The sequence below is a fragment of the Dorea sp. AM10-31 genome (genome assembly GCF_003435815.1).
GTDB lineage: Bacteria > Bacillota > Clostridia > Lachnospirales > Lachnospiraceae > Dorea_D > Dorea_D hominis.
The window spans coordinates 117,843-175,513 of record NZ_QTUV01000005.1 but is presented as its reverse complement, the minus strand read 5'-3'; the positions used below and the strand labels follow the sequence as shown (position 1 = coordinate 175,513).

At 40.7% G+C, this 57,671-nt stretch carries 46 protein-coding genes, 1 tRNA gene and 1 pseudogene (1 of these 48 only partly in view); 41 read left to right on the top strand and 7 right to left on the bottom strand.

Going from position 1 to position 57,671, the window contains the following annotated elements:
- The 13 genes from DW125_RS09510 to DW125_RS09455 all read left to right on the top strand — a co-directional run.
- On the top strand, positions 1-351 hold the end of the coding sequence (locus DW125_RS09510) for a DNA alkylation repair protein (protein WP_117537975.1). It extends 351 nt beyond the left edge of the window; the window shows 351 of its 702 coding nt (coding positions 352-702); its start codon lies off the left edge, out of view; its stop codon occupies positions 349-351.
- A gap of 144 nt (positions 352-495) precedes the next feature.
- Positions 496-1,854 carry a peptide MFS transporter gene (locus DW125_RS09505; RefSeq protein WP_021859633.1) on the top strand — a complete coding sequence of 453 codons (1,359 nt, stop codon included), beginning with the start codon at positions 496-498 and terminating at the stop codon, positions 1,852-1,854.
- 76 nt (positions 1,855-1,930) lie between these two features.
- On the top strand, positions 1,931-3,718 hold the full coding sequence (locus DW125_RS09500) for an aminopeptidase P family N-terminal domain-containing protein (RefSeq protein WP_117537974.1): 1,788 nt from the start codon (positions 1,931-1,933) through the stop codon (positions 3,716-3,718).
- A gap of 281 nt (positions 3,719-3,999) precedes the next feature.
- The gene (locus tag DW125_RS09495) at positions 4,000-5,808 is read left to right on the top strand and encodes a GGDEF domain-containing protein (RefSeq protein ID WP_117537973.1); all 1,809 of its coding nucleotides are present in this window, start codon (positions 4,000-4,002) and stop codon (positions 5,806-5,808) included.
- Positions 5,809-5,855: 47 nt separating this feature from the next.
- Positions 5,856-6,848, top strand: coding sequence for a helix-turn-helix transcriptional regulator (locus tag DW125_RS09490; protein WP_117537972.1), 993 nt, complete (start codon positions 5,856-5,858; stop codon positions 6,846-6,848).
- A complete protein-coding gene (locus DW125_RS09485; protein ID WP_117537971.1) occupies positions 6,838-7,470 on the top strand; it encodes an SGNH/GDSL hydrolase family protein in 633 nt (210 codons plus the stop codon). The genes DW125_RS09490 and DW125_RS09485 overlap by 11 nt, the downstream gene beginning before the upstream one ends.
- Positions 7,471-7,569: 99 nt before the next feature.
- Positions 7,570-10,035, top strand: coding sequence for a leucine-rich repeat protein (locus DW125_RS09480; protein WP_117537970.1), 2,466 nt, complete (start codon positions 7,570-7,572; stop codon positions 10,033-10,035).
- A 204-nt stretch (positions 10,036-10,239) separates the two neighbouring features.
- A complete protein-coding gene (locus tag DW125_RS14025; RefSeq protein ID WP_021859627.1) occupies positions 10,240-10,395 on the top strand; it encodes a hypothetical protein in 156 nt (51 codons plus the stop codon).
- Positions 10,396-10,689: 294 nt separating this feature from the next.
- Entirely contained in the window at positions 10,690-14,589 is a 3,900-nt protein-coding gene (locus tag DW125_RS09475) for an InlB B-repeat-containing protein (protein WP_117537969.1), read from the top strand.
- A gap of 111 nt (positions 14,590-14,700) precedes the next feature.
- Positions 14,701-20,595, top strand: coding sequence for an MBG domain-containing protein (locus DW125_RS09470; RefSeq protein WP_117537968.1), 5,895 nt, complete (start codon positions 14,701-14,703; stop codon positions 20,593-20,595).
- A 30-nt stretch (positions 20,596-20,625) separates the two neighbouring features.
- Entirely contained in the window at positions 20,626-20,886 is a 261-nt protein-coding gene (locus DW125_RS09465) for a hypothetical protein (protein ID WP_021860260.1), read from the top strand.
- A gap of 15 nt (positions 20,887-20,901) precedes the next feature.
- Positions 20,902-21,123 carry a hypothetical protein gene (locus DW125_RS09460; RefSeq protein ID WP_117537967.1) on the top strand — a complete coding sequence of 74 codons (222 nt, stop codon included), beginning with the start codon at positions 20,902-20,904 and terminating at the stop codon, positions 21,121-21,123.
- 525 nt (positions 21,124-21,648) lie between these two features.
- A complete protein-coding gene (locus tag DW125_RS09455) occupies positions 21,649-22,833 on the top strand; it encodes an iron-containing alcohol dehydrogenase (RefSeq protein WP_117537966.1) in 1,185 nt (394 codons plus the stop codon).
- Positions 22,834-22,978: 145 nt separating this feature from the next.
- Here the strand turns inward: DW125_RS09455 and DW125_RS09450 are convergent, their stop codons facing one another.
- Positions 22,979-24,145, bottom strand: a complete 1,167-nt coding sequence (locus DW125_RS09450) for an iron-containing alcohol dehydrogenase (protein ID WP_021860536.1) — start codon at positions 24,143-24,145, stop codon at positions 22,979-22,981.
- 41 nt (positions 24,146-24,186) lie between these two features.
- A complete protein-coding gene (locus tag DW125_RS09445) occupies positions 24,187-24,957 on the bottom strand; it encodes a DeoR/GlpR family DNA-binding transcription regulator (protein WP_117537965.1) in 771 nt (256 codons plus the stop codon).
- 490 nt (positions 24,958-25,447) lie between these two features.
- Here DW125_RS09445 and DW125_RS09440 point away from each other — a divergent pair, with 490 nt between their 5' ends.
- From DW125_RS09440 to DW125_RS09390, 11 genes are all read left to right on the top strand, one after another.
- A complete protein-coding gene (locus DW125_RS09440; RefSeq protein ID WP_242992947.1) occupies positions 25,448-26,737 on the top strand; it encodes a Na+/H+ antiporter NhaC family protein in 1,290 nt (429 codons plus the stop codon).
- A 50-nt stretch (positions 26,738-26,787) separates the two neighbouring features.
- The gene (gene mtnK / locus DW125_RS09435) at positions 26,788-27,993 is read left to right on the top strand and encodes an S-methyl-5-thioribose kinase (protein WP_117537963.1); all 1,206 of its coding nucleotides are present in this window, start codon (positions 26,788-26,790) and stop codon (positions 27,991-27,993) included.
- A gap of 65 nt (positions 27,994-28,058) precedes the next feature.
- Positions 28,059-29,114 carry an S-methyl-5-thioribose-1-phosphate isomerase gene (locus DW125_RS09430; RefSeq protein ID WP_117537962.1) on the top strand — a complete coding sequence of 352 codons (1,056 nt, stop codon included), beginning with the start codon at positions 28,059-28,061 and terminating at the stop codon, positions 29,112-29,114.
- A 62-nt stretch (positions 29,115-29,176) separates the two neighbouring features.
- Complete coding sequence (locus DW125_RS09425; protein WP_021860541.1) at positions 29,177-29,560, top strand: OsmC family protein; 384 nt, start codon at positions 29,177-29,179, stop codon at positions 29,558-29,560.
- A 117-nt stretch (positions 29,561-29,677) separates the two neighbouring features.
- Entirely contained in the window at positions 29,678-30,334 is a 657-nt protein-coding gene (locus DW125_RS09420) for an L-fuculose-phosphate aldolase (protein WP_117537961.1), read from the top strand.
- A gap of 352 nt (positions 30,335-30,686) precedes the next feature.
- Complete coding sequence (locus tag DW125_RS09415; RefSeq protein ID WP_117537960.1) at positions 30,687-32,210, top strand: D-alanyl-D-alanine carboxypeptidase family protein; 1,524 nt, start codon at positions 30,687-30,689, stop codon at positions 32,208-32,210.
- Between the two features lie 378 nt (positions 32,211-32,588).
- Positions 32,589-34,079 carry a sodium-dependent transporter gene (locus tag DW125_RS09410; protein WP_117537959.1) on the top strand — a complete coding sequence of 497 codons (1,491 nt, stop codon included), beginning with the start codon at positions 32,589-32,591 and terminating at the stop codon, positions 34,077-34,079.
- Between the two features lie 19 nt (positions 34,080-34,098).
- Positions 34,099-34,221 carry a MetS family NSS transporter small subunit gene (locus tag DW125_RS09405; RefSeq protein WP_021860547.1) on the top strand — a complete coding sequence of 41 codons (123 nt, stop codon included), beginning with the start codon at positions 34,099-34,101 and terminating at the stop codon, positions 34,219-34,221.
- 376 nt (positions 34,222-34,597) lie between these two features.
- Entirely contained in the window at positions 34,598-35,530 is a 933-nt protein-coding gene (gene cysK / locus DW125_RS09400; protein ID WP_117537958.1) for a cysteine synthase A, read from the top strand.
- A 178-nt stretch (positions 35,531-35,708) separates the two neighbouring features.
- Positions 35,709-36,140 (top strand): RrF2 family transcriptional regulator, encoded by a 432-nt coding sequence (locus DW125_RS09395; RefSeq protein WP_117537957.1) that lies wholly within the window; start codon positions 35,709-35,711, stop codon positions 36,138-36,140.
- A gap of 563 nt (positions 36,141-36,703) precedes the next feature.
- Positions 36,704-37,624, top strand: a complete 921-nt coding sequence (locus tag DW125_RS09390) for a LysR family transcriptional regulator (RefSeq protein WP_117537956.1) — start codon at positions 36,704-36,706, stop codon at positions 37,622-37,624.
- Here the strand turns inward: DW125_RS09390 and DW125_RS09385 are convergent.
- Positions 37,599-39,668, bottom strand: a complete 2,070-nt coding sequence (locus DW125_RS09385) for a sigma-54 interaction domain-containing protein (RefSeq protein WP_242992945.1) — start codon at positions 39,666-39,668, stop codon at positions 37,599-37,601. The genes DW125_RS09390 and DW125_RS09385 overlap by 26 nt on opposite strands.
- Before the next feature lie 175 nt (positions 39,669-39,843).
- Between DW125_RS09385 and DW125_RS09380 the strand changes: the two genes are divergently transcribed.
- From DW125_RS09380 to rpoN, 8 genes are all read left to right on the top strand, one after another.
- Positions 39,844-40,530 (top strand): nucleoside recognition domain-containing protein, encoded by a 687-nt coding sequence (locus tag DW125_RS09380; protein ID WP_021860552.1) that lies wholly within the window; start codon positions 39,844-39,846, stop codon positions 40,528-40,530.
- Positions 40,531-40,534: 4 nt separating this feature from the next.
- The gene (locus DW125_RS09375; RefSeq protein WP_021860553.1) at positions 40,535-41,005 is read left to right on the top strand and encodes a YjiG family protein; all 471 of its coding nucleotides are present in this window, start codon (positions 40,535-40,537) and stop codon (positions 41,003-41,005) included.
- Between the two features lie 28 nt (positions 41,006-41,033).
- Positions 41,034-42,164 (top strand): M20 peptidase aminoacylase family protein, encoded by a 1,131-nt coding sequence (locus tag DW125_RS09370; protein ID WP_021860554.1) that lies wholly within the window; start codon positions 41,034-41,036, stop codon positions 42,162-42,164.
- A gap of 243 nt (positions 42,165-42,407) precedes the next feature.
- Positions 42,408-43,712, top strand: a complete 1,305-nt coding sequence (locus DW125_RS09365) for an O-acetylhomoserine aminocarboxypropyltransferase/cysteine synthase family protein (protein WP_021860555.1) — start codon at positions 42,408-42,410, stop codon at positions 43,710-43,712.
- A 261-nt stretch (positions 43,713-43,973) separates the two neighbouring features.
- A complete protein-coding gene (locus DW125_RS09360) occupies positions 43,974-45,128 on the top strand; it encodes a PucR family transcriptional regulator (protein ID WP_021860556.1) in 1,155 nt (384 codons plus the stop codon).
- Positions 45,129-45,240: 112 nt separating this feature from the next.
- Entirely contained in the window at positions 45,241-45,879 is a 639-nt protein-coding gene (locus DW125_RS09355) for a lactate utilization protein (protein WP_117537955.1), read from the top strand.
- A gap of 87 nt (positions 45,880-45,966) precedes the next feature.
- Positions 45,967-46,037 (top strand) — tRNA-Cys (locus DW125_RS09350).
- 84 nt (positions 46,038-46,121) lie between these two features.
- Positions 46,122-47,498, top strand: coding sequence for an RNA polymerase factor sigma-54 (gene rpoN / locus DW125_RS09345; protein ID WP_117537954.1), 1,377 nt, complete (start codon positions 46,122-46,124; stop codon positions 47,496-47,498).
- A 3-nt stretch (positions 47,499-47,501) separates the two neighbouring features.
- Here the strand turns inward: rpoN and DW125_RS09340 are convergent, their stop codons facing one another.
- Positions 47,502-47,906: a hypothetical protein gene (locus tag DW125_RS09340; protein WP_021860559.1), complete on the bottom strand. Its 405-nt coding sequence runs from the start codon at positions 47,904-47,906 to the stop codon at positions 47,502-47,504.
- Positions 47,907-48,545: 639 nt separating this feature from the next.
- Between DW125_RS09340 and srtB the strand changes: the two genes are divergently transcribed.
- From srtB to DW125_RS09310, 6 genes and pseudogenes are all read left to right on the top strand, one after another.
- The gene (srtB, locus tag DW125_RS09335; protein ID WP_117537953.1) at positions 48,546-49,334 is read left to right on the top strand and encodes a class B sortase; all 789 of its coding nucleotides are present in this window, start codon (positions 48,546-48,548) and stop codon (positions 49,332-49,334) included.
- A gap of 12 nt (positions 49,335-49,346) precedes the next feature.
- Positions 49,347-49,535 (top strand): DUF951 domain-containing protein, encoded by a 189-nt coding sequence (locus DW125_RS09330; RefSeq protein ID WP_021860561.1) that lies wholly within the window; start codon positions 49,347-49,349, stop codon positions 49,533-49,535.
- A gap of 130 nt (positions 49,536-49,665) precedes the next feature.
- A complete protein-coding gene (gene rpsF / locus DW125_RS09325; RefSeq protein WP_021860562.1) occupies positions 49,666-49,953 on the top strand; it encodes a 30S ribosomal protein S6 in 288 nt (95 codons plus the stop codon).
- 20 nt (positions 49,954-49,973) lie between these two features.
- On the top strand, positions 49,974-50,429 hold the full coding sequence (locus DW125_RS09320) for a single-stranded DNA-binding protein (protein WP_021860563.1): 456 nt from the start codon (positions 49,974-49,976) through the stop codon (positions 50,427-50,429).
- Positions 50,430-50,450: 21 nt separating this feature from the next.
- Positions 50,451-50,717 carry a 30S ribosomal protein S18 gene (rpsR, locus tag DW125_RS09315; protein WP_004607925.1) on the top strand — a complete coding sequence of 89 codons (267 nt, stop codon included), beginning with the start codon at positions 50,451-50,453 and terminating at the stop codon, positions 50,715-50,717.
- Positions 50,718-51,022: 305 nt separating this feature from the next.
- Positions 51,023-51,520, top strand: a pseudogene (locus tag DW125_RS09310) (transposase-like zinc-binding domain-containing protein); the annotation flags it as partial.
- A gap of 417 nt (positions 51,521-51,937) precedes the next feature.
- Here DW125_RS09310 and DW125_RS09305 read toward each other — a convergent pair.
- Both DW125_RS09305 and DW125_RS09300 read right to left on the bottom strand, forming a co-directional pair.
- Positions 51,938-53,071, bottom strand: coding sequence for a HAMP domain-containing sensor histidine kinase (locus DW125_RS09305; RefSeq protein WP_117537952.1), 1,134 nt, complete (start codon positions 53,069-53,071; stop codon positions 51,938-51,940).
- Positions 53,068-53,742, bottom strand: coding sequence for a response regulator transcription factor (locus tag DW125_RS09300; RefSeq protein WP_117537951.1), 675 nt, complete (start codon positions 53,740-53,742; stop codon positions 53,068-53,070). The genes DW125_RS09305 and DW125_RS09300 overlap by 4 nt, the downstream gene beginning before the upstream one ends.
- On the opposite strand from DW125_RS09300, the gene DW125_RS14590 reads away from it, so the two are divergent.
- Genes DW125_RS14590 through DW125_RS09285 form a run of 3 tightly spaced genes read left to right on the top strand, consistent with a single transcriptional unit; the run spans position 53,670 to position 55,892 of the window.
- Positions 53,670-54,011 (top strand): CD1871A family CXXC motif-containing protein, encoded by a 342-nt coding sequence (locus DW125_RS14590; RefSeq protein ID WP_330411866.1) that lies wholly within the window; start codon positions 53,670-53,672, stop codon positions 54,009-54,011. The genes DW125_RS09300 and DW125_RS14590 overlap by 73 nt on opposite strands.
- Positions 54,004-54,897, top strand: coding sequence for a 4Fe-4S binding protein (locus DW125_RS09290; RefSeq protein ID WP_330411865.1), 894 nt, complete (start codon positions 54,004-54,006; stop codon positions 54,895-54,897). The genes DW125_RS14590 and DW125_RS09290 overlap by 8 nt, the downstream gene beginning before the upstream one ends.
- A 2-nt stretch (positions 54,898-54,899) precedes the next feature.
- Positions 54,900-55,892, top strand: a complete 993-nt coding sequence (locus DW125_RS09285) for a TlpA family protein disulfide reductase (protein ID WP_021860569.1) — start codon at positions 54,900-54,902, stop codon at positions 55,890-55,892.
- A gap of 187 nt (positions 55,893-56,079) precedes the next feature.
- Here the strand turns inward: DW125_RS09285 and DW125_RS09280 are convergent, their stop codons facing one another.
- Positions 56,080-57,066 carry a cation diffusion facilitator family transporter gene (locus DW125_RS09280; protein WP_117537949.1) on the bottom strand — a complete coding sequence of 329 codons (987 nt, stop codon included), beginning with the start codon at positions 57,064-57,066 and terminating at the stop codon, positions 56,080-56,082.
- Positions 57,067-57,671: the final 605 nt, after the last annotated feature.

Sequence of the window (57,671 nt, the reverse complement as noted above, 5' to 3'; positions counted from 1 at the left end):
CATCTGGATCTATTCATTAAAGAGGTTTACCGTTGGATGGAATCGGAGCATACTTATACGATCCGTTTTGGGATAAATATGCTGATGCGCTATTATCTGGAAGATGAATTTAAGCTGGAATATCCGGAAAAAGTTGCAGCTATCCGGTCGGAAGAATACTATGTCAACATGATGCGTGCCTGGTATTTTGCAACTGCGCTGGCGAAGCAGTATGAAGCAATTATTCCTTATCTGGAAGAGAAGCGGATGGATACGTGGACGCACAATAAGACAATCCAGAAAGCGATCGAGAGCTACCGGATAACGCCAGAACAGAAGGTGTATCTGCGGACGTTGCGTGTGAAAAAGTAAATATTTTAACCTATAAGTTTTTCTTCTTTTGGTATATGTTTTCAATGTTGGAAATTATCGGATTAAAGCGATAAAATCAATTATATCAGCTGCCGGGGAGGGGAATACCGGCGCGTAACAAGAGAAAAGAGAGGTTAAAAAGAAATGGAGACAAAGAAAAAGGGATTTCCTACGGCATTCTGGACATGTGCCGCAACCGAGATCTTTGAGCGTCTGTCTTACTATCTGGGACGTTCACTGATCCTGATTTTCGCAACAGCAACCGTAGCAACAGGAGGACTTGGACTGTCCGACACTGTTGCAGCAAATATGCAGTCGAACTTGACCGCATTTTCTTATCTGCTTCCGTTATTCGGAGGAATCGTAGTTGACCGTTATATCGGTGCAAAATATACGACACCGGTCGGTATGATGATTGCCGGAGTCGGATATTACATGGGTTCTGTGGCAACAACAGCAACTGGTGTTTACGCCATGATCTTCCTTGTAAGTTTAGGTCTTGCGTTATTTAAAAACGGACCGATCATCGGACGAGTTATCACTGAAAAAGAGCAGATGGACCCGGCGTTCGCTATGCGTTACACACTTGTAAATGTCGGTGCATTCATAGGTACTTTCCTTGTAGGTATTCTTTACAAAGATGTATTTGCAAAAGACGGAGTATTAGGATTTGCTCCTTGCTTTAAAATTGCAGCACTGATCATGTTCCTTGGAGCATGCTGGTATTTCTTCGTATGCTGGCGTTTCCTCGGAGATGTTGGAAAACGTCCGTTCAAGAAGACAAAGACACAGGAAGAGCTTGCAATTGATGCAGAAAAAACAGTAGAAGAGAAAAAAGAGACGAAAAAAGAGCCACTTACTACGATTGAGAAAAAACGTATCGGTGCGATCCTTATTGCATCTCTGTTCTCCATTATTTTCTGGATCTTCTGGTATCTTGGATACCTTCCGGTATATTATTACTGGGCAGATAACATGAACTGGGTAGTTGCAGGCTATGAAGTTCCATCTACATGGTTTGATGCAGCAAACTCAATGTTCTGTGTAATCTTAGGACCTGTGACAGCAGCACTCTGGAGAAAGCTGGCTGCAAGACCGCAGGGAGACATGAGTCTGTTCAGAAAGACAGGACTTGGAATTGCAATCATCGGACTTGGATACATCTTCTATGCAGTAATTGATATTGCAAGAGGCGGACACAAAGCAAGCGTATTATGGCTGATCGTATTCGCATTCCTTCTGACACTTGGAGAGATGTTCTTCTCACCACTGGGACATTCATTCATCAGTAAATATTCCCCAAGCCGTTACCTGGCGCTGATGATGTCTATGTGGGGATTTGCAACATTTATCGCAGCTAAGAGCTACGGTCCGGTATACGGAATCTTATTTGGTGGAAATATTCCATTCAAGACAGCATGTATCGGAATTGCCGTTGTATCTTTTGTGGCAGCAGCAATTATGATCGCGTTAGACAAACGATTATCCGCGTTAGTAGATTAATAATGAATTTTATGAGCTATATATTTCGTGCAGAATTATATAGCTCATGTAATATAACAGAAAAGAGGTATGTTTCATGGGAGTAAAAGAAAGACTTAGTTGTCTCAGAAAATTAATGGAAGAAAAAGGAATTGACTTTTATGTAATTCCAACTGCAGATTTTCATCAGAGTGAGTATGTAGGAGAATATTTCAAGGCACGTAAATATATGACTGGATTTTCCGGATCTGCAGGAACAGCTGTAATCTCAAAAGACTGGGCAGGAATGTGGACAGACGGAAGATATTTTATCCAGGCGGCAAAACAGATGGAGGGTACAACCGTAGAGCTTATGAAAATGCGTGAGCCGGGAGTTCCGACTATCGAAGAATATTTAGAAGAACACCTGCCGGAAAATGGTGTGATCGGATTTGATGGACGTGTTGTATCTATGGGAGAAGGTCTTGGATATGAGACAATTGCTCGAAAGAAAAACGGAGGAATTGTTTACGAATATGATCTGGTAGATCAGTTCTGGGAGGATCGCCCGAAACTTTCTGAAGAGCCTGCATTTATTCTTGAGGAGAAATATGCAGGAGAATCCGTAGCTGATAAATTAAAGAGAATCCGTGAAGTAATGAAAGAAGAAGGAGCAGATATACATATTCTTACAACACTGGACGATATCTGCTGGACTCTGAACATGCGTGGAAATGATATTGATTTCTTCCCAATGGTATTGTCTTATGCAGTCATTACAATGGATGAAATGTTATTATATATTGATGAGAGAAAATTATCTGATGAAATGAAAGCTATTTATGCAAAAGATGGTGTTACAATTCATCCGTATAATGCAATATATGAAGATATGAAACATCTTTCTATAGAAAATACAGCACTTCTGGATGCGTCAAAGACTAATTATGCAATTTATAAGAACATTCCGGAAGAAATGAAAAAAGTAGACACACGCAATCCGGAGATTCTTTTTAAAGCAATTAAGAATCCGGTAGAGATTGAAAATATCCGTAAAGCACAGATCAAAGACAGCATTGCACATGTTCGTTTTATGAAATGGTTAAAAGAAAATGTAGGTAAGATGAAGATTACAGAGATGAGCGCATCTGACAAGCTGGATGAATTGCGTATAGAGCAGGGAAATTTCATCCGTCCAAGTTTTGAACCAATCAGTGCATATGGAGAACATGCAGCACTTTGCCATTACACATCATCAAAAGAGACAGACGTAGAGCTGAAAGAAGGAAATGTATTCTTAACAGATACAGGAGCTGGATTCTACGAAGGATCTACAGATATTACAAGAACCTATGTATTAGGTGAGATCCCGAATATTATGAAAGAGCACTTTACACTGGTAGCAATCAGTAATCTCCAGCTTGCAAGCGCAAAAATGTTAAAAGGCTGCAATGGAATGAATCTGGATATTCTGGCAAGAAAGCCGTTCTGGGATAGAGCATTGAACTTTAATCATGGAACCGGACATGGTATGGGTTACCTGCTAAATATCCATGAAGGACCGACAAATTTCCGCTGGGCATATCGCAAAAATGATACTCACCAGTTTGAACCGGGAATTGTTATTACAGATGAGCCGGGAATTTATATTGAAGGTTCCCACGGAGTCCGTCTGGAAAATGAACTTCTTGTAAAAGAATGGAAGAAGAATGAATATGGAGAATTCCTCTGCTTTGAGACAATCACATACGTACCAATGGATCTTGACGGAATCAAAGCGGACATGATGTCTGAAGAAGAGAAACGTCTTCTGAATGATTATCATGCACTGGTATATGAAAAAATTGCGCCACATCTTAACGAAGAGGAAAGAGAATGGCTGAAGAAATATACAAGAGCGATTTAAGAAAGTTTTTCATATTACAATTAGAATAAATCATTATACATCTTTCAACAAAGCGGGGTTCTTTACGTAAAGTAAAGGACCTCGTTTCTATATATTAGCAAGATATTCAAGAAATTATCTGCCATCTTTGTTATGACCATAACAATAATTATGCTATAATAAAAGTGACTTAGTTTGTGAAGATTAATTACTTTTTGCTATGACAATGGAGAATGTAAGAACCTGTGATTGTAAAATGTACAAAAGACCGATAATAAAGATAACGGATGGAAAGTTAGAGTATGAGATTTGGAAAAAAGCAAGTGAAAAAAAGAAAATGGATGAAAGTGGTCTGTCTGATTATTTTTATTCTTATATCGGCGTTATTTCTGGAAGACCGGCTTCTTGATTATGTAAATAACCGGAACATAAGGAATACGTCAGAAGTTCTGCTGGATCAGGTGGCAGGGATCATTGAGAGAAATACAGATGACGAAAAAGAGATGATCCAGTCGTTGAAGGAAGATTATATGGTGCGGGCAAAGGCGGTAGCATATATTCTGGATGCAAATGAGAAGACAGAGCATGATGTGCCGGAACTACAGAAGATCGCGAAGCTGATGTCTGTCGATGAAGTGCATCTGTTTGATAAGAGCGGTAAGGTTTACAGCGGAACGGTGCCGAAATACTACGGATATAATTTCAGCTCCGGCAAGCAGATCGCATATTTTAAACCAATGTTGAAAAATAAAAAGCTTACGATGTGTCAGGATGTGACACCGAATACATCAGAAGGAAAGAAGATGATGTATGCGATCACATGGAATGATGCAGGAACCCGTATGATCCAGGTAGGTGTAGAGCCGGTGCGTCTTCTGGAAAAACTGAAACGAAATGAAATAAAATCCGTTGTCAGCAATATGCCGGTGTATGAAGGAATCGACATCTATGTAGCAGACACAAAAAGCGGAAAGATCTATGGTGCAACGGATTCCAGAAAGATTGGCAATAAACTGAAACAGTTAAAAATCAGCAAGAGCAGAAGTGTTTCACGGAATATCGACGGCTATACAGTCGGAGTGGTATACGATATGACACATCTTAACGGAAGTAATGCAGTGGCAATGCTGAGTGTGATGTTGTATCTGCTTATTGCAACGATTATACTTCTGATTATGATCGCAAGAGTATTGAGAATAAACAGGGAAAAGGAAGAGCAGTATGCAGTGCTGGCAACGATGGCAGGACTCAACCACAGTATGTATGTGATCAAACTTAGGGAAAATAAGATCATGCGTTATGGCGGAGCTGAAATCGGTGAAGAAAATATAGAAGGAAGTTATTATGAAGATGCAGATGTGCGTATGCGTGCGCTTCTGGAAAATAGAACCGCAGAAGAGTACCGGGAGGCAGCAGGAGAATTTGTAGATCTGCATACACTTCCTGAACGAATGGAAGGAGAGAAATATATATCCGGAGATTTTATAGGAACAACGCTTGGCTGGTTCCAAGCGTCGTTTATTGCGATTCAGCAGGATGAAGAACAACGTCCGGTGAGTGTAATATTTGCGGTGCGAAGTATTGAATATGAAAAACGGAAAGAAGAGCAGCTGCTCCGGTCATCCACTACAGACGAGCTGACAAGATGCTATAACCGGCGTGCCTATGAGCAGGATATAAAGGAACTGACAGCAGATAAGAAGTTCCTTTATCTGACTGCGGATGTAAATGGTCTGAAAGCGGTCAATGACCGGCTGGGACATGCCGCCGGAGATGAGTTGCTCTGCGGTGTTGCAGGCTGCATGAAACAGAGCTTTGATGATTATGGAAAAGTCTACCGTGTCGGCGGCGATGAATTTGTCACAATCCTGTTTACAGATGAGGAACAGTTTGGGATTATTAAGCAGAATTTTGATTTGCTTGTGGATAACTGGTCCGGTGACACAGTGCCACATATGAGTGTCTCCTGCGGAGCAGTCTGGAGTGATGAACGGCAGTGGGAGTCTGTCCGTGAAATTGCGAAGCTCGCAGACCAGCGGATGTATGAGAAGAAAGCGGAGCATTATGCGAGACGGAAGAGCGATTTCCAGAACTGGATGTATAAGAGATAGGGCAGTAGAAAAAGTGGGAAACGTGTAGAAGCAAGGGAGAGAACGCAATGCCAAAAGGAACGAATCAGAAATTCAAACTCTATCGTCTGGCGCAGATCATGCTGGAGCGGACAGACGAAGAGCATTATATTACAATGCCGGAGATTATGGAGGCACTGAAAGAATACGATATCACTGCGGAGCGTAAGAGTATTTACACGGATCTCAGGGATCTGGAGACATTTGGGATCGATGTGGAGGGAGAACAGGTCGGAAACCGTTATCACTATCATGTGGTGAACCGCCCATTTGAGATGCCGGAGCTGAAGCTTCTGGTGGATGCAATCCAGTCTTCCAAGTTTATTACCGCAAGAAAGACGAATGATCTGATTCGCAAACTGGAGACGTTTGTCAGCAGATACGATGCCATGAAATTGCAGAGGCAGGTATATGTCTCGGGACGGATCAAGACGATGAATGAGAGTATCTATTATACTGTAGACGAGATCCATAATGCGATTTCCGAAAATAAAAAGATCTGTTTTCAATATTTCCAGTGGAATGTGAAGAAGGAAATGGAACTGCGCCATGGTGGAGCATATTATCGTATCAGTCCGTGGGGTCTGTCCTGGGATGATGAGAACTATTATCTGGTTGGTTATGATTCAGATGCGCAGATGATCAAGCATTACCGGGTGGATAAGATGCTGAATCTTCGGATGATAGATGAGCGTCGGGAGGGCAGAGATCACTTTAAGAAGCTGGACATGGCAGATTATGCGAAGAAGAGCTTCGGGATGTACGGTGGAAAAGAGCAGGATGTGAAAATGCTGGTGGAAAATCATCTGGCGGGCGTTATGATTGACCGTTTTGGCAAGGATATTATGATGGTGCCGGTGGATAAGGAGCATTTCTCTGTGAAAGTACAGGTGCATGTCAGCAGGCAGTTCCTTGGCTGGGTAATCTCGCTTGGCGAGGGTATTAAGATCATCGGACCGGATGAAGTGGCAGGACAGATGAAGCAGGAGATTAAGAGGCTTGTGGAGCAGTATGGAGAATAAGATGGCAGGAACGATCATTTGTTACGGAGATTCGAATACGTTCGGGTATGATTCCCGCATGGGTACAGAAGGAAGATTTCCGAAAGAGATAAGATGGACGGGAATCCTGGATGGCAGAACAGAATACAAAGTGAAAAATCATGGGATCTGCGGAAGATGTATTCCGGAGATGACAGGACAGATGGATTTTATTTGCAAACAGATCAAATCCTGGGCGAAAAAAGCTGCACCGATATGGTTGTTTCTTATGCTTGGGACGAATGATATCCTGAATGCGGCAGAACCATCGGCAGAAAAGACCGCAGAGAAAATGAAGCATTTTCTGGAAAGATTACAGGAAACGCCGGAAGTAAGTGAGGGAAAGATAGAATTATGTCTGCTTGTCCCGCCGATGATGAAGCGTGGCTCGTGGGTTTCGGATGACCGGATTGTGACAGAATCACGGAAGATTGGCGAATTGTACGGGGCATTAGCAGAGCAGCTTGGCATCAGGTGCATAGATTGTGGCAAATGGGAGCTGCCGCTTCTATATGACGGTGTGCATTTGTCTGAGGAAGGACATGCGGAATTCGCGGAGTATCTGATAGCAGAGCTTGGGATGTTTGAGTCCGGGATTGTATAATAGATGTATGCAGTAAAGAAAATAATGAAATTAATAGAAGGGACAGTTCATAATAAAAGGTTATCTATAAATACACTGCAGTAGGATGGAGGAGAGCAAATGAAAAAGAAACGATTAGAAGGTGTACTCCTGGCGTTTGCGGTGGCGGTGTCCACGGTATTTGCGCCGGTGAATGTGGCAGCTGCTGACAGCGCGGAGAGTAAGAGTGTGACGTTGCAGGATTCTGCAAAGGATCAGAACGGAAAACAGACAGAAAAACCGGGAAAATATGTGTTGAAGGATAAGAAAAACAAGGCTGCCGGTGTTCGTGCGCGGGTAGCAAGTGTAGATTCCATGACATATGACTGGGATGACACCACGCAGACGCTGACAGTCAGCGGAACAGGAAAAGTTGTCGGGAATTATGACACCAGTTATCCGCTGAGCGCTTATAAAAATAAGGCTCGTAAAATTATTTTACAGGATGGAATTACAGAGATTGGTACACAGGCGTTTGCTAATTTCTCAAATTTGACAGAAGTTGATTTTCCGTCAACATTGAAGAAAATCGGGGAAGCGGCATTTTACAGATGTAGCGAACTGACAAGTGCAGAATTACCGGGGGCATTGACGACACTGTCGAGAGCAGCATTTGCCGATTGCAGTGCATTTGCTGATTTAGTACTTCCTAAAAAGCTGCAACAGATCGGAGATTATGCATTCCAGAATTGTGCATTGACGCAGATGACATTTCCGGCATCTGTAAACTATATATCATCACTTGCATTTTATGGATGTAGTGGATTACAGGGATTTCAGGTAGCAGCCGGAAATGCGAAATACAGTGCTTCAGAAGGTGTATTATTTGAGGCGAAGAAGACAACGTTAGTTCTATATCCGATGGGAAGACAGGCTGAATCCTATCAAATCCCGGGTTCCGTAAAAACGATCGGAGAAAATGCATTTAACAATGCGAATGTCTCCGAAATTCTAATTCCAAAGACGGTCAGTGCGATTAATGAAGGTGCTTTTGCCGGAGCAAAAATAAAAACGTTGAATTTGCCTGGTTCCATAACAAGTCTTGGATTATATCTGTGTGAAGACTGCACGGAACTTCAGTCGGTGACGATTGGAAAAGGAATTAAGAGCCTTTCCTATAGAATGTTTTATAAATGCAGTTCTTTAACAGAAGTATCGCTTGGCAGTACATTAAACACACTGGATAGTCTGGCATTTGCATATTGTACATCTTTACAGCAGATTACAATTCCGGACAATGTGACTCAGATTTTAAATGGATGTTTCGGAGAATGTTCTGCATTGGAAAAAATAATATTTCCAAAGAAATTAAAAGAGATCGCATTTCAGGCATTTTTAAATTGTGGAAAACTGACATCAGTGACATTCCCATCAGCGCTGGAAAAGATTAACCGGGTAGCATTTTACGGAACCGGAATTAAAAAGGTAAAGATTCCGTCCTCTGTCACTTATATCGGACCGGAAGCATTTCCGGCAGGCACAGTGATGACCGGAATAAGTGGCCTGGCAAAGATGGATGATGGCTCTTATATGAAGATGGAAAAACTGCCGGTCAAGGTGAAATATGATTACAGTGCAGCATTTGATGTTGTAAAAAGAGTAAACAGTGAGAGAAGCAAGAGAGGACTTAAGACGCTTACGATGGATAAGCGGATGATTAAGGGCTCTATGCTTCGTGCAGCGGAACTTGCGATTGCATTTTCCCATACACGTCCGTCAGGAAGAGATTTCAATACGGTTTGTTATGACAGCAAACAGGGTTATATTATGCTGGGCGAGAATATTGCTGCCGGACAGACAAGCAGCAAGAGCGCCATGACTTCATGGATGAATTCGCAGGGACATAAGAAAAATATTCTTACGTCTGCTTATACGGGAATCGGCGTGGGTGCAGTTGTCGTAAACGGCGTGCATTACTGGGTACAGAATTTTTCAACGACCACAGTGCAGAAAGCATCGGCTTCTTCTTATAAGAATAAGAGTGCAAATGTAAACGTAGAGGTAACGAAAGAGCAGGACGGAAATCTGTTTTATATCAATCCGCTATATTCTTTCAGCATGAAGAAAGGAACGTCCAGAAGCATTTCTTACAGTATATTTAACAGCTTTGTAAATGTGCCGCTTGTTGCAGGCGGAATGAAATATACGGTATATACACCGTCCGTATGTAAAGTGTCAGCGTCCGGAAAAGTAACCGGATTGAAAGCAGGTAAGACAAAGATTAAAGTAGCGCCGCAAGCCGCGCCGTCTCTTGCAAAGACATTTACAGTAACGGTCAAAGGATCTTCTCTTGCAAAAGTAAGCTGGGGAAAATGCAGACGTTCTTCCAAAACAGTTCTGCTGCAGTGGAAGAAAGTGAAAGGCGCAACTGCTTATGAAATTTATCATTACAAGAATAAAAAATGGGTGAAAGTAACAACGACAGGTAAGACATCTTACAAGTATAAAAATGCGCCGAAGAATGGTTCTTACAAAGTGCGTGCATTAAAGAAATCAGGAAATAAGAAAATATACGGTTCGTTTTCAGCAGTGAAAAAGATCAGATAAGAAGCAGATAAGAGAGACAAAAAAATAAAAGCGAGGTATAAAGTCTAAGCTATTCAAATAGATTTTATACCCCGCTTTTTCTATGTTCAGCTAAAAGTATCATTCAGAGGATAAAAAAACACATTTGGGAGACATTATAAATTAGAAAAACGATTGAAAACGAGCATATTTTACCAAAATAAGGAACAAAGGAGAGAATGAAAAATGGTGGATGTAACAAATTTTGCACAGATGTTATTACCTTTTGTATTATTGGGGCAGGGAATATGGTTTCTGATAAACGGAATAGCGGAAGAGAAAAAGTGTACCAAGAATAAAGAAAAGGAAGTGGAAAAGAAGAAAGAAAAAGTTAGCGTATAATAAAAGTGTTTCCGCGAGAATAAAGAGTCCCGGATTTAATTCTGGGCTCTTTAATATTAGGTGATAAAAATGCAATAAGGCAGAAAATGTCAATTTTTAGTGAAAGAAAGTGAAAGGAATAGAACAGAAAAGTCTTTTAATTAGTAATAATGCTTTCTGAGCTATTAATCATCATATGAAAAAAATGAAAAAAATAATAAAAAAATGACCCTTTTTGACGGGAACCAATGTCTTAATAAGTATACAGAGACATTTTATGTAGACTTATAGATAAAGAAGTAAGGAGGAACATGTATGAAGAAGACAAGACGCTGGTTGGCGATGCTTCTCGCTGTAGTTTTAGTCAGTTCGAATGTAATCTATCAGCTTGGCACCAATATGAGTGCAAGTGAATCGGACAGTACAACGGAAGCACAGCAACAGGACGATTCTGCTGAGGAGAAAGCACAGCAGGAGGCGGCTTCGAATGCACACAAAAAAGACTCAGGAGAAGCCAAAGTTCAGGAGGTGAATACGGAGGAAGATAAGAATGCTTCGGACACTTCCAAGAAGACTCAGGTTACAGAAAAAACTGAGAAAAAGCAGGAGCAGACAGCAAAGAAAGCTGACACTGCAAAGAAAGCTAACGCTGCAAAGAAAGCAGATGCAAGCTCCGGCGATACAAAGAAAGATTCCGAGGAGAAAGCCTATAAAGCTACAATCCAGAAATCAAAACTGGATGGCGGTGATATTAAAGCATGGGGCTCTGACGGAAAGAAAGAGACTGTTGCTTACGCAGACAGCAAATATATGAAAGAAGTAAAAGAAGGCGACTCTTTTAATTTTGAGATCACTGTAAAGAATTCTTTCAAGCTGGACAAAGTAACAGACCAGAATAATAATACGATCCAGCCGAAGAAGGTGGATGGAAATGTTTATACATACAAAATTGCTGATGTAAAATCAGATAAGACATTTCATGTATTATATAAGGAAGAAACTAATTCAGACAAATCCAAAACAGATGTGAACAAGTCTGGTGACAACAAGAAGGATGATGCTGATGCATCTGACGATGGGGAGTCAGACTCGAAGGCGAACGAGGATAAGAACGTATCTGCAGCATCTGAAAAAGGTAAGATCGCGACAGTAGCGGATACAGATACTACTCAAACAATCCGAGTTGGGCAGACAGTGACATTGGATTCAAGCGATCAGGACAGGTATAATTTTTATACTCATAACTGGACTGTTGCAGATAAAAATAAAGTTAGATTAGAAGCGAATAGTGGCGTAAGTATTGAAGTGACAGGATTGCAGGAAGGGACAACAACTGTTACAGATACATATTCATGGGGGAATAGGCAACAATACACAAAAAAATATACGATCACTGTTCGTTCAGCCGTATTACCAACAGCAATCGCAATAACCGGAGCAGATAAAGTTACACAGTTCAAGACGATCAATCTTGGTTATACACTGACACCTTCCAATGCATCAGGCAAGGTTCAGTGGAGTTCATCCAACGAACAGATTCTGACAGTTGACTCCAACGGAACAGTCAGTGGTTTACGTCAGGGAACGGCTAATGTTACAGCAAGTGTTCAGGGCAGCAACGATACTGCAATCACTGCAACAAAGACGATCAAGGTTGTAGCAAACACACAATCAACAGATAGCGCAATCGTTTACTATCTGTTAGATCCTACAAAAGATGCAAACTCCAATGATTCAGGTAACTGGGGACCTGCATATGGAACCGCTACAGTGAATGTAACGAATGCTACATGGACAAATGACAAAAACTGTTTTGATAACGTCGATCAGCGTGTTGTATCATGGCCGAACGGAACAAATGTAGTTACGAGAGGTTCAGATGCATGGACTCAGATATTTAACAATTATAAATCTTCTATTCAGAATCAGCTTGGTGTAACTATCACCGAAGATGATGTAGAAGAGATCACATTGGTTCCGGCAAAGATTTCAAGAAATAATGGAACAAACCCGGACAAACATCTGGACTGTAATGTAAATATCAGATGTAAGAATGTTGCGACAGTAAAATATTATCTGTATGATGCCGGCGGTACAAACTTTAATATGTTAGGTTCCAAGAACTATGTGATTAACGGAACATCCACAACAAAACCGGGTGATGTTACTTCACAGCGGTTTCCGACAACAAAGACAGTTAATGGTGTAACATATACATTCTCCGGATGGTATACCAATCGGGAACTTACAGAGGCAGCACCTGCTTTCCCGGCAAAGGTTACAACATCAATTACTTACTATGCAAAATATGTTGCCGGATATCAGGTTATGTACGATCTGGCAGGTGGAAGTTTTTCTGACGGCTCAACAAGTGCAACAGAAAAACACGATGAAGGTACAAACGTAGTTGTAAGAACAGAACCTAAACGTAAAGGTTATACATTTACAGGCTGGACAGTTGAAGGACTGGATGTGTCTACTATTAATAGTGGAGATAATTTCAAGATGCCGGGCAACACTGTAAAACTTACGGCAAACTGGAAAGCTAAAAATATTGAAGATTACGTTTCCTTAACAACGAAAGATGTAACAGAAAAATATAACGGACAGCCACATCAGGCAGGACAAGCTACTGCGGTAGCAAAAGCAGGAAAAGATAATAAGGATATTGGAAATCTTAAGATTGAATATCAGATTCCTGGCACAGACACATGGACAACAGATCTCAGCAAGATTACAGCAACAAATGTATCTGACAGTACTACCGTGAAGGTCCGCGTGACAAGCGATGATCTGCTCGGTGAATTAACCGGTACAGAGGAACTGACGATCACAAAGAGAGATGTAACACTGACATCTGCAAGTGATGAGAAAGTTTACGACGGACAGCCGCTTACAAACCATGACGTAGCAGTAAGCGGAAAAGACGGATTTGTTAAGGGCGAAGGTGCGACATATAAAGTAACCGGAACCATTACAAATGTTGGTGAAAAAACAAACGCATTTACTTACAAGCTGAAGGAAAACACAAAAGAAGAGAACTATAACATTAGCACTAAAAATGGTACGCTCAAAGTTACTCCGGTAACAACGGAAGTAAAAGTTAAGATTACAGGACGTCAGAATGCAGTAACTTATGATGGAATAAAGCATACAGTTACAGGATATGATGTAACAGAAATCAGTAATGAACTTTACACAGCAGATGATTTCACATTCAGCGGAAAAGCAGAAGCAGTCGGAACAGATGCGGCTACTTATCCAATGGGACTTAAGACATCCCAGTTCGAGAATAAGAATGCGAACTTTACAAATGTAACATTTGAAGTAGTAGACGGAAGTCTTACAATCAATCCTCGTCAGATTACATTAAAATCAGCATCTGACAGCAAAGCATATGATAAGAAACCATTAATAAATCATAATGTAGAGATTGTTAGTGGAGAATTTGTATCCGGCGAAGGTATTGATAAATATAATGTAACCGGAAGTCAGACAGAAGTCGGTACAAGTGATAATACATTTGAGTATACGTTAAATGATAAAACAAAAGCTAAAAACTATCAGATTACAAAGGAGCCTGGTCAGTTAACTGTAACAAAGAATGCACAGGAAATTGTTGTTACTATCAAAGAAAACAGTGGAAAAGAGACATACGACGGAACAGAAAAATCTGTTTCAGGCTATACTGTTGAAAGTATTAAGCGTGGCGGAGAAAACACCGACGTATATACAGAAGAAGATTTCCAGATTAAAAATAGTGCAAAGGCTACAGTTAAAGGGAAAAATGCAGGTTCTTATGATATGAACCTGACACCAGACGATTTTGAAAACATCAATGACAGATTTGAAAATGTAACTTTTGTAATTGTAGATGGTAAACTCACAATTGAGAAACGTAAAGTTACATTAACATCTGCGGATGCTTCCAAAGAGTATGATGGTGAACCACTTACAAGCAATGAGATTACAGTTGGCGGTGAAGACGGATTTGTCGAGAACGAAGGCGTTACTTATACAGTAACCGGAGCACAGACAGCAGTCGGAAGCAGCGCAAACAGCTTTACTTACATTGCCAAAGACGGAACGAACCTTGACAACTATGACATTACAAAGACAGAAGGTACATTAACTGTTAAAAAGAATGACACTCTGGAAGTAAATGTTTACATTACCGGACATACAGATTCAAAGATGTATAATGGCAAAGAGTAGTTCGTAACAGGTTATGATGTAAGAACAAGCACAGGTCTGTATACAACAAATGATTTCACATTCAGCAAAGAATCAGCAAAAGCAAAAGGAACAGATGCCGGTGACTATGCAATGGGACTGAAAACATCCGATTTCACAAACACCAGCAAGAACTTCAGCAAAGTGAAATTCGTAGTTACAGATGGAAATCTCACAATTACGAAGAGAGACGTTACTTTAAAAACTGCGGATGCTGAGAAGGTATATGACGGAACAGCATTAACCAAAGATGGCGTGACAGTTGGCGGCGATGGATTTGTCGATGGCGAAGGTGCGACATATAATGTAACCGGAACCATTACAAATGTTGGTGAAAAACCAAACGCATTTACTTACAAGCTGAAGGATAATACAAAAGCTAAGAACTACAATATCACGGAAACACCTGGTACTTTGAAAGTTACACCGATAACAGATAAAGTTACAGTAACAATCAAAGAAAATGACAAGAATGCGAAGTATGACGGTAAAGAACACACAGATTCCGGATATACAGTGAAGAGCATCAGTAACAATCTGTACAGCCAAGATGACTTTACATTCAGCGGAACAGCAGAAGTCAAAGGAACGGATGCCGGAACATACGATATGAATGTACAGGCAACAGACTTTACAAATACGAGTGGCAACTTTACAAATGTAAAATTTGTTGTGGAAGATGGTCAGCTGATTATCAGCAAGAGAGACGTTACTTTAACATCCGGATCAGATGAGAAAGTATACGACGGAACACCATTAACAAAAGATAAAGTAACTGTAAGCGGTGACGGATTTGTTAAGGGCGAAGGAGCAGAATATAACGTAACCGGAAGCCAGACAAAAGCCGGAAGCAGTGACAATGAATTTACTTACATACTGAAAGACAACACGAAGAAAGACAACTACAACATTACAGTTGTAAAAGGAACACTTACAGTTACCAAGGATAAGAACGAAGTTGTTGTAACGATCACAGGTCATACAAACAGTGCAAAATATGATGGCAAAGATTACACAGCAAAAGGATATGACGTAAGCATTAATAATGAGAAATATCACGCATCTGATTTCACATTCAAGGGAACAGATAACGTTACGAAGAAAGATGCCGGAACATATCCGATGGGACTGAAAGAGTCTGACTTTGCAAATAACAGTACAGATTTTGAAAAAGTAACATTTGTAGTTACAGACGGAAGTCTTACAATTGAGAAGAGAACCGTTACTTTAGGATCTGCAACAGCAAGCAAAGTATATGATGGAACAGCTCTGACAAGCAAAAACATTACTGTTGGCGGTGACAGATTTGCAGAAGGTGAAGGAGCAACATATGACGTAACCGGAAGCCAGACAGCAGTCGGAAGCAGCGATAATACATTTGCTTATGAGCTTAACAAGAATACAAAAGCAGGTAACTACACGATTACAACGTCTGTTGGAACACTGACAGTTACACCGCAGAGTATTACACCAGATCCGGACAACCCGGATTCTTACAAGGGAATTACAATCAATGATCCATCCGATCATGTATATGACGGACAGGAACATAAGTGGAGTCCGACAGTCAAAGATGCTGATGATAAGGCTCTGACAGAAGGAAAAGATTACACAGTAAGTTATGAGTATGGTACAGAAGACAAGAACTTCAAAGATGTCCAGACAATTACGGTAACGATTACCGGACAGGGCAATTATAAAGGAACTGTAACAAAGACTTACAAGATTACAAAACGTAAAGTGAAATTAACATCCGCAAGTGATCAGAAGGTATATGACGGACAGCCTCTTACAAATAAAAATGTAACAGCAAGCACAGGCAAGAATGAAGGATTTGTAGATGGCGAGGGTGCAACATATGTTGTAACCGGAAGTCAGACAACTGTCGGAAGCAGCGATAATACATTTACTTATACGTTAAATGCCAATACAAAAGCAGGCAACTATGAGATTACAACCGAAGCAGGTACGCTGACTGTAACAAGCAACGAGAATGAAGTTGTTGTTCAGATCAAGGGTAATACAAAGACTAAGAAATACGACGGAACAGCCAAGACAGTAAGCGGTTATGAGATCGTAAGTATCAGCAACAGCCTTTACAGAGTAAGCGATATCCACTTTGCAAAAACGACAACAGAAGTAACAAAGAAAAATGCAGGCGAGTACCAGATGGGACTTACTGCAGCAGATTTCTCTAATGTAAATGACAATTTCAGCAAAGTAACATTTGTAGTTACAGACGGAAAGCTTACAATTACAAAGAGAGATGTAACACTGACATCTGCAACAGATCAGAAAGTTTACGACGGAACTGCACTGACAAATGACGAAGTGACAGTAAGCGGTGACGGATTTGCAGCAGGTGAAGGAGCAACCTATGACGTAACCGGAAGCCAGACAAAAGTCGGAAACAGCAAGAACAACTTCACGATTAAGAAGCTGACCGGTAACGAAGATAACTACAACTTTACAAAAGTACCTGGTACATTAACTGTTACAGAACAGAGTATTACACCGGGACCGGATCCGGAAAACCCAGATCCATCTTACAAAGGTATCACTGTAGATGATCCATCTGATCATGTATATGACGGAAAGAATCATAAATGGAATCCGACAGTCGAAGATGTAGCTGGCAAAGCTCTGATAGAGGGAACCGATTACGAAGTAAGTTACGACAAAGATAATTTCAAAGACGTGACGACAATTACAGTAACCATTACCGGAAAAGGCGATTATAAAGGAACGATCACGAAGAAATATCAGATCACACCGAGACCGGTAACACTGACATCTGCAACAGACAGCAAAGCGTACGATGGCGATCCGCTGACAAATAAGAAAGTTACAGAGAGCAAGGGCACAGATGAAGGATTTGTGAAAGGTGAAGGCGCATCTTATGATGTAACCGGAAGCCAGACAGAAGTAGGTACAAGTGATAACACATTTACTTACACTCTGAACACAAATACAAAGAAAGAAAACTACACCATCACAAAGGTAGAAGGAAAACTGACAGTAACACCGGATGAGAATACAGTAGTTGTAACGATTGTTGGTAATACAGTTTCCGATACTTACGATGGAACAGAGAAAACCGCAGCAGGATATAAGGTTACAGACATTAGTAATACAAATAAGAAGAAATATACAGAAACCGATATCCGGTTCAGCGGAAAAGCCGAAGTGAAGAAGACAGACGCCGGATCTTACGAGATGGGTCTTAAGGCAACAGACTTCACAAATGGCAATAAGAACTTTAAAAATGTAAAATTTGTAGTGAAAGACGGAAAACTTGATATCGCGAAGAGAGAAGTTACAATGACTTCTGCATCCGATAAGAAAGTTTACGACGGCAAGGCACTGACAAATAAAAATGTAACAGATGAAGGATTTGTGGAAGGTGAAGGCGCATCTTATGATGTAACCGGAACTCAGACTGCAGTCGGAAACAGCAAGAACAAGTTCGACTATAAACTGAACGATGGAACAAAAGCCGGTAACTACACGATCACGAAAGTAGAAGGAACTCTGGTAGTAACACCACAGAGCATTACACCAGATCCGGATCCGGAAAATCCAGATTCTTACAAAGGCATTACGATCAATGATCCATCCGATCACATTTACGATGGCGAAGCACACAAATGGGCGCCGGAAGTAAAAGACAAAGATGGAAATGTCTTGAAAGAAGGAACCGATTACGAAGTAAGTTATGACAAAGATAACTTTACGGATGTATCAACAATTAAAGTAACAATCAAAGGAAAAGGTAACTACACAGGAACGGTTACAAAAGAGTACAAGATCACACCTAGACCAGTAACACTGACATCAGCAGATGCGAAGAAAGTCTATGACGGTAAAGCATTAACGAAGGAAGAAGTTGTTGCAAGCAGAGGTGAGAACGAAGGATTCGTTGGAAACGACGGAGCAGACTACAATGTAACCGGAACACAGACCGTTGTGGGAACAAGCAAGAACACATTTGGTTATACACTTAAGAGTGGAACACTTGCAAAGAACTATGCGATCACAAAGGTAGAAGGAACTCTGGAAGTAACACCGGTAACAGACAAAGTTACAGTAACTATCCAGGAGAACAGCGGTAAGTTCACTTATGACGGAACAGAGAAGACCGTAAAAGGATATGAAGTAGAAAGCATCAGCAATAAATTGTACTCTAAAAATGATTTCTCATTCAGTGGTAAGGATACAGTGAAGGGAACAGATGCCGGAACTTATGATATGGAACTTACAGCAAAAGATTTTGCTAACAACAATGCAAACTTCAGCAATGTCGAATTTATCATCAAAGACGGCACACTGAAGATCGACAAGAAAGATGTCACCCTGACTTCTGCATCCGCAACAAAGATGTATGACGGTAAGGCACTGACAAAAGATGAAGTAACAGCAGAAGGCTTTGTTGGAAACGACGGAGCAACATACAACGTAACCGGAAGTCAGTCAGAAGTAGGTAAGAGTGATAACACATTTACATACGAACTGAAGAAAGGAACAAATCCGGATAACTACAATATTAAGACTGTAAATGGTGAACTTGAAGTAACACCGTCTGATCAGAAAGTTGTAGTTACGATCAAAGAAAACAGTGGAAAAGAGACATACGACGGAACAGAGAAGACCGTAACCGGTTACACTGTTGAAAATATCAGCAGCAAACTTCCGTATGCAGAGAAAGACTTTGAGTTTAACGGCGATGCAACTGTGAAGGGAACAAACGCCGGAACTTATAACATGGAGTTGAAACCGGGAGATTTCAAGAACATTAACAAGAACTTCAGTAATGTATCCTTCGAGATCATAGACGGAACACTGACGATCGACAAACGTGACGTTACACTGACAAGTGCAAGTGACAGCAAAGCATATGACGGAACAGCACTGGAAAATAAAAATGTAACAGCAGAAGGCTTTGTTGGAAATGACGGAGCAACATACAACGTAACCGGAAGCCAGACAGAAGTAGGTTCAAGTGATAACACATTTACATACGAACTGAACAAAGGTACAAACAAAGACAACTACAACATCAAGACTGTAAACGGTAAACTGACCGTAACAGAAAATGCAGATGAAGTAGTCGTAACAATTACAGAGAAGAGTGGCACTGCTAAATACGATGGTAAAGAACATACTGTAAAAGGCTATGATGTAACAAATATCAGCAACAAGCTTTACACAGAGAAAGACTTTACATTCAGCGGAGACGCAACAGTCAAAGGAACAAATGCCGGAACTTACAATATGGAAGTGAAAGCAGGCGACTTCAAGAATACGAATAAGAACTTCAGCAAAGTGAAATTCGTCATTGTAGATGGAACATTAACCATCGAAAAACGTACAGTGATCATGACAAGTGCATCCCAGAATAAAGTATATGATGGTAAAGCACTGACAAGCAAGAAAGTAACTGTAAGCGGAGAAGGATTTGCGAAGGGTGAAGGAGCTACATACGATGTAACCGGAACACGGACCAATACCGGAACCAGCAAGAATACATTTACTTACACATTGAAGAATGGAACAAAAGCAGCAAACTACAACATTAAGAAGGTAGAAGGTAAGCTGACAATTACAGCAGCGGCACCGGTAACACCACCGAATACGCAGAATACGCCGGCAAACCCGACACCACAGAACAGAAATGTTGTTCAGAGAGTTGTAACTTCTGTAAGAAACGTACCTTCAAGAATCGCAAAAGCAGTACAGGAAACAGGCGCGAAGGTTCGTGAGTTAGTAAATGCAGGCGATAACAATGTACCACTTGGAAACCAGAAATTGGATGACCATAAGTGTTGTGTACTCCATTTCCTGATTATGTTGTTAACAGCAATCCTGTATGGATTCTTTACACATAACCTGAAGAAACGTCAGAAGAAGTTATTCGAAGTGAGAGAGGAACTTGATACCGAACTTGCAAAGAGAGGACTTCCAACGACGAAAGAGCAGAAGCAACAGTAGAAAATGTAGCAGGAAAAGGAGGTAAAACATATGCGTTATTATGAATTTGTGCATAACTTAGGAATACATTCCTGGGATATACCGGCACTGATCGTTGCAGTTATACTGGTTGTCATGATCCTGGTACATCACCGGAATCAGAAGAAACGATTAAATGACTTTGAGGATGACCTGGATCAGAAGATCCAGGAAATCCGCGAAGAGATGGCAGAAAACCAGCCGGAAATGGCAGCAGGTGAAACTGTACAGGCAGGAGAAGCAGTTCAGGCAAATGGAACTGCCAAAGTATAAAAAGGAGGTAAGCAGATGAGATATATTATCGAACATACAAAGCTCGGCTTTGACTGGCTCGACCTCCTGGCACTGATCATTCTGCTTGTAGTAGTGATCGTGTGGGCGGTAAGACGCCATAATTTAAAAAGCGAACAGAAAGATCTGGAAGATCAGTTGTCTGACCTGTATGCAGATGATTCTCTGGACGTAGAAGAAGCGGATGGAGAGAAAGCTGACAGTTCTGACGCAGATTAGGCAGAGGAAGCTGCTGATGCGAATGCGGAAGATATAGATTAGACAGAGAGACTGGATCAAAGAAAAATTGCTCAGATGTGATTAAATTATAAGTAGACATGTCTGAGTGAGTAAAATGAAAAAAGAGGCGTTGTTTTTGTGGCGGGAGATCCGCTGCAGAGCAGCGCTTTTTTTTGATTATAGCATCCGAAGGAAGATGTCAGTAATAATTCGGCAAATTATGGTGATGGAGGCAGCTTGATATCCCTGATAGAGAGTGTTGGAGAAGAGGGGATATAGTGAAATATCCCTAAGCGAGCCGGTAAGCCAGAAGGAGATACGGGAGAGTATCCCCAAATGTGTATTGGAAAGCAGAAGAAGATAAAAGAAAAATTCTTTGCCTATCTTAGCCTTAGTGAGTTAAAATAACAGTATACAATACTTGCAGAGAGAAACTGCAGATATAGAAGGTAAGCTGAAAAACAAGCAAGAAAGCTTACACAAGAAAGAACAGGAAAGAGCTTGCTAAAGAACAGGAGGAGAAAAATGGCTAATAATTTCAATTATTATTCACCGACGGAAGTTGTATTCGGAAAGGGGACACATGCACAGACAGGCGCATACGTGAAGAAATATGGCGGAACAAAGCTTCTGATCGTGTATGGAAGTGACCGGGTGTTGAAAAATGGGGTGATGGATGCGGTTACGGAATCTGTAAAGACAGAAGGAATTACATATGAGCTGCTTGGTGGTGTTGTGCCGAATCCACATTTGTCAAAAGTATATGAAGGAATCGAGCTCGGCAAGAAAATGGAAGCGGATTTTGTACTGGCAGTCGGTGGAGGATCTGTCATAGATACCGTGAAAGCGATTTCCTATGGACTGGCGGAGCCGGAAGAAGATGTGTGGACCTTATTTGCACATACAAGAACAGCAAAGAAATTCTTGCCTGTAGCGTCCGTTTTAACGATTGCGGCAGCAGGAAGCGAGACAAGTAACAGCTGCGTTATTACAAAGGCAGATACGAAGGATAAGAGGGCTTATGACGATGATATCAGTCGCCCGAAGTTTGCAATTATGAATCCAGAGCTTACCATGTCCCTGCCGGACTATCAAACAGAGTGTGGCTGCGCAGATATCATGATGCATACCATGGAGCGTTATTTTACAAATGGCGGAAATATGGAGCTGACAGACGCTATCGCGGAGGGCTTACTGCGCACCGTCATGACATATGCAAAGATCTTGCATACGGATCCGGAAAATTACGAAGCGAGAGCAGAAGTAATGTGGGCCGGTTCACTGGCACATAACAATCTGACCGGTTGTGGCAATGATGGTGGAGATTTTGCAACCCATATGCTGGAACATGAGATGGGCGGAATGTTTGATGTGACACACGGCGCCGGTCTTGCAGCAATCTGGCCAAGCTGGGCAAGATATGTATGCAAAGACGCGCTTCCAAGATTCGAACGCTATGCAAGAAACGTAATGGGCGTGACCGGAGAAGGTACAGACGAAGAGATCGCTGAAAAAGGAATCCAGGCAATGGAATCATTTTACCGTGAGATCAATATGCCGACAAATATGCAAGAACTTGGAATCAAGCCTACAGATGCCCAGATGCGAGAAATGGCAAAAAGATGTGCCGCAGCATGTGGTGGAAGCCAGGGATCTGCAAAAGTATTACACGAGGAAGATATGTACGAAATTTACAAGTTATCCCAATAATGTGGATAACTTCGTGGAAAAACGGGGGATAATCTGTGGAAACCATGTGGAAAATAAAGAGGGGACGGGGCATTTTTAGAAAGTGCCAGGTGCAACTTAAAAAGGGGACGGGGATTTTCTAGAAAATCCCCGTCCCCTTTTTAAGTTAAATCGCAAGCTTCAGAATCTCAACAAACTCTTTCACATGCAGCGGTACGTAATGTCCTACCGGAGCGGTGTCATTGTGTGTAGCTCTGTTAGCCATTTCTTCGAAGTGTGCATCGTCGATTTCCATCTCTGTGAGGGAAGTACGAAGATTCAGTGACTGGAAGAATTCTTTTAACTTATCGGCTAAGATGTAAGCAAGTTCTTTTTCGGTGTAGTTGTATGGATCAGCATTGAAAACACGAACAGCAAGCTGGGCAAGTTTGTAAGGCTTAACTTCAGCCATGTATTTGCACCATGCTATGAGAATTACTGCCATTCCTTCGCCGTGTGTAATACCATACTGGGCGCTGAGCTCGTGCTCGATTCTGTGTGAACCCCAGTCAGCGGCACGTCCTGTATCCAGAATTCCGTTGTGAGCAACAGATGCAAGCCACTGGATCTCGGCACGGGCATCATAGTTTGCAGGATCTTTCATCAGACGTTTGGCATTGATCATTGCTGCCTGAACAGCACCTTCGATCATGTAGTCAGTTGTATCGGTGTGAGCAACATCAGAGAAATATCTCTCTAACAGGTGGGAGAGGATATCAGCACATCCGCAGGATGTCTGGTATGCCGGAAGTCCCATGGTATATTTTGGGTTCATGATCGCAAATTTCGGAATGATCATGTCATCTTCGAATCCTAATTTCATCAATCCATTAGAAACGATTGCTGCATTGGATGTCTCAGATCCACTTGCCGGAAGAGTTGTGATAGCGCCAACCGGAACTGCTGTTTCCGGTGTTGCTGATCCATCAAAGAAATCCCAGACATCTCCATCGTAAGGAATACCAAGTGCGATGGATTTTGCTGTATCTACAGAACTTCCGCCGCCTGCAGCGAGTACGAAGTCTGTCTTGTGCTCTTTACAAACTTTAACAAGGTCACGGATCAGTTCGATCTTCGGGTTCGGAACAACTTCCCCACATTCCTGGAAATCGATTCCAAGTTTATCGCAGGCATCTTTGATCACATCCCAGATACCAAGTGTCTTGATGAAATCTCCGCTGTAAACAAACATCAGAGAAGTAACTTTATATTCTTTTAAAAGATCGTACATATTATTTTCAGCTCCGTCACCGAAGAAGATGCGGGCCGGGTTTCTATAGTGAAAGTTTAACATTTGTATTGCCTCCTGAGGGTTCTATACCTGATTTGTAGTATTTAGCAATAACAAATGGGAATGTTGCATTGTTGCAATTTATCTTCCCATACATCGGATAGACGTTTATCTGTGATAATCATATCAATATTTTTCAAATCTGTGATCTTATATTCCGCAGTATCTGAAAATTTGGTATGGTCAGCGACCAGATAATGTTTACGTGATTGAGAGATGAAAGCTTTTCTTACCTGGCTTTCGTTCATATTGTTGTCGAGCAGACCGTGGGTTAAGTCGATGGCTGAGTTGCTGATAAAGCACTTATCTGCAATGTAATAGGATATCGCATTCGTAGTCTGATATCCTGTAAATGAATTGGAACGCTGACGGAATGTTCCGCCAAGTGCAATAAGCTTCAGGGCAGAAGATTGATTGCCAAATAAATTTATAATACGAAGAGAGTTAGTAATAATGGTCATTTTCTGATTCCGTTGTACAAGTTCCTTAGCAAGTGCCAGGCAGGTAGTACTGCAATCTAAAAAAATAGTATCTCCTTCTTTAATAAAGCGATCAATTGCACATGCTGCAAGTCGTTTCTTTTCCTGTGAGAAAAATGTTTCACGTAATTGTACGGGTGCACCTTTGTCATCTGCATCCGGCAGGAATGCTCCACCATGGATACGCTTCAGCTTGTTCTGCGCTTCCATTTCCTTTAAATCCCTTCGAATCGTTTCTTCACTACAATTCAGCTTCTGACTCATTGTGGAGATCAAGATGCTTCCATATGTATGAAGTTCCTCGTCCAGGTGTTTTTGTCTGTCAATCTTTAACATAACTCGTAAATCCTTTCAGTATTATTATAGGAAAAATATATAATATTATTGAATGCATGAATATAATACCAAAAAAACTCGCATTTTTCAACATTAAAATTGAGCAAAATTGGAACGAGTTGTGAAAATGACTATAAAAGTCAAGAAAATACCAAAGAAAGTAAAAAAAATCAACAAAAATAGTGTTGACAAATGTGTAACAATGTTGTAATTTGTTGTTATAGCAAAACAGACGAAGGAGGGTAGACGTAATAAAATGTGATTTTGAGAGGTATTTAGGAAAAATGACATTTTATGTTGAATGCAAGCGCACGACAACATGACACAGTATCAAAATTCAATTCAAGCGAACGTTATTATTAATGAAGAAACGGATACAAAACAAAAGACCACAAGATAATCCAGGAACTTCATTAAAAAAAGAAAATACATATAACGTTAAGAAAGGAAGAGTAAAATGGAAAACGCTAACAACAAGAAAGGAAGCTTTATGGGGTTATTACCTCTGGTAATATTCCTGGTAGTTTATTTCGCAATGGGCATCGGAACCGGAGATTTCGGTAACTTCCCATTAATGATCGGTATCTTTTTAGCATCCGGAATTTCATTATTTATGAAAAGTCCGGTAGCTGAGAAAAAATCATTTACAGAGAAAATGGTTATGTTCTGCAAAGGTGGCGGAGATGACACATTGATCCTGATGGTAATCATCTACATGCTGGCCGGAGCATTCTACGGAGTAGCAAGCGGAATGCACGCAACAGATACAGTAACAAACATCGGTATTTCAATTTTGCCGGCCAACATGATCCTTCCGGGATTATTCTTAATCGGTTGTATACTGAGTTTCTCAATGGGAACTTCAATGGGTACTGTAGCAGCCTTGATGCCAATCGGAATTGATATCGCATCTAAAACAGGTGTAAGCGTAGCACTTGTCAGCGGTATAGTAGTAGGTGGAGCAATGTTCGGTGATAACCTTTCCTTCATTTCTGATACAACAATCGCAGCAACAACAACACAGGGAATTGGAAACAAAGAAAAATTTAAAGCAAACATTTTCATGGTTGGACCTGCTGTTATCATTACAGTAGTAGCACTTGCATTGTATCCGATTGATGCAACTAAGATTTCCGCAGGCGGAGCAATCAACTTTGTGAACTTAGTTCCTTATATTTTAATCATTGCATTATCTCTGGCAGGAATGCATGCAGTAATGGCTATGACAATTTCCGTTATTTCCGGAATGGTTATCGGAGTTTTCCACGGAGATTTCTCATTTGTAAAATCATTCACGGTTGTACACGAAGGTATGCAGGGTATGCAGGACATGGCAGTCATCGCTATCTTCGTAGGTGGTCTTGTTGCAATCATGCAGTATCTGGGTGGTATCGACTGGTTACTGAACAAACTGGCTAAGGGAATGAAATCCAAAGTAGGTGCAGAACTTAGTATCGCAGCACTTGTAAGTTTAGTAGACGTAGCAACAACAAACAACACAATTTCAATCATCGCTGTTGGACCGATCGCAAAAGATATCTCAGAAGAGTTTGATATCGCTCCGGCAAGAACAGCCAGCATTCTTGACCTGTTCTCATCTGCATTCAATGGTTTAACACCATATGCAGGACAGTTACTGACAGCCGGTGCTATGGCTAAGATCGCTCCTGTAACTATTATGCCATATGTATGGTATGACATCCTCATGATCATTTTCGGTGTAATCTTTATTGTCATTGGATGGCCGAAATTCAAAGGAAAAGCTGCAAAAGCAAACTAAGAACAGAAATTAAAGACAGAACTTAAAAGTCAGAAAGTAGGAATTTAAAAATGGATAAATATTCAAAGCATTTTTTGCTGAATGTTAATACAGCAAAAGAATATGCAGTAGAAAAAGTTGGATATTTTAAAGAAGACGAAAAATTAGAAGCAATCGAGATCGGTGATGGAAACATCAACTATGTATTTAAAGTCTGGAATCCGGAAACAGGAAAATCTCTGATCATCAAACAGGCAGATACCGTTCTTCGTTCATCAGGAAGACCGCTTGATATGCATCGTAATAAAATTGAAGCGGAGATTCTTGGCATTGAAGGAAAATTATCAGAAGGATTTGTTCCGGAAATTTACCTCTATGATGAGAACATGTATGCATTATCTATGGAAGATATTTCCGCTTATAAGAACCTTCGTACAGAAATGGCAGCAGGTAAGACTTTCCCGAAACTTGCAGATGATATTGCAACTTTTATGGCAGATACGCTGCTTCCAACAACAGATCTGATCATGAACAGAGCAGAGAAGAAAGAAAAAGTAAAATTATTTACAAACCCGGAACTTTGCGATATTTCAGAAGATCTGGTATTTACAGAGCCATACTATGATTACAAGGGACGTAACATCATTCTGGATCAGAACATGGATTTCGTAAAAGAAAAACTCTATGGAGATGAAGACCTGCATGCAGAGGTAGGACAGCTTCGTGATGACTTTATGAATCATGCACAGGCACTGATCCACGGAGATTTACATTCAGGCTCTATTTTCGTAAATCAAGAAGGAACAAAGGTAATCGATCCTGAATTTGCATTCTATGGACCAATGGGATATGATATCGGTAATGTAATCGGAAACCTGTTCTTTGCCTGGGCAAACAAATACTACACAGATTCTGAAAATACAGAATTCCTGACATGGATTGAGAAGACAATCGGAGAAGTTACAGATAAGTTCAAAGAGAAATTCTCAGCAAAATGGGATGCGCTTGTTGAATTTCCGCTGTACAAGACAGAAGGATTCAAGAAATATTACACAGACAAAGTAATGGCAGATTCCTTTGGATATGCCGGAACAGAAATCATCCGTCGTGTCGTTGGAGACTCAAAAGTAAAAGAAGTTACTTCTGTTACAAATGTTGACCAGAGAGTACCGATGGAGAGAGCTTTGATCCAGATTGGTATTAAGCTGATCAAGGAAAGAAGAACTCTGAAAAACGGAGCAGCAATCAAAGCTGTGGGTAAAGAATATTTAAAATAAGTAAAGAAATCACTTTCCGGGCTGGTAAAACGGTCCGGAAGGTATCTATAAGAAAAGGAAGATGTATGATGGAAAGATGTGATCAGGATTTGGCATTCATGCTCCAGTATGAAAATGTAGCATGGTATGAGAATGGAAAAGTAAGAATATTAGACCGTAGAATTTATCCTACAGAGGTAAAATTTGTTGAGTGTACAACTTATAAAGAAGTTGCACAGGCAATCACAGATATGGTTACGCAGAGTGCAGGACCATATACAGCAGCTGGTATGGGAATGGCACTGGCAGCACACGAAGTAGAAGGAAAGACAGAAGAAGAGCAGATCAAGTTCTTAACACAGGCTTCTTATGATATTTCACATGCAAGGCCGACAACAGCAAACCGTATGGGAATTATCACAGAAGGCTGCTTAAAGGTTGCAAAAGAAGCACTTGCAGAAGGAAAAAGTGCAGTAGAAGCATGTTTCAACAGAACTGTTGATTCTCTGAACAGAAGATATACAACAATGGGTAAAGTTGGAGAGAACCTGGCAGCTCTGTTCCCGAAGAACGGAACAATCCTTACACAGTGCTTCGGTGAGACAATCATCGGAATGATGCTTCGTGCAGCAAGAAAGAACAACAACGATATTAAAATCTTCTGTGCAGAGACAAGACCGTATCTGCAGGGAGCTAGACTGACATCTACATGCTGTGCACAGATGGGATTCGATACAACAGTTATTACAGATAATATGGTAGCTTATTCTATGCAGCACAAAGGTATCGATCTCTTTACTTCAGCAGCAGATACGATCGCAAGAGATGGGCATATTGCTAATAAGATCGGTACTTTCCAGATTTCCATTTTGGCAAAATATTTCGGAATTCCATACTATGTAACAGGAATCCCGGATGAAGACAAAATGTACGGAAAAGATATCGTTATCGAGGAAAGAGATCCTGCACAGGTACTTTCTTACCGAGGTATCCCGAATACAATTCCGGAAGTAAAAGGAATCTATCCATCATTCGATATAGTACCGCCACATCTCATCAGTGGTGTTGTAACAGATAAAGGTGTCTATGTACCGTATCTGTTAAATGATTACTTCAAAGGTGAAGTGAAAGACTTCTACTAAAATTAAAACATTATAGCCGGGACTTTTGCCCCGACTTTAGATAAAGAAAAGAGGTAAGAGCAATGGTTACATGTATGAATAAAGAGAGAAAATATGGCTCTGTTATTTCTAACGGAAAAGTTTCCGTAGACTGTGACAATCCGACAGAATATGGCGGAGACGGATATGTATTCGGACCACATGATTTCATCGAAGCCGGATATGCAGCATGTTTGGACGTATGCGCTCGTAAGATTTGTGAAGCAGATGGAATTGAATTCAAAAAAGTTATTGTAACAGTAGCACTTGATTATCACGATGATAAAAAAACATATATCAGACATAAGATCGAAGTTACAGGAGTTCCGAAAGAAGTATCCGAAGATGTAGCGAAGAGAGCTTATGATGATTGCCTTGTGAAAAGTAATCTTTCCAAAGAACTTGTATTTGAACCACTTGGAGAGTAGATTTAGTAGAAAATAGAAACGACAGCGAACAGGACAAGAGTAAAAAGGAGAGAATGATAAAATGAAATTATTAATCAGAGCACCTTTTATTGAAAGCGAAAGAAAGAGGGAAAAACAATGTTAATGCAGGAAGAAAGAGAACAGATTGTAGAATATGGCAAAAAGATGAGCGCTGACAGACTGACATCCGGAACAAGCGGAAATATCAGTATTTATAACGCAGAAAAAGGTTACATGGCTATCAGCCCTTCAGGAATCGGATACTTCGATGTAAAACCGGAAGATGTAGTTATCATGGACCTGGATGCTAATATCGTAGATGGAGACAAGAAACCATCAAGCGAGTGGGCACTTCATACAGCAATGTACAAAACAAAACCAGAATGTAGAGCCGTTGTTCATACACACTCTATGTACTGTACAGTATTTGCAACACTTCGTCAGCCACTGAGAGCAGCTCACTATGTAATCGCAGATGCCGGTGTAGATGAAGTACCATGTGCTCCGTATTGCACATATGGAACACCGGAGCTTGCGAAAGCAGCTTCTGATACAATCGGTGACAGCAACGCAGTTCTGCTTGCTAACCACGGTATGCTCGCTTGCGGCGGAAGCTTAAAGAGCGCTTATTCTCTGGCATGTGGAATGGAATTCTGTGCTGAGTTAGAGTACCGTACAAAGACAATTGGGGGTCCTGTATATCTGTCTAAAGAAGAAATGGCAGAAGTACTGGAAAGCTTTAAGAGCTACGGACAGCCGAAAAAGAAAAACTAATTTATCCGACAATTCACATTTTAAAATAATATAAATAACCCTCCATTCCCTTAATATACATTGTATAATAGAGAAGGGAACCCCTTAAATAAAAGAGCCACCGCGAAAGCGATGGCTCTTGCCCTTTTTGCGAGTGCTTTTCGGTGAAATGGGGACAGGGCCTTTTGAAATGGGGACAGGGCTTTTTGAAATGGGGACGGGGATTTTCTCAAAAAGCCCCGTCCCCAGAAGCTGCCAGCGGCAAGGTTTGAGAAGTGAGAAAAGTGTGGTATAATGAACAAAACTGTCGAAAATCTGATTTGGACGCATACGGGGAACGGCAGAGAACAGTAAACGAAAGTAAGGGTAATATATGTTTAATAGGAAAAAAATAGGAAGAAGATGTCTGGCAGCGCTTCTTGCACTGTCTTTATGCCTGGGACCGGTGGTGCAGGCAAATGCAGCGAGAACAAACAGTTCGGCAACCGCAAAAACTACAGCCGCGAAAAAGACCGGAAAAAAACGCAAAACAAAAAAGAAGCTGACACCGGAACAGCAGCGGGAAAAAGAATTAAAGAAAGTCTATAAGATGAAGATCCAGTCGAACCAGATCAAGGGCTGGTCGAAAGGACCGGGAACTTACGGAGAGTCCGGAATTGTAATGGATGCCGGTACAGGTGCGATTCTGTATGCAAAAAACATTGACACACACGAATATCCGGCGAGTATCACAAAGGTGCTGACAGCATTGGTTGCACTGGAGAATGGCAAGATGGATGATCCGGTTATATTTACAAAAGACTGCGTGTCATTTATTCAACCGGGCGATTCCTCCATCGGGCTGAAAAAAGGGAATAAGATCACGCTGGAACAGGCGTTGTATGCGACACTTCTTGCATCGGCAAATGAAGCTGCGTACGCAGTCGGGGCAAATGTCGGTAAAAATGCCGGACATGATTACAACTGGTTTGTGCAGCAGATGAATGTAAGATGTAAAGAACTGGGTGGAAATAATTCTCATTTTGCAAATACGAATGGTCTGCATGATCCGAATCATTATACGTGCGCCAGAGATATGGCACTGATTGGAAGAGAGTTGTTCAAACATCCGGAATTTTTCAAGATTGTGCAGACACTGAATTACACAATTCCAAAATCAAAGACCGTAGAGAAGCACGAATTTTATCAGAAACATAAAATGTTATGGCCGGGCAATTCGAACTATTATAAATATGTAGTCGGCGGAAAGACCGGGTTTACTTCGGATGCACTGGCAACATTGATCACGATGGCAAAAAAAGGTGATACGAAACTCGTCTGTGTTGTGATGCGTACACACGGAAGAAATATTTTCCCGGATACGAGACATTTATTCGATTATGCATTTAAGAATTTCAAAAAGACTCCGGTTTCCGGCAATGAGACATCAAAAGATGTCGGGGAAATCCTTGCCGATGAGAACAGCGGTTATGTCATGCTGCCAAAAGGGGTAAAATTTTCAGATCTGAAGATGAAGATGGAAGTAGACAAGAGCATGCCGTCCGAAGCAACATTGACTTATACTTACAGAGGCAATCTTGTCGGAAGTGCAAGAGCGAAGCTGAGCCAGTCTTATCTGGATGCACACAAGGCAAAAGTTGAGCCAAAATCATCTGTGAAAAATCAGAGTAAAGTTACAAAACCTGGCAAAACTGAGAAAATGATTAAAAATAAAGTCAAAAAAATCCTTCCGGAAAAAATCTGGAAGCAGCTTGCAGCCAAATATCAGCAATACGGAAGAACGAAGAGTTATGAACTCGCCGTGCTGACGGCTGTTCTGTTCGTGCTGATTCTGCTGTTTATTGCGCGTTTGATTAAGATGCGACGGTTTAAGAAGAAGCAGAAGAGGAAACGATAAGGGAAAATAGAACACGCGCACATAAAAGAGCAGTCCTAAGGCTGCTCTTTTATAGCAAAATCGTTCTTGCTTGATCCAGTTTTACTTTCGGTTATAGACAAGTACATAGCTGCACATAATAAATACTAATACCTAAAATTAAAAAATGTAATATTTGTATTGACTTTTGAATCCGCGAACGTTAAAATAAAATCAATCAGTGATTAGAAAATTCGGATAAATCGGATAAATCAGAAAAAACTGTAATTATCTACAAAAAATACTGATTAGAAAGAAAAATTAGAATACACACGGAAGTTTTACGGTTGCGAAAGAAACAGGTGGTAGGAAAGAAATTAGAGCTTCTGACGAGTGTAGTATTCGGACGGAGGTTTAATTATGGAACAGAAACAAGAAAAGTTTAGTACCATAGGTTACATTGCAGCCGCTTTAGGTATGTGTATTGGTACTGGAAATGTCTGGAGATTCCCACGAGTATGTGCGGCGAATGGTGGAGGAGCATTTATTTTAGCCTGGACGATCGCAATGCTGATTTTTGCAGTACCGCTTCTCTCAACGGAGATGGCAATTGGTAAGAAGACCCGGCTTGGATGTATCGGTTCTTTCCGTAATGTTGGTGGAAAGAAATATACATGGATGGGATTTTTCGTGGCAGCAGTTTGTTTTTTCCTGATGAGTTATTATTGTGTACTTCAGGGATATTGTATGAAATACGCGGTAAATTCAGTTACCACATTTAAAGCGAATCTGACAACCGAGACTACATCAGCAATGTGGACAGCATTTACAGATTCTAAATGGCAGGTTATTTTATTCCACGCAATCGGATTTGCAGTTGCATGTTTTATCGTTTATCAGGGAATTGCCGGTGGTATCGAGCGATTCTGTAAAGTAGCGATCCCGTCATTATTTGTCATTCTTGTCGGACTTGCAATTTACGCAGTTACATTAAATGGAGCAAGTCAGGGACTGCAGTATCTTTTTACAATTAAGAAAGAATATCTTCTCAGTCCGAATACATGGATCCAGGCTTTTATTCAGGCAGCATGGAGTACCGGCGCCGGATGGGGATTCATTATTACATATGCAAACTATGTTGGAAAAGATGAAGACGTTCCGACAAGCTGTCTGATCATGGGACTTGGTGATAACCTTGGAGCCATCCTTTCAGCACTTGTAGTAATTCCTGCAATCTGTGCACTTTCTGCAACACCGGAAGCAGCAAATGAGGCACTTAGCCAGGGTAACTTCGGACTTACATTTATTTATATTTATCAGTTATTTACAACAATTCCGGGTGGAAGATTTATTTCATTTATTTTCTTCGGACTGCTTGCAATTGCAGCTATTACATCACTGTTCTCAATGATCGAGGTCGGTGTCAAATGTGTAGTTGACCTTGGCGTATCCCGTAAGAAAGCAGTTGTTGGTGTTTGCTTTGCAGGATTCCTTGTAGGATGTTTCTCATGCTGGTCATTAATCAACATCGATAATCAGGACTGGGTATGGGGAATTGGACTTTTAGTAAGTGGTGCATTTATTGCAGTGCTTGCATGGAAATATGGAGTAGAAAAATTGCGTACAGAAGAAGTCAATGCAAAAGGCGCAGACGTACATTTACCAAAAGCATACTATACTGCATGTATGTATATTATTCCTGTTTTAGTAGTAGGAATGGTTGGTTACTGGCTTCTTCAGACAAAAGAATGGTTCCCGAATACATGGCTGAATCCATTTATTATACAGGATAATACGGGAACAGTATTACTTCAGTTTGCAGTTGTTATTGTTGTAGGTATTGCACTTTCCAAATTCTTCAATAGTAAAACTGCAAAAGGCGAGATGAAAGAAGACGAGATCGCAAAATAATAGAAAGAAGGTATGTGTTATGACGATGGATGCAATTATTATGATGGTAATTACAATTGTAGGATATGTTGGTGGATTTGTTTACTTTCTTTCAAGAGTGTTTAAAAAAGAAAGAATGAAAGCGAAAGAGCAGAGTAAATAAGTGTTTATAAAATAAGAGCGGTGCACATATGAGTGTATCGCTTCTTTTTTTAAATAAAACCTATTGACATAGTAGGTTTATAGTGATAGTATACTTTACATGAAGAAGAGATAAGGAGATGAACAAAATGATCAGAAACTGTAGTGCAGTGAGAAAACACTGGCGAATGTTAGTTTATCAATTGTGCTGTGTGGCAAGGTGTTGCAGCCGATGTTGCTGCCCACAGTTTTAAGATGAAGTATCATCGCATATTTTATACAGGAAGATGCCATAAAACCATTCGTGTGCAAGCACATCATAGTTTTAGGCTTTTGCCCCTGGCATCATAGAAGAAAAACGTAGAACGGTTACAGATAAATAGAAAGAGGGATTTAAAATGGCAAATATTTATAAAGGAACATTAGGATTAATTGGAAACACACCACTTGTAGAAGTAACAAATATTGAGAAAGAATTAGGTCTGGAAGCAAAAGTACTTGTAAAATTAGAGTATTTCAACCCGGCAGGAAGTGTAAAAGACAGAATCGCAAAGGCAATGATCGAAGATGCAGAGAGCAAAGGACAGTTAAAGGAAGGTTCTGTGATTATTGAGCCAACATCTGGTAATACAGGAATCGGACTTGCATCCATCGCAGCAGCCAAAGGATATCGTATCATTCTTACAATGCCTGAGACAATGAGCGTTGAGAGAAGAAATATTCTGAAAGCATACGGTGCAGAGTTAGTGCTGACAGAGGGCGCGAAAGGAATGAAAGGAGCAATTGCCAAGGCCGAAGAGCTTGCAAAAGAGATTCCGAACAGCTTCATTCCGGGACAGTTTGTAAATCCTGCAAACCCTGCTGTGCACAAAGCAACAACAGGACCGGAGATCTGGAAAGATACAGATGGTGAAGTTGACATCTTTATCGCAGGTGTCGGAACCGGAGGAACACTGACAGGAACCGGTGAATATCTGAAAGAGCAGAAACCGGAAGTGAAGATCGTAGCATTAGAGCCAGCTTCTTCACCGGTATTATCTGAAGGAAAGAGCGGAGCACATAAGATTCAGGGAATCGGTGCCGGATTTGTACCGGACGTACTCAATACATCTGTATACGATGAGATTTATAAAGCAGAAAATGAAGATGCATTTGCAGCAGCAAAACTGCTTGCCAAGAAAGAAGGCGTACTGGTAGGTATTTCTTCAGGAGCAGCACTTCATGCAGCAATCGAATATGCGAAGAAACCAGAGAATAAAGGCAAGACAATCGTAGCATTACTGCCAGATACAGGTGACAGATATTATTCAACACCATTATTTACAGAGTAAATAACCTGCGAAGTGAGTAAAACATTTGCTGAGCGGAAATGCCTGTAAAAGTGAGTAAAACATTCGCCGGACAGGCATAATCATAAAGTAGATACCATGAGTAGAAATACAGAGTAAGCCTAAAATGTTTACTCTGTATTTTGCCAGTTAAAAATAAAAGATAAAGGATTGGGGTAATATGAAATTTTCGAAAAGAAGCCGCTATGGCATACAGGCGTTAATAGATCTGGGGATATATGCAAAAACGGAATGTGTACAGTTAAAGGATGTGTCGGAGAGGAATGATATTTCCGTCAAATATTTGGAGCAGATATTTACTGCGCTCAGAAAAGCAGGATTTGTAAAAAGTATCAAAGGTCCACAGGGCGGATATCTGCTTGGAAAATTACCGGAGGAAATTCGCATATCTGATGTAGTTGAAGCGATGGACGGAAGCTATGAACTGGATGAAGAAGTGTCCGAACTGCCGACTGCACAGGTGATTCAGAGATGTATTATCAATCCGGTCAATGAGCAGACCAATCAACTGCTGCAGGGACTGACCTTAAAAGGATTAGTGGAAAAGACAGAAGAGATTACTGCATATTCAGCGGAGATGTACTATATATAAACACCAGAGTCACAAGCCTGAAACCACGATGTGCTTGCACGAGAGTGGTTTTATGGCTTAGTGACTTGCCACAATATGAGGATAAAAGCAGGGTGTAGCCCTGCGATATCCGAATATTGTGCAGGATTGTGGAAGTGCATAGCACGGAGCAATCCGTAAGGTGTTTATATATAGGAAACAGAAAAATAGAGTCACCGCCCCGATATGAGCAAAAAGAGCTGCGAAGCAGCGAAAGAGCACGTAGTGACGTGCGGATTTGCGAATATAGCGGAGGAGTCCAGAATAAAAATGGCTTAGTGACTTGCCACAATATGAGGAAAAAAGCAGGGTGTCGCCCTGCGATATCCGAATATTGTGCAGGATTGTGGAAGTGCATAGCACGGAGCAATCCGTAAGGTGTTTATATATAGGAAACAGAAAAATAGAGTCGCCGCCCCGATATGAGCAAAAAGAGCTGCGAAGCAGCGAAAGAGCACGTAGTGACGTGCGGATTTGCGAATATAGCGGTGGAGTCCAGAATAAAAATGGCTTAGTGACTTGCCACAATATGAGGATAAAAGATTATGACATTAACACAACTTCATTATATTATTACAATTGCACAGACTAAATCCCTGAATAAAGCAGCGGAGCAGCTGTTTGTCTCTCAGCCGTCGCTGACCAGTGCAGTAAAAGAACTGGAGAAAGAGCTTGGAATTACATTATTTTACCGAAGCGGACGTGGAGTTACGCTGACGAATGACGGAACTGAATTTTTATTATATGCGAAGCAGATTTATGGACAATATGAAACAGTGATGGAAAAATACAGCGGTGGCGGCAGCTATAAGAAAAAATTTGGTGTCTCCACACAGCATTATTCTTTCGCTGTAAAAGCGTTTGTAGATATGGCAAAAGCTTATGATATGTCACAGTATGAATTTGCAATCCGGGAGACGCAGACCAAAGAAGTCATTCAGGATGTCAGTACGATGAAGAGCGAAGTCGGCGTTCTCTATCTGTCAGATTTCAATCGTAAATCTATGACAAAATTATTTCACTCCGCGGGACTGGAATTTCATCATCTGACCATTTGCCAGGCATATGTATATTTGTGGAAAGGACATCCGCTGGCAAATGAAGAATCTATTTCTTTTGAGCAGCTTGGCAAATATCCGTGCCTTGCATTTGAACAGGGAGATGACAGTGCATTTTATCTTGCAGAAGAAATCCTGTCTACGAATGAATATCCGCAGATCATCAAGGCAAATGATCGTGCAACGATGCTGAATCTGATGATCGGATTGAATGGCTATACGCTGTGCTCCGGCATCATCTGTGAGGAACTGAACGGTGATGAGTACCGCGCAGTTCCATTTAAAGATGATGAAATGAACCCGAATAGTGAGATGGAGATCGGGTATGTCACAAGGAAAAACTCTATTTTAAGCCGCATGGGCGAGCATTATATAGAAGAGATTAAAAAGTATCTGCGGATTGAGTAGCCAGTCGGAATTGCTGTACTCCGGCGGAAGTCAGTGATGTTCCGCCGCGTCCCCTGGAACTTTTAATCCAGTTTTTTTCATGTAAATATTCAAAAGCTTTTTTTATCTCATGTTCGGTATAGTCATAATTTAGTTCTTTTAATATTTTCATCCGCCCCATTGGCTGTTGGTAGAGAAGAGACAGAATGCGCTGACATAAAGTTTCTTCTCTGGAAAACAAATCGGAAAATTCCACAGAAGAATTGGAAATAGGTGAATCCTTTTGTGAATGTATGAGATCTGTCTGGGAGGTTGTAATTATTTTTTTGTTGTATCCAGGTGGAAGATCATCCGGTGTTAAAGCTCTGGAACCCATGTATGCCATATATTCAATACAGTTTTGTAATTCGCGGATATTTCCCTTCCATGAATAAGACAGCAAAAGCTCCTGTAGCGCAGGCGTGATAGAATGATGGATTTTAAAACTTTTCAAAAAATGTTCGGACAATGGCAGGATATCATCGATACGTTCTCTGAGTGGCGGAATCACGAGTGTAAACATACTGATACGGTAATACAGATCCAGACGGAAGAGTCCCTGTTCGATCATGTCCGGAAGGTTTCGGTTTGTTGCTGTGATGATCCGCACATTGATCGGAATCGTCGTGCTGCTTCCGAGCTTTCGGATTTCCTGTTCCTGCAGAACACGAAGGAGCTTCGCTTGCAGAATGACAGGCATTTCGCCAATTTCGTCGAGAAATATGGTTCCGTTTTGCGCAAGTTCAAATAAGCCTTTTTTACCACCGCGTTTTGCACCGGTAAAGGCACCCTCTTCATAACCAAAAAGTTCACTTTCCAGTAATTCATTTGAAAGGGAGGCACAGTTGAGTGCGATAAACGGATGAGCACTGCGTGCAGAATACTGGTGCACAGACTGGGCGAACAGTTCTTTCCCGGTTCCGCTTTCTCCGTTGATAAGAATCGGAAAATCTGTAAGAGCCATTCGTTTGGCTCGTTGGATACAGTCTTTCATAACACTGCTTTTACAGATAATATCAGAAAACTGATATTTGGCAGCAGCATTTTTATGGATTGATTTTTTACGGATCTCATGTTCAAGAGATTCGATTTTTTTTGCATCTTTTAAGATAATTAAGAATCCTTTTGTATCTTTGTAAAGTGAAAATATATGCTTGGAAAATGTATATATTTTTTCTTGTTTTTCTAATTTAAAAATATAATTATCCCGTTCTGACGGATCCATAATCAGTTCCCGGACTTCCATTGGAAGATAACGGATCAGTTCCCGGGTGTCAATAGTCTGTTCGTTCAAATTCATCATAGACAAAAAAGCCTGATTGACAAAAGCCGGATGGTCACTTGTGTTTAAAAAGAGCAGACCATCATCGATCAGGTTGATCGTCAGAGTTAACAGGTCTTTCGTGTTTGAATAGAGATCCAACGGTGCGTGTGAAAAGTCGCTGTTCAAAATTTCTTTCGATGTCTGATACAATTTCTCAAGCAGAGAGTTCGTTTTGATTTCCAGAGCAACCATCACAGACATTAATGTGTCTGCTGAAATCAGACGCCATCCAATGTCGATAACTTTTGTGATATATGATGGGATAAAACGCATCTGTCCCGGAGTGACCGCAATATCAACACTGTAAGTTTCCGGATTGTCCGGATAAGATGGAACGAAATCAATATGATTGATTCCCAGTTGATAAAGATAAGCAGCCATATCAAACGCAGAAGTACGGTTTGTAGTCATTAACAGGACTTTTGTTCCGGGTACGATATTCATGAGCTTTTTATAACCAGTATTTGAAATTGCTTTTACGCCATGAATAATAATTGGTTCATCGTCAAAATGTTTAAGTATTTCTTCATTATTAATCGGAGAAAGAGCAAGAACAGCATCGGCTTTCAGGTGTTCGCCGATTTCATCTGTAATTGTATGTGTTTCCAGTTCGAATAATCCACCAAAAAAATCTAAAAGTTCCTGGCGGTAATGCATGGCATTTAATAAATCGTAGGTAATTAAAATCAGCTTTTTCTTCATTGAATTCCCATCCTTCTTTGAATATAATGGATAATATCCTGTTTTATCCAATTATATCCTAAAAAATACTTGAAGAAAAGAAAAAATAGAGAAAAAACGCGAAATAAAGCAGGAAGAAAGTTGGCACGGTTTTTGCTCTATATAAATATATCAGTCATAAAGGAGGAGAAAAGGAATGGCAACAGAAACAAAGGAAAAGAGAAAGGGAGCAGAAGAACAGGTACAGGTAAAATGGTATGGTTATATTGCATTACTGGTAGGTATTCTGTTTTTCTCAGGATTATTTCAGAAAGCACCAGGAGCGCTTAAAGCATTAGATTTCAATAATGTAATGGGAAGTTTTGGAACGCTTGGAGAATTAACAAAAGGATCGGGTACGCTGGCGGAAAACTTCCGTGGAGTCGGAGGATCCGGACCGAAGGACGGATGGTTATATGCACTTACATTATTGCCGTCAGTTATGTTTGCACTTGGTATGGTAAAGATCATTGAACATCTGGATGGAATGAAAGCAGCACAGAAATTACTCAGCCCGTTGTTAAAACCACTGATGGGACTTCCGGGAAGTGCCGGACTTACATTGATTACAAGTATTCAGTCAACAGATGCTGCAGCAGCTATGACAAAAGAATTAAGTGATAATGGTTATATCACAGAGAAAGAAAAAGCGATTTTCTGTGCGTTCCAGTTTTCAGGAGCGTCTGTAATTACAAACTTTTTTGCATCAGGAGCCGCATTATTCCCATTTATTGGAGACCTGGCAATCTGGAAACCGCTGGTATTGATTATTGTGTTGAAATTTGTGGGTGCAAATGCAATGCGTTTCTGGGTAAACAAAATGGATAAGAAAGAGGAGGCATAAACATATGGAAGCAAAGACAGAGAAGAAGGGAAATATTATTGACGCATTTGTAGGCGGAGCGAGAAATGGATTTAAGATCGGTACAAATTCTATGGTTCCGAATATTATTTTTGGATTTGCTGTGATTTCAATCTTAAATCTGACCGGATTAATGGAAATTATCGGAAAAGTATTTACACCGATCATGGGAATCTTTGGACTCCCGGGTGTTGCTGCAACAGCATGGATGGCAATTTTTGTATCTATGGGAGGAGCCGCAGGTGTTATCGCCGGACTTTTTACGGCTGGACAGATGACAAGTGCACAGGTTGCAATTATGCTTCCGGCATTATTGCTTTCCGGAGCACAGGTGCAGTTCATGGGACGTATGCTTGGAACAGCTGAACTGGATACGAAATACTATCCTCATATGTTTACGATTGCAACTGTAAATGGAATTATTGCAATGTTGATCATGAATTATTTTATTGTTTAAAATAATGTAGCAGAAAGGAGAAAGAACAATGGCAGAACAGAAAGATTATATCACTTATGTACATGAGGTTTATGATTATTTACATACAATTCCAGAACTGGGATTTGAAGAGTATAAGACATCTGCATTTATTCTGAGTGAATTAAAGAAATGTGGATTCAGGGATGAAGATATTGTTTCGGGAATTGCAGGAACAGGTATTCTTGTGACGATTGATTCTGGTAAACCGGGACCTGTACTGGCGTTAAGAGCAGATATAGATGCGCTGGAATTTATTATCAATGGAGAACGCAAAATTATTCATGCATGTGGACATGATGGACACATTTCTATGCTGTTGGTTGCTGCAAGAGAAATTAAGAACAGAGGACTGGTGAAGGCAGGAAGACTGAAAATTTTATTTCAGCCGGCAGAAGAAAAATTGTTTGGTGCTTTAAAAGTGATTGAATCAGGAGTACTGAATGATGTTGAGGAAATGGTTGGCATGCATTTGCGCCCGAAACAGGATTGCAGACTGGGAAAGGCAATACCGGCAATGTATCATAATGCAAGCTGTATTATGCATTTTTCTATCAAAGGAAAAACTGCGCATGGTTCAAAACCACATCTTGGTGTCAACGTAGCAGATGCACTGTCGCTGTCTACACAGGCTGTTAATATGATCCGTGTAAATCCGGCAATCCCGAGTTCTGTAAAAGTGACAAATGTTAAAATTCCGGGAGAAACATATAATAATATCCCTGAAGAAGCATTTATGGCGTTGGATCTTCGTTCAGAGAGCAATGAAGAGATTGAACATATGAAAGAACTGGTTGTCAGAGCTGTGACAAAAGCATGCGAAGCAGTCGGAGCAGAAGCGACATTAACATTTAACAGTGGAGTTCCGGCAGCAGAATTTGATGATGATATGATTAAACTTGCAGAAGAAACAATTCTGGATGTATTTGGCGAACATGGTTCAATTGGAATCTTCAAAAATTCAGGTGGAGAAGATTTCCATTACTATACACAGAAGCTGCATTGCAAAACGACTTATATGGGACTGGGAGCGGATGCAGTTCCGGGATTCCATAATCCAAATGTTGTGATTGATACAAAGGCACTGGAATATGGTGTACAGATTTGGTGCAGACTGGTAGAAAAACGGATGCATGATTAAGAAATAAGGAAAAATAAAATAAACACCCTCTAAGAAAAGCAGACTGTCATTTTAAGAAAATAAAGTGATAGTCTGTTTTGTTTTTTGTTCCCTGAGTTATAGCTTCATCCTATAACTGGATATTTTTCTTATGTATTAGACAAGAATTACCTACCATGTTAGTCTGTTTACAGAAACAAAGAAACACAACAAAAAAGGGCAAATTAAGGAAACGCAGTAAGCGTAATATGGAGGGACAAAATTATGGCAGATATTAAGGATTCAAAAAACTGGGGATTTGAAACAAGACAGTTACACATTGGACAGGAGCAGGCTGATCCGGCAACGGACGCAAGAGCAGTTCCGATTTATGCATCATCATCTTATGTATTCCATAACTCACAGCATGCAGCTGACAGATTTGGACTTCGCGATGCAGGAAATATTTACGGAAGACTTACAAATCCGACAGAAGATGTATTTGAACAGCGTATTGCTTCATTGGAAGGTGGTTCTGCAGCACTTGCAGTTGCATCCGGAGCAGCAGCAATCGATTATACATTCCAGGCACTTGCAAAAACAGGTGAGCATATCGTAGCATCTAAGACTATTTACGGAGGAACATATAACCTTCTGGCACATACACTTCCACTTACAAACGGTGTAACAACAACATTCGTTGATCCGGAAGTTGAAGGTTCATTTGAAGCAGCAATCCAGGAAAATACAAAAGCAATCTTTGTTGAGACATTAGGAAATCCGAACTCTAATTTAGTTGATCTGGAAGAGATTGCAAAAATTGCACACAAACACAATATTCCATTGGTTGTAGATTCAACATTTGCAACACCATATCTGATCCGTCCATTTGAATATGGCGCAGACATCGTTGTACATTCAGCAACAAAATTCATCGGTGGACACGGAACAGCAATCGGTGGTGTCATCATTGAAGGAGGAAACTTCGACTGGAAAGCAAGTGGAAAATTCCCATGGATCTCTGATCCGAACCCAAGCTACCACGGAATTTCATTTGCAGATGCAACTGCACCGGCAGCTTTCGTTACATACATTCGTGCAATTATCTTACGTGATACAGGAGCAACACTTTCTCCATTCCATGCATTCTTATTCCTTCAGGGATTAGAGACATTATCACTTCGTGTAGAACGTCACGTAAGCAACGCGCTGAAAATCGTAGATTACCTGGCAAATCACCCACAGGTAGAGGCAGTACATCATCCGTCTCTTGAGAGTGAGCCGAGCCACGAATTATATAAGAAATATTTACCGAACGGTGGTGGATCTATCTTTACATTTGAGATTAAAGGAGATGCCAAGACGGCGCAGGATTTCATTGATCACCTGTCCATTTTCTCACTGCTTGCAAATGTTGCAGATGTAAAATCTCTTGTAATCCATCCGGCAACAACAACACACAGCCAGTGCACAGAGGAAGAACTGTTAGATCAGGGAATTAAACCAAACACAATCCGTCTTTCTATCGGAATTGAAAAAGTAGAAGATTTGATTGCAGCATTAGATGCAGCATTTGAGGCAGTAAAATAAGCCCCTCTTGACGCTAAAAGCGTTCTTTTAGATAATTAATAAAAGCCGAAGTGGAAATACTTCGGCTTTTATTAATATTCAATAATCTGAAGTTCAAATATGGAGCACAAATTTCGGGGATGCTATCAATAGCTTTGTGCTTCAATGACAATATAACATGAATTATCCAGATTTAACATAGGTTTTGTAAACAGAAAAACAGATATAAATTGTGCTCTGATCACAAAAATGATACAATAATTTCAAAAAAGGAGATGTTTTATGGCCGTAGAACTGGAAAAATTATACGTACAGCTGATTCCAGAGTACAATATCAGGCTTTGTACGCAGAGCTGCTTTGAAAAAAGAATCAGCTGGATACATATGGTAGAGGATATTGAATTTACACAATTTCTGCATGGAAATGAACTACTGTTTAATTCGGGACTTAATTATGAATCCAATGAATGGCTGAAGAAATTTATCGATTGTCTCTGTGAAAAAAATGCGGGGGGACTGATTGTGGGAATGCATGATGGAATGGGATTTCCGCAGGAGATTGTAGATTATTGTAATGAGAAGAAACTTCCGTTGTTTTCAGCGTCATGGGACACGCCTTATATCGATATTATGCGGCTTTTCTCGGAAATTTTGCTGAAGAATGAGCAGATTGAGACGAATCTGGTAAATGCACTGAAAAATGCAATTTATTATCCGGACAGTCAGGATATGTATCAGAATCATCTGGAACGCAATGGCTTTTTTGAAGATTATTCTTATATTGTTATCCGTATCAGTTGTCACACTTATGATACGGATAAAGGCAATAGTATTCTGGAAGATCTGGAGCGCGATATCCGTTATTCTATGAAGAAGAGTATTATTTACAAAGAACAGGGTATTCTTACAGTTCTGGTAGCCGGTCATTTTGAGGCGTGGGTGAAGGAATGTGTGGGGGATATGTGTGAAAATGATGAGAATATTTATGCAGGAATTGGAATTACGGTGAACAAATTAAATGAGATCCACCGATCCTTTGAATCTGCACAGATTGCATATCAGCTTACGAAGACAGCAATTCCGAAGAATTATCTTGTATATAATGAGCTTGGCATTTACAAAATACTGACTGACTTTAAAGAACCGACATTATATACGAAATTTGTGGACGAGACACTGGGCAGTCTGCTCCAGTATGACAGAGAACATCAGACAGATTATGTGGCAATCCTGCAGGCATATTTTGAGAATGAGTGCAGCACAGTCTGCACAGCACAGGAATTATACTGCCATAAGAATACACTGACTTACAAATTGAATGCTATCAAAGAAATACTGGGGTATGATATTTTAAATAATGAGAACCGCACAAAGATTATGCTTTCATTTTATATTTTGCGTATCGGCGAGATGTGGTATAATAACCGTAAAGCTTAAAAGGGGACGGGGCTTTTCTAGAAAAGCCCCGTCCCCTTTTAAAAGTACTCCACATTTCCCACAGGGAATGTGGAGGGAATGATGTGAAATATGTGGACAGGAGGAGAAGACTATGGATGAAAATCGTATCAAGAGAAATGTGCTCCTGGGCGAGCGCATGATTAAGAATTTGGAAACCCGCAATATGGAAGGCTACTATGCGGACTCTAAGGAAGAAGCATTGCAGATCGCACTCAGGCTCATTCCGGAAGGAAGTTCAATTGCCTGGGGCGGTTCGAGGTCGATCGCCGAGATCGGATTAAAGGATGCAGTCTGTCAAGGTAATTATAAAGTTTATAATCGTGATGCGGCAAAGAACAAAGAAGAAAAACGGGAAATTGAGCTGGCAACTTACGACAGTGACTTCTTCCTGACAAGTGCTAATGCGATTACGGAAAGTGGTGTGCTTGTAAATATTGATGGCAACGCCAATCGTGTGTCCGCAATTGCATATGGACCGAGAAATGTTATTATGATCATCGGTATGAATAAGGTTACAAAGGATCTGGAAAATGCATGGTCTCGCGCAAGAAATGAGGCGGCGCCGATCAATGCGCAGCGCTTCGGGCTGGATACACCTTGCTGCAAAACAGGTTCCTGCTTTGACTGTAAGAATCCGGACACGATTTGCTGTCAGTTTCTGGTGACACGTTATTCTAAACATCCAAACCGGATTAAAGTAATCCTTGTAAATGAAGACCTGGGATTTTAGAAAAATATTAAAAATCTGACAGTAGAATTAAGATTCTGTTATTGACGAATACCTGTGCATTTGCTATAATAACAAATGCACATAGATGGCGCCATAGCCAAGTGGTAAGGCAAAGGTCTGCAACACCTCTATCACCAGTTCAAATCTGGTTGGCGCCTTTATAACAAAAATCCTGTCCGATTCGGGCAGGATTTTTCTGCTATGGTGACGAGAAAATGCGAAAAAGGACAGCGGTGGAGTGTATGAGACTTGAATTACAACAGAAACAAAAACAGATTTTGACAGAGAAAATGATACAGTCCGTGGAAATTTTACAGATGACTTCGCAGGAATTAAAAGAATATGTGAATGAAGTAATGCTGGAGAATCCGGTTGTAGAATTGGATGAACATGTAAATGAAAATACTGGAACAGAATCTATTGAAGAAAGGCAACAGCAGACATCTGCAGAGGAACAGTATCATTATCTGACACAGAGACAGAGCGATGATGATGATATTTCCAATCTGAAAAATAAATGGAATGTGGATCCAAACGACGAAGAAACACTGCAGGACTATCTCTGGTCGCAGCTTTTATGGAAGGAGTACAGCGACAGGGATGAGAAGATTTTAAAATTTATTCTGGACAGTCTGGATGACCGGGGATATCTCACAGATACTGTAGAAGATATTGTGGACAGTGTAGGTGAGACGAAAGAACATGTAATACAGCTTATAGAAGAGGTGCGTACATTGGAGCCGGCAGGTGTTGCAGCAATGAATCTGCAGCAATGCCTTCAACTGCAATTGCAGCGACGGGGGGAACTGGATCATAATATGGAAAAACTGGTGACAGAATGTCTTCCGTTGCTTGGAGAAAATAAAATTCCACAGATTGCAAAAAAGATGAAACTCTCAATAGATGAAATTTTAGTTATGTGTGAACGACTGAAAACGCTTTCCCCAAAGCCGGGTGGATCTTTCAGTAACAGACAACAGATGAAATACATTATTCCCGATGTAATTGTTGTGAAATTTAAAGAATATTACGACATTCTGTTAAATGACTGGATGTATGCCGATATATCGATCAGTCCATATTACAGTCAGATGCAAAAAAATAATTCATCTCAGGAAGTGAAAGATTATCTGGAACAGAAGATAAAACAGGCAAACTGGGTGAAACAGAGCATAGAGCAGCGAAATACAACTTTGTTAAAAGTGGCAAGAGCAATAGTAGTACATCAAAAAGATTTTTTTGAACATGGCAGTGCATATTTAAAACCATATCGTCTGGCAGACGCAGCGGAAGAGATCGGAATACATGAATCGACAGTGAGTCGTGCGGTGAATAAAAAATATTTGCAATGCAGCCAGGGGATTTTCCCGTTAAGTTATTTCTTTGTTCGTGGTATGCAGGAAAATGCAGAACAATCCAGCACTGCTATTAAGGGAATGATAAGAGAATTGATAAGACAGGAAAACAAAAAGAAACCGTACAGTGATGCGGCTATAACAAAATTATTAAATGAAAAGGGAATCCAGATTTCCAGAAGAACCGTTGCAAAATACCGGGATCAGGAAGGAATACCGGGAGCATCCGGAAGAAAGGACTGGAAACAGGACTCCGTTGTCTGATTTTTAACTGTTCTTTATAAATGTCGTGTGGCATTTTGGGCAGGTGATCTCAATCCGTCCTTTGCCACGCGGGATTCTTATTTTCTGCTTGCATCCCGGACACCGGTAAATATGATGTGTCTTGCGCTGCAGCATCATACTTTTCTTATGGAAGAACCAGCTACGGATCTTCGCGGTCTTTCCAAGAAAGAGTTGATTTTCGTGGGAACGTTTATAAATATTTCTGGAAAACATCCGGTAATAGGAATAAATAATGAGCACCCAGGAAAGGAGAGACAACTTGGAATTAGATGTCCATCCGGCGATCAGCATAATTGCGAGTCCCAGCCCGACTGTCCATTTTCCTAATGTATCTATTCCGTATCTTCCATACATGAATTGCATAAATTTTTCTTTGAACCGATTCATATCTCACACCTCTGATTTCTATAAGATTATTTCTATATTTCATAATGATATACCCACAGATTTTAAAGTCAATTAAGAAGAAGTGAAAGGTCATTAAAAAAGTATAAATTGATGTTTTGACAAAAAAATGAGGGAGGGTATACCGAAAACATCTATCACATAAATTAAAATATTTTATATTTTATAAAACTTATCCGGGAATTTATTTGTCTAATATGAAAGCCGGAAAAGGCAAAAAAGTGAAGATTACTGCAAAGGCAAAAGACGGCTCAGGCAAATATGGAACAATAACGATTAAAATTAAATAAATAATGCGAGAAAAAGGCAGCTATAGCTTTCCTGTTATGAGGAGGTGATGAGCTGTCTTTTTTAATAATGAGAACTGGAAACGTCGTTTCTGATATATAAAACTCTTCAGGAGGAAGTACACTCTTTTTTGAACACCGATTATGGTATTTTATTGGTTTGTTATAATGGAAAAACCAAAGGAGACGCGTACTTGCGAGGAAAGCAGAGTATTGCAGAAAATTGCATCTGGCACAAGAACGGGGGGAAAGGCACACGCTTTATTAATTGACACTGGCAGAAGTAGGTAAGGCTTGTTATAATGTAAAGACAATAGTTGAAGGAGTGGTGCGGATGAGTGAAAGAAAACATCACAGAGGAAGAAGGAAGAAAAGTAATTTTCTGCTGAATATCATTTTAGTAATTGCGGTGATTGTATTCTGCGTTTCCGGATATAACCTTCTGAAAATCGGAAAAGGCTACAAAGACGGACGGGATGAATATAAGAAAGTACGCAAACTGGCGGTGACACAGGATAAAGATTCGGAAAGATCCGTAGATGAGTTTCAGGTGGATTTTGATAAGTTGAAGAAAATAAATGCAGATACGATAGGATGGATTCGTTTTTCTCCGAAACCGAAGGAAATTAATTATCCGATTGTGCAGGGGAAAGACAACCAGACTTATCTGCATAAAACATTTTCAAATAATGAGAATACGCTGGGAAGCATTTTCTTAGATTCAAATGCAAATGCGGATTTTGCAGACGGTAACAGTATCGTGTACGGGCATCGCATGAAAGATGGCTCCATGTTCCGGCATTTGCAGGATTATGATACGAAGAAATTCTGGAAGAAATATCCGTATTTTTACATTTACACATTAGATGGAAGAAAATTAACTTACATTATATATGCTGCGGGAGAGACGACAGAGAAATCCGATGTGTACCAGACAGATTTCTCGGATGATGCAATGTTTCAATTATTTACGAAAGCAGCAAAAAGTATGGCACTCTACGATACTGGCGTAGAGGTGACAAATAGTGACAGTTGTGTTACACTTTCTACCTGCACAGGAGCCAGTGATGAACATCGTTTTGTTGTGATTGGCGTAAGAGTGCAGAAAGAAGAGCTGGAGTAAGGGGGAATTAAAATGGCTTATATATATGAAGTGGGCGATATCGTTACATTGAAGAAACCGCATCCGTGTGGAAGCAAAGAGTGGGAGATTCTGCGTGTTGGAGCGGATTTCCGGTTGAAATGTATGGGGTGCGGACATCAGATCATGACCGCGAGAAAGCTTGTTGAAAAAAATACAAGAGATTTGAAGAAAAAAGCTTGAAACAATTAAGCCTTTATGTTATCATATCAAATTGTGATACACTATTATTCCGTGTATAACCATGCGCGGAAATCCTTGCTCCCACATAAGCGGGCGGGGGCCAAAAGACCAGAAGGAGGTGCAGGACGACATGAACAAATATGAATTAGCTGTTGTTGTCAGTGCAAAAATCGAAGACGACGAAAGAGCACAGGTTATCGAAAAAGTGAAAGCATTAGTTGAGCGTTTCGGTGGCAAGATCTCTGACGTTGATGAATGGGGTAAGAAAAGATTAGCTTACGAGATTCAGAAGATGAAAGAAGCATATTACTATTTCATCCACTTCGAGTCTGATGCTGAGACTCCAGGCGAAATCGAGCAGAGAATTCGCATCATGGATAATGTAGTCAGATATTTATGCGTTAGACAGGAAGCATAGACAGGAAGTAGAGGTATAATATGAATAAAGTAATTTTGATGGGACGCTTAACAAGGGATCCAGAAGTTAGATATTCACAGGGTGATAACTCTATGGCAATTGCCAGATATACATTAGCTGTTGACCGCAGATTCCGTCGTAACAATGACGGAGAGCAGACTGCAGACTTCATCGGATGTGTTGCATTCGGAAGAAGTGCAGAGTTCGCGGAGAAGTATTTCCGTCAGGGTCTGAAGGTAATCGTTACAGGACGTATTCAGACAGGAAGCTACACGAACAAAGAAGGTCAGAAAATTTACACAACAGATGTTGTTGTAGAAGATCAGGAATTTGCAGAGAGCAAAGCAGTCAGTGATGCTAACGCAGGAAGTTTCCGCCAGGCGGCTCCTTCACCGGCACCAGCTCCGGCAGCGGATGCAGGCGACGGCTTCATGAATATTCCAGATGGAATTGACGAAGAATTACCGTTCAACTAAGAATTGAAAGGAGAGTTAATCATGGCTTACGATAAAGGAAATCGTCCAGAAGGCGGCTTCAAGAGAAGAGGCGGCGGACGTAGAAGAAAAAAAGTTTGCGTATTCTGTGGAAAAGAGAATAACGAGATCGATTACAAGGATGTAGCAAAATTAAGAAAGTACATCTCTGAGAGAGGAAAAATCCTTCCGAGAAGAATTACAGGAAACTGTGCTAAACATCAGAGAGCTCTTACAGTAGCTATCAAGAGAGCACGTCACGTTGCTCTTATGCCATACGTACAGGACTAATTTGCACGGCATTTAAGTATGAATAATAGAAAGCCTTTAAGTACTGATAGAATTAGTATTTAAAGGCTTTTTTTGTAGTTGGATTTGCGCCTGCGAATTCTTATAATTTGAGTTATAGGACAAAATGTGTTGATAGAAACCGCCTTCAGCCCTTGAAAATAAAGGGTTGAAGGCGGTTTAATCTTTTTTTAAACAACTTTGAGGGTGGACAAAACGTGTTGATAAAAAGTCTCCAAACCCTTGAAAATAAAGGAACTAAAGGCTTTTAATCTTCCTTAAAATAAGAACCATGGAGGGAAGATTAGATGAATCAAGTAAATTGTCCTGTTTGTGGTATGAAATGTGTGAAGTCTGGAAAGACAAAAGCTGGTTCGCAACGTTGGCTTTGTAAGAATTGCAAAACGTCACTAACGCATAAAATTAATAATGAATCCAAGGAACTGCAAATCTTTTTGGATTGGCTGTTTGGAAAAGAATCTCAATCAACAATGTCTGGAGAAGGAAGATCCTTTAGAAGAAAGACAGCAAAGTTCTGGGATATATGGGCTATGCCGCCAAAGATAGCAGAATCTAGAGATGTAGTATTTCTCGATGGGATCTATCTTGGTCGGAAAGCATGCGTTTTGATTTGCTGTGATGAAAAGCATGTGTTGGGATGGTATTTGTGTCGTTATGAACATGCAGGAGCCTGGATCGCTTTGATGAAACGTATTGCTGAGCCAAGGATGGTAGTGTCTGATGGGGGTACAGGTTTTGCAAAAGCACTCAAAAAGGCATGGCCAAAAGCAAAACATCAAAGGTGTAGGGAACTTCATGAATGGGTAGCAAAAGGCAGGAGTCCTTATGATAATGGCGATTATATCTGTGGAGCCGGTGGGTATCCCCTTGATTTCATCAGTGCTTTGCGAGCCGAAAAAGAATTACAAGATTGGTTTGACAGTTTATCAGAAGCAGAAAAAGAGGCGAAAAGACAGGGTCGCAGTTATCAGTATGCTACCGAAACAGACGAGATTTATTTTGATATATCCACCTTTCAGATACTGATGCAGAAGACGATGACTTGCCCTTCCAATAATATGCGAATCAACAAAAATAATGCAAAATCGGCGGGCTAATTTGACCGCCGATAAAAAATCAAAAAATTTACACACTTTGCCTGACAAACCCAAAGGTCCGGTGGACCTTTTTTAGTCGTTATCGTAACACACCCTTTTTTTGTGCTATCTTTCTTTCGGCAGGCTTACGAGAATGGTAGTTCCTTCTTTGGAGCTTTCTTCCACTTTTACAGACCCGCCGTGAAGTGAGGCAATCTCCCAAACGAGAGAAAGACCAAGTCCTACGCCGCCATGGGCGCGGCTGCGGGATTTATCGACACGGAAAAATGGCTGGAAAATGCTTTGCTGATCTGTTTTGGCAATTCCAAAACCATGATCTTTTATCCGGATCAGATGATATTTCTTATCTTCACAGACGGAAATGCGAACAGCGCCGCTCTTTCGGTTATAGCGAATTGCATTTTCAGTAAGATTAAAAAGCATACGATAGATTAAAGTATCGCTTCCAATGAAACGGGCGTCTCCATCGGAAGACAGCGCGATATGTTTCTCTTCGGCGAGAGGGGCAAGGTCGGTAAATATTTCCTCCACCATCGGAGCAAGTTCGATCGCATCCTCACATGGTACGCTGTTGAGCTCGCTCATTTCCAGAAGGATTTTCGTCATCTGTGACATGCGTTCTGTCTGTTCTTTTATAAGATCGAGAACGTTGCGCGTCTCATCGTCTACATCCGGGTGTTCCATGGAAAATAAATCCATTTGTGCCTGCAAAAGTGCAAGCGGGGTGCGAAGTTCATGGGCAGCATTGCCGGTGAATTGCCGCTGGCTTTTGAATCCTTCATCAAGACGGTCGATCATACTGTTGAAAGAGCGACAGAACTGTCGAAACTCCGGAAGCACATCTTCACTCACTTTCATATCTGATAAATTGTCAGGCTGTACTTTTTCAATCTGAGAGGCAAAGCTTTTCAGTGGCTTTAGTGCATGTCCACTGACAAAATAAGCGAGCGCCGCGCCAAGCAGTGTGACAGCCGCTGTAATATACCAGCTTGTCAGACTGAAGGAGTTCTGGGCGCCGCTTACAATGATCGTAAGCGCATTATCGAGGTCCTTGCTGCTTGGGTCAAAGGATTCGGTTTTGTCGCTGTTTGTATCACTGTAAGTAGAGATGTCATTTCCAATTGTATCCATATAATGCTTACCGGAATAGCCGATCAGGCAATTCATAAGTACGCATGTGACACAGATTAAAACGGCAGTCATTAAAGTGATCCGCCATTGTAAAGATAATTTTTTCATTGGCGTTCCTCCATTACGTATCCTTCTCCTATGCGGTTGTGTATCGGGTCGTATCCTAAAGCGGTGCGCAGCTTCTTTCTGAGAGAAGAAATATGCACTCTTATGGAATTGCTGAAATTATCGACGCTGCTGTCCCACACATGTTCAATAAATTCTTCCTGGCTGATCGGACGCCCCTGATTCAACATTAGATATTCTAAAATCCCCGTTTCCTTCCTTGTAAGAGAAATGTTCGAACCTTTGGCAGAAGCTTTGCGTGCCTTTGTATCAAAGGAAAGCTCCTGGCAGGTCAGCACGACGTCGTGCTGTGTGAATCGTCGAAGTGTAAGAGCACGTATTCTTGCGGCCAGTTCTTCCAAATGAAATGGTTTTGTAAGGTAATCGTTGGCGCCGGCATCTAATCCGGCAACTTTATCGGCGACTTCGCTTCGGGCCGAAAGGATCAGAACTTTCGTATCAAAATCATTTTCTCGAAGTGCCTTAAGAACGCTCATGCCATCTTTTCTTGGAAGGTTAAGATCCAAAACGACAAGGTCAAAATGATCCACAGCGAGCATGTCGATCGCAGTCTGCCCATCGTGGCAATAATCTACACTGTATGAAAGGTGTTTTAAGCTGCGTACGATCGTGTCGCAGAGCACCTTCTCATCTTCTACTATTAAAATATGCATATATGTTTCCTCCTGGTATCAGTATAGCATATGGACATAAAATCTTTGTTAAGTTTTGCTTCTTAACAAGGATTTTATACATGCCGTGTTATAATGAGGCAGAAATGAAGGGAGTGATCAAATTGTTTCATAGAAAAAAAGCTATGATCCAGGGCGCTTTACTAATAGCCGCGATATGCATGGTATGCTTCGGAGCAATGCGAGGCGAAGTGGATTCAGTATTCAGTAAGGCAATCCGATTGTGTCTGGAGTGTGTTGGCATTGGATAAGAATAAGAAGAAAAAAACATCTATAATTATAAGTCGTTTCCGTGGATGGATCCAGGCGGGAGCGGCATTGCTTACAAATATACATTTGCCAAATTTTATAAAGGGGAGTATTTACCAAGGTAAAGGGAAAGCCGTATGTGTGCCGGGATTGAACTGTTATTCTTGCCCCGCGGCAGCAGGTGCCTGTCCGATCGGCGCATTTCAGGCAGTGGTAGGCGCATCAAAATTTCGCTTTTCCTACTATATAAGTGGATTTCTGATCCTGATCGGTGTCCTGTTGGGGCGTTTTGTATGTGGATTCTTATGTCCTTTCGGCTGGCTTCAGGATCTGCTGCATAAGATTCCTTGCAAAAAGTTTTCCACAATGAAGTTAAAGCCTTTTCGTTGGATCAAATATATCGTGCTTTTATTCGCGGTTATCCTGCTGCCGGCTTTTCTTGTAAATGATGTGGGAATGTCGGATCCAATTTTCTGTAAATACATTTGCCCACAGGGTGTGTTGGAAGGGGCCATCCCGCTGGCCATCGTAAATGAAGGAATCCGTCAGGCGCTTGGAGCATTATTTACAAGGAAATTAATTATTTTGCTTGTAATCGTAGTATTAAGTATTTTATTTTACCGTCCGTTTTGCAAATGGATCTGCCCATTAGGTGCATTTTACGCATTGATGAATAAAGTATCCCTCTTAGGTATCCAAGTGGACGATCGTAGATGCATTTCCTGTGGAAAATGTGCCCGCGTATGCAAGATGGATGTGGATATCACGAAGACACCTGACCACACGGAATGTATCCGCTGTGGCAAATGTATAAAAGAATGCCCGGCCGAAGCACTTAGGTTTCGATATGGTTTTAGTAAAAATAATAAATGTAAAGGAGATAAATAATTATGATGAAAACAAAACTTTTAAAAACAACAGCTGTAACAATGACACTCATTTTAGCACTTGGACTCAGTGCATGTACTTCTGGTAACAGCAAGGATAGCAGCTCCGGGAAAACTGCCCAGACAGAAAGTGACAGCAAAAATAATCCGGACAGCAAAGAAGAAGCGGCAAAGCTTTATCAGAAGCTGATGCAGAAAGAAAATGATATTCTGGCAGCCAACTCCAAGCTTTGGGAAAAAGTATTCCTGGCAGCCAATAAGAACAATCCGATGATTGAAGATGGTACAAACTATGGAGATTTTCTCCTTAAGACAATCGACGGTGCGAAGGATCAATTTTCAAAAGACGAATTGAAAACATTGAAAGAAGGAGCAGAAGAAATCAAGAAGATCGAAGGAAGACTGACTGTTTTAGAACAGAAATATCCGGATTGCGGAACGAAACCAGGTTCTGGCGACAGCGTGGATGCAAGCGAAGCAGGCATGAGTACATCCGATAATAAAGATGATAAGAGTACAGAAAAAAGTAGTGCGATAAGTTTCCCAGGCTTCAAAGGAAAAGATCTTGACGGCAATGCAGTAGACAGCAAGAAGCTTTTTGCGAAAAATAAAGTGACAGTCGTAAATTTCTGGTTCACTACATGCAACCCATGTGTCGGTGAGCTGAAAGATTTGCAGGCGCTCAATAAAAAGCTTCAGAAAAAAGGCGGCGAAGTGATAGGTGTCAACACCTTTACAATCGACGGCGACAAAGCAGCCATCAAAGAAGCGAAAGATATTTTATCAAAAAAGAAAATTACTTACAAAAATGTATGGTTTGCCACAAATAGTGAAGCAGGAAAATTTACTTCCGGACTCTTCTCTTACCCGACGACATACGTCGTTGACCAGAAGGGTAATATCGTAGGAGAGCCAATCGTAGGCGCCATCACAGCGAAAGATCAGGCAAAGAGACTGAATGAGCTCATTGATCAGGCAATCGAAAATGGGAAATAATTCTTTGTAATTGTTGCCTGCAGTTGATATGCATTTTATAACTGAAATGTATAAAGCAAGGGCGAAAGCTTGATTTTATACAAGCCTCTCGCTCCTTGCTTTATATTCTTTATATCCTTACTAACAATAAAGACAATTCCTATTGGTATTTTCACGTTTCCTGTTGCAATTGGGAGTGTACAATTATTTACACTTCCCTTGTTCCTTCCTGCATTTCTTGCATCTGTTCTTCAAGAATTTTCTGCTCCAGTGCAGCTTTCTCTGCTCCGGTGAAAGCAATATCCGGCAGAAGCTCAAAATAAAAATCAGGATATTCTTCAGCGAGAGCTGCAATACACTCTGACTGGATGGCTTTGAATTTAGCAAGTGATACGAGGTCCTTTTCAAATGTGATATAGACACTGATCCACAGCTTACGTCCTGTACGCAGAATATCATAATACAATTTCTGATAACCATAAGTGCGGATGATCGGTTCCACAAGGTTTTTGATTTCTTCAATGGTGTCTTCTTCCGGTGGGATCAGCATAAGATCACGGAATGCTGTGATAATAGTGCGGATCGGTGCCGGAAGCATGATGACAGACAACGTAATCGTGATAATCTGATCCAGGTAAGGAATAACTGGTTTAAACCATGCAAATGGCAGCAGTATCGGCAGTAAAAAGGCAACTGCCATGCCGAGAGACAGAAAGCTGTCAATTTTCCATCCCTGCATTTCCATATTGATCATAGGAGATGCCATCGTTTTATTTTTTATACTCAGATAAATAGTGACTACAATGCCAAGGAAACATGCGAAAAATTCAAATGACGCAATCGTATGGAAGGATACGATGTGCCCACCGTGGAGCATCAGATGAATATTGTTGAAGATCAGCCCGAATGTTACAGAGACCATGGTGATTCCTTTGACAACAACGAAGATGGATTCAATCTGGGTGTATCCAAACGGATGCTGTTCATTGGATGGGCGGTATAGCAATGGAATAAGGAAAAGCGATGGCAGCAGCATGCAAAATTCTACTCCATCATAAACTGCATCCAGAAGCACCGCCTGTGAACCTGTAAAAATAGCCATGAGAAGCTCGATAACAACAAAAACCAGATTCCCGTATAAAGAAACCGACATAGCTGATTTTTCTCTTTTCTGCGCTTTCTTACCTATATGCATAAAATCCTCCGAATATTGTAATTTTTTATTTTAGTATAAAAGAAAAAAATAAAAATGGCAAATAAAACCTTGACGAAATAAAGCGAAAACTCGTATAATAAGAACGCATATGAAAAGATATAAAACGTTGACGGAGACAGTACGATATAGCAGAACGTCACAGCGAGCCGGAGATGGTGGAAGTCCGGTACAAGTAACGATATCCGAAGATCACTTCCGAGTTGCAGACATCCAAAAGCGCAAGCTTAGTAGATGCTGACGGCATTTCCCCGTTACAGGAAAAGCATATGATAGTATGTTTAGGTGGTTTATAAACGCAGGCACAGCTTTCGTCCTATACAGGATGGAAGCTTTTTTTATATAATAGAAATTGCATTTCCTATTATATAAAAAAAGCCTCCGGCAGAATGCGCACTCGCGCGAAGAGGTAGATTGTTGTAAACAACCGCGCTCAGCGCGGGAATGTGCTAAGGCACATTCTATTTTATTTATCCTATACATGCAAAAAATGTTAATATTCATCCCAATTTTCCCCCACGATGTGGAAAAAAGATGTGGAAAATGTGGAAAACTATCAAAAGATATTAAAAGGGGACGGGGATTTT

Excerpts from the sequence above, each read along its gene's own strand:
- DW125_RS09505 (WP_021859633.1), top strand. The coding sequence starts at position 496 with ATGGAGACAAAGAAAAAGGGATTTCCTACGGCATTCTGGACATGTGCC.
- DW125_RS09500 (WP_117537974.1), top strand. The coding sequence starts at position 1,931 with ATGGGAGTAAAAGAAAGACTTAGTTGTCTCAGAAAATTAATGGAAGAA.
- DW125_RS09495 (WP_117537973.1), top strand. The coding sequence starts at position 4,000 with ATGAGATTTGGAAAAAAGCAAGTGAAAAAAAGAAAATGGATGAAAGTG.
- DW125_RS09490 (WP_117537972.1), top strand. The coding sequence starts at position 5,856 with ATGCCAAAAGGAACGAATCAGAAATTCAAACTCTATCGTCTGGCGCAG.
- DW125_RS09485 (WP_117537971.1), top strand. The coding sequence starts at position 6,838 with ATGGAGAATAAGATGGCAGGAACGATCATTTGTTACGGAGATTCGAAT.
- DW125_RS09480 (WP_117537970.1), top strand. The coding sequence starts at position 7,570 with ATGAAAAAGAAACGATTAGAAGGTGTACTCCTGGCGTTTGCGGTGGCG.
- DW125_RS14025 (WP_021859627.1), top strand. The coding sequence starts at position 10,240 with ATGGTGGATGTAACAAATTTTGCACAGATGTTATTACCTTTTGTATTA.
- DW125_RS09475 (WP_117537969.1), top strand. The coding sequence starts at position 10,690 with ATGAAGAAGACAAGACGCTGGTTGGCGATGCTTCTCGCTGTAGTTTTA.
- DW125_RS09470 (WP_117537968.1), top strand. The coding sequence starts at position 14,701 with ATGGGACTGAAAACATCCGATTTCACAAACACCAGCAAGAACTTCAGC.
- DW125_RS09465 (WP_021860260.1), top strand. The coding sequence starts at position 20,626 with ATGCGTTATTATGAATTTGTGCATAACTTAGGAATACATTCCTGGGAT.
- DW125_RS09460 (WP_117537967.1), top strand. The coding sequence starts at position 20,902 with ATGAGATATATTATCGAACATACAAAGCTCGGCTTTGACTGGCTCGAC.
- DW125_RS09455 (WP_117537966.1), top strand. The coding sequence starts at position 21,649 with ATGGCTAATAATTTCAATTATTATTCACCGACGGAAGTTGTATTCGGA.
- DW125_RS09450 (WP_021860536.1), bottom strand. The coding sequence starts at position 24,145 with ATGTTAAACTTTCACTATAGAAACCCGGCCCGCATCTTCTTCGGTGAC.
- DW125_RS09445 (WP_117537965.1), bottom strand. The coding sequence starts at position 24,957 with ATGTTAAAGATTGACAGACAAAAACACCTGGACGAGGAACTTCATACA.
- DW125_RS09440 (WP_242992947.1), top strand. The coding sequence starts at position 25,448 with ATGGGGTTATTACCTCTGGTAATATTCCTGGTAGTTTATTTCGCAATG.
- mtnK (WP_117537963.1), top strand. The coding sequence starts at position 26,788 with ATGGATAAATATTCAAAGCATTTTTTGCTGAATGTTAATACAGCAAAA.
- DW125_RS09430 (WP_117537962.1), top strand. The coding sequence starts at position 28,059 with ATGATGGAAAGATGTGATCAGGATTTGGCATTCATGCTCCAGTATGAA.
- DW125_RS09425 (WP_021860541.1), top strand. The coding sequence starts at position 29,177 with ATGGTTACATGTATGAATAAAGAGAGAAAATATGGCTCTGTTATTTCT.
- DW125_RS09420 (WP_117537961.1), top strand. The coding sequence starts at position 29,678 with ATGTTAATGCAGGAAGAAAGAGAACAGATTGTAGAATATGGCAAAAAG.
- DW125_RS09415 (WP_117537960.1), top strand. The coding sequence starts at position 30,687 with ATGTTTAATAGGAAAAAAATAGGAAGAAGATGTCTGGCAGCGCTTCTT.
- DW125_RS09410 (WP_117537959.1), top strand. The coding sequence starts at position 32,589 with ATGGAACAGAAACAAGAAAAGTTTAGTACCATAGGTTACATTGCAGCC.
- DW125_RS09405 (WP_021860547.1), top strand. The coding sequence starts at position 34,099 with ATGACGATGGATGCAATTATTATGATGGTAATTACAATTGTAGGATAT.
- cysK (WP_117537958.1), top strand. The coding sequence starts at position 34,598 with ATGGCAAATATTTATAAAGGAACATTAGGATTAATTGGAAACACACCA.
- DW125_RS09395 (WP_117537957.1), top strand. The coding sequence starts at position 35,709 with ATGAAATTTTCGAAAAGAAGCCGCTATGGCATACAGGCGTTAATAGAT.
- DW125_RS09390 (WP_117537956.1), top strand. The coding sequence starts at position 36,704 with ATGACATTAACACAACTTCATTATATTATTACAATTGCACAGACTAAA.
- DW125_RS09385 (WP_242992945.1), bottom strand. The coding sequence starts at position 39,668 with ATGAAGAAAAAGCTGATTTTAATTACCTACGATTTATTAAATGCCATG.
- DW125_RS09380 (WP_021860552.1), top strand. The coding sequence starts at position 39,844 with ATGGCAACAGAAACAAAGGAAAAGAGAAAGGGAGCAGAAGAACAGGTA.
- DW125_RS09375 (WP_021860553.1), top strand. The coding sequence starts at position 40,535 with ATGGAAGCAAAGACAGAGAAGAAGGGAAATATTATTGACGCATTTGTA.
- DW125_RS09370 (WP_021860554.1), top strand. The coding sequence starts at position 41,034 with ATGGCAGAACAGAAAGATTATATCACTTATGTACATGAGGTTTATGAT.
- DW125_RS09365 (WP_021860555.1), top strand. The coding sequence starts at position 42,408 with ATGGCAGATATTAAGGATTCAAAAAACTGGGGATTTGAAACAAGACAG.
- DW125_RS09360 (WP_021860556.1), top strand. The coding sequence starts at position 43,974 with ATGGCCGTAGAACTGGAAAAATTATACGTACAGCTGATTCCAGAGTAC.
- DW125_RS09355 (WP_117537955.1), top strand. The coding sequence starts at position 45,241 with ATGGATGAAAATCGTATCAAGAGAAATGTGCTCCTGGGCGAGCGCATG.
- rpoN (WP_117537954.1), top strand. The coding sequence starts at position 46,122 with ATGAGACTTGAATTACAACAGAAACAAAAACAGATTTTGACAGAGAAA.
- DW125_RS09340 (WP_021860559.1), bottom strand. The coding sequence starts at position 47,906 with ATGAATCGGTTCAAAGAAAAATTTATGCAATTCATGTATGGAAGATAC.
- srtB (WP_117537953.1), top strand. The coding sequence starts at position 48,546 with ATGAGTGAAAGAAAACATCACAGAGGAAGAAGGAAGAAAAGTAATTTT.
- DW125_RS09330 (WP_021860561.1), top strand. The coding sequence starts at position 49,347 with ATGGCTTATATATATGAAGTGGGCGATATCGTTACATTGAAGAAACCG.
- rpsF (WP_021860562.1), top strand. The coding sequence starts at position 49,666 with ATGAACAAATATGAATTAGCTGTTGTTGTCAGTGCAAAAATCGAAGAC.
- DW125_RS09320 (WP_021860563.1), top strand. The coding sequence starts at position 49,974 with ATGAATAAAGTAATTTTGATGGGACGCTTAACAAGGGATCCAGAAGTT.
- rpsR (WP_004607925.1), top strand. The coding sequence starts at position 50,451 with ATGGCTTACGATAAAGGAAATCGTCCAGAAGGCGGCTTCAAGAGAAGA.
- DW125_RS09305 (WP_117537952.1), bottom strand. The coding sequence starts at position 53,071 with ATGAAAAAATTATCTTTACAATGGCGGATCACTTTAATGACTGCCGTT.
- DW125_RS14590 (WP_330411866.1), top strand. The coding sequence starts at position 53,670 with ATGAAAGGTGTTTTAAGCTGCGTACGATCGTGTCGCAGAGCACCTTCT.
- DW125_RS09300 (WP_117537951.1), bottom strand. The coding sequence starts at position 53,742 with ATGCATATTTTAATAGTAGAAGATGAGAAGGTGCTCTGCGACACGATC.
- DW125_RS09285 (WP_021860569.1), top strand. The coding sequence starts at position 54,900 with ATGATGAAAACAAAACTTTTAAAAACAACAGCTGTAACAATGACACTC.
- DW125_RS09280 (WP_117537949.1), bottom strand. The coding sequence starts at position 57,066 with ATGCATATAGGTAAGAAAGCGCAGAAAAGAGAAAAATCAGCTATGTCG.